This is a genomic window from Stenotrophomonas geniculata, from assembly GCF_034508895.1.
GTDB lineage: Bacteria > Pseudomonadota > Gammaproteobacteria > Xanthomonadales > Xanthomonadaceae > Stenotrophomonas > Stenotrophomonas geniculata.
This window is the reverse complement of sequence record NZ_CP140571.1, coordinates 3161149-3218598: the sequence shown is the minus strand read 5'-3', so window position 1 is coordinate 3218598 and position 57450 is coordinate 3161149. Positions and strand designations below refer to the sequence as shown.

At 67.6% G+C, this 57450-nt stretch carries 51 protein-coding genes and 1 tRNA gene (1 of these 52 only partly in view); 29 read left to right on the top strand and 23 right to left on the bottom strand.

Annotated features, from left to right (window positions below; all coding sequences use genetic code 11):
- From RI032_RS14705 to RI032_RS14695, 3 genes are all read left to right on the top strand, one after another.
- A protein-coding gene (locus RI032_RS14705) for a M13 family metallopeptidase (RefSeq protein WP_010483006.1) crosses the window boundary here: on the top strand, positions 1-257 show its 3' portion. 1750 nt of this gene lie to the left of the window's left edge; 257 of the gene's 2007 nt are visible here — the last part of the coding sequence; its start codon lies off the left edge, out of view; it ends in the stop codon at positions 255-257.
- 123 nt (positions 258-380) lie between these two features.
- A complete protein-coding gene (locus RI032_RS14700; protein WP_049482148.1) occupies positions 381-875 on the top strand; it encodes a VOC family protein in 495 nt (164 codons plus the stop codon).
- A 76-nt stretch (positions 876-951) separates the two neighbouring features.
- Positions 952-2535, top strand: coding sequence for a phytoene desaturase family protein (locus RI032_RS14695; protein WP_322547201.1), 1584 nt, complete (start codon positions 952-954; stop codon positions 2533-2535).
- A 104-nt stretch (positions 2536-2639) separates the two neighbouring features.
- Here RI032_RS14695 and RI032_RS14690 read toward each other — a convergent pair whose 3' ends face one another.
- The 7 genes from RI032_RS14690 to RI032_RS14660 all read right to left on the bottom strand — a co-directional run bounded on the left by RI032_RS14690 (position 2640) and on the right by RI032_RS14660 (position 9261).
- Complete coding sequence (locus tag RI032_RS14690) at positions 2640-3314, bottom strand: rhomboid family intramembrane serine protease (RefSeq protein ID WP_005410509.1); 675 nt, start codon at positions 3312-3314, stop codon at positions 2640-2642.
- A 93-nt stretch (positions 3315-3407) separates the two neighbouring features.
- Positions 3408-3746 (bottom strand): MGMT family protein, encoded by a 339-nt coding sequence (locus RI032_RS14685; RefSeq protein ID WP_224329410.1) that lies wholly within the window; start codon positions 3744-3746, stop codon positions 3408-3410.
- Positions 3743-4663 (bottom strand): DMT family transporter, encoded by a 921-nt coding sequence (locus tag RI032_RS14680; RefSeq protein ID WP_029550870.1) that lies wholly within the window; start codon positions 4661-4663, stop codon positions 3743-3745. Before RI032_RS14680 ends, RI032_RS14685 begins: the two co-directional genes overlap by 4 nt.
- 162 nt (positions 4664-4825) lie before the next feature.
- A complete protein-coding gene (gorA, locus tag RI032_RS14675) occupies positions 4826-6184 on the bottom strand; it encodes a glutathione-disulfide reductase (protein ID WP_049454972.1) in 1359 nt (452 codons plus the stop codon).
- The gene (locus RI032_RS14670) at positions 6181-7431 is read right to left on the bottom strand and encodes an NAD(P)/FAD-dependent oxidoreductase (RefSeq protein ID WP_043401124.1); all 1251 of its coding nucleotides are present in this window, start codon (positions 7429-7431) and stop codon (positions 6181-6183) included. The genes gorA and RI032_RS14670 overlap by 4 nt, the downstream gene beginning before the upstream one ends.
- A gap of 3 nt (positions 7432-7434) precedes the next feature.
- Positions 7435-8679, bottom strand: coding sequence for a DUF418 domain-containing protein (locus RI032_RS14665; RefSeq protein WP_197597889.1), 1245 nt, complete (start codon positions 8677-8679; stop codon positions 7435-7437).
- A 99-nt stretch (positions 8680-8778) separates the two neighbouring features.
- Positions 8779-9261, bottom strand: coding sequence for an FKBP-type peptidyl-prolyl cis-trans isomerase (locus RI032_RS14660; RefSeq protein WP_010482989.1), 483 nt, complete (start codon positions 9259-9261; stop codon positions 8779-8781).
- A gap of 111 nt (positions 9262-9372) precedes the next feature.
- Here RI032_RS14660 and RI032_RS14655 point away from each other — a divergent pair, with 111 nt between their 5' ends.
- Both RI032_RS14655 and RI032_RS14650 read left to right on the top strand, forming a co-directional pair.
- On the top strand, positions 9373-9912 hold the full coding sequence (locus RI032_RS14655) for a C40 family peptidase (protein ID WP_322547200.1): 540 nt from the start codon (positions 9373-9375) through the stop codon (positions 9910-9912).
- Positions 9913-10043: 131 nt separating this feature from the next.
- Positions 10044-10817, top strand: coding sequence for a C40 family peptidase (locus RI032_RS14650; RefSeq protein WP_425603799.1), 774 nt, complete (start codon positions 10044-10046; stop codon positions 10815-10817).
- Positions 10818-11079: 262 nt separating this feature from the next.
- Here the strand turns inward: RI032_RS14650 and RI032_RS14645 are convergent, their stop codons facing one another.
- A complete protein-coding gene (locus RI032_RS14645; protein ID WP_019338617.1) occupies positions 11080-12414 on the bottom strand; it encodes a dicarboxylate/amino acid:cation symporter in 1335 nt (444 codons plus the stop codon).
- A gap of 154 nt (positions 12415-12568) precedes the next feature.
- Between RI032_RS14645 and RI032_RS14640 the strand changes: the two genes are divergently transcribed.
- From RI032_RS14640 to RI032_RS14620, 5 genes are all read left to right on the top strand, one after another.
- A complete protein-coding gene (locus RI032_RS14640) occupies positions 12569-14275 on the top strand; it encodes an alkaline phosphatase (RefSeq protein WP_057502494.1) in 1707 nt (568 codons plus the stop codon).
- A complete protein-coding gene (locus RI032_RS14635) occupies positions 14272-14817 on the top strand; it encodes a WG repeat-containing protein (RefSeq protein WP_322547199.1) in 546 nt (181 codons plus the stop codon). The genes RI032_RS14640 and RI032_RS14635 overlap by 4 nt, the downstream gene beginning before the upstream one ends.
- Before the next feature lie 531 nt (positions 14818-15348).
- Complete coding sequence (gene tilS / locus RI032_RS14630) at positions 15349-16635, top strand: tRNA lysidine(34) synthetase TilS (protein WP_260363110.1); 1287 nt, start codon at positions 15349-15351, stop codon at positions 16633-16635.
- Between the two features lie 36 nt (positions 16636-16671).
- On the top strand, positions 16672-16932 hold the full coding sequence (locus RI032_RS14625) for an exodeoxyribonuclease VII small subunit (RefSeq protein WP_019338620.1): 261 nt from the start codon (positions 16672-16674) through the stop codon (positions 16930-16932).
- The gene (locus RI032_RS14620) at positions 16922-17800 is read left to right on the top strand and encodes a polyprenyl synthetase family protein (protein WP_005410523.1); all 879 of its coding nucleotides are present in this window, start codon (positions 16922-16924) and stop codon (positions 17798-17800) included. Before RI032_RS14625 ends, RI032_RS14620 begins: the two co-directional genes overlap by 11 nt.
- Before the next feature lie 85 nt (positions 17801-17885).
- Here RI032_RS14620 and RI032_RS14615 read toward each other — a convergent pair whose 3' ends face one another.
- Together RI032_RS14615 and pmbA are read right to left on the bottom strand one after the other, a co-directional pair.
- The gene (locus RI032_RS14615; protein WP_010482972.1) at positions 17886-18257 is read right to left on the bottom strand and encodes a DUF4870 domain-containing protein; all 372 of its coding nucleotides are present in this window, start codon (positions 18255-18257) and stop codon (positions 17886-17888) included.
- Positions 18258-18344: 87 nt separating this feature from the next.
- Positions 18345-19712, bottom strand: a complete 1368-nt coding sequence (gene pmbA, locus RI032_RS14610; RefSeq protein WP_322547198.1) for a metalloprotease PmbA — start codon at positions 19710-19712, stop codon at positions 18345-18347.
- A 68-nt stretch (positions 19713-19780) separates the two neighbouring features.
- Here pmbA and yjgA point away from each other — a divergent pair, with 68 nt between their 5' ends.
- Entirely contained in the window at positions 19781-20368 is a 588-nt protein-coding gene (yjgA, locus tag RI032_RS14605) for a ribosome biogenesis factor YjgA (protein WP_322547197.1), read from the top strand.
- Positions 20369-20409: 41 nt separating this feature from the next.
- Here the strand turns inward: yjgA and tldD are convergent, their stop codons facing one another.
- Genes tldD through RI032_RS14585 form a run of 4 tightly spaced genes read right to left on the bottom strand, consistent with a single transcriptional unit; the run spans position 20410 to position 27889 of the window.
- The gene (gene tldD, locus RI032_RS14600) at positions 20410-21855 is read right to left on the bottom strand and encodes a metalloprotease TldD (RefSeq protein WP_043402681.1); all 1446 of its coding nucleotides are present in this window, start codon (positions 21853-21855) and stop codon (positions 20410-20412) included.
- A gap of 60 nt (positions 21856-21915) precedes the next feature.
- Positions 21916-25770, bottom strand: coding sequence for a YhdP family protein (locus RI032_RS14595; protein WP_322547196.1), 3855 nt, complete (start codon positions 25768-25770; stop codon positions 21916-21918).
- A gap of 30 nt (positions 25771-25800) precedes the next feature.
- Complete coding sequence (rng, locus tag RI032_RS14590; protein ID WP_010482960.1) at positions 25801-27288, bottom strand: ribonuclease G; 1488 nt, start codon at positions 27286-27288, stop codon at positions 25801-25803.
- Complete coding sequence (locus RI032_RS14585) at positions 27281-27889, bottom strand: Maf family nucleotide pyrophosphatase (protein ID WP_032128990.1); 609 nt, start codon at positions 27887-27889, stop codon at positions 27281-27283. Before RI032_RS14585 ends, rng begins: the two co-directional genes overlap by 8 nt.
- 130 nt (positions 27890-28019) lie before the next feature.
- Here RI032_RS14585 and RI032_RS14580 point away from each other — a divergent pair, with 130 nt between their 5' ends.
- The 4 genes from RI032_RS14580 (at position 28020) to RI032_RS14565 (ending at position 34193) form a co-directional block, all read left to right on the top strand.
- A complete protein-coding gene (locus RI032_RS14580) occupies positions 28020-28757 on the top strand; it encodes an SIMPL domain-containing protein (RefSeq protein WP_322547195.1) in 738 nt (245 codons plus the stop codon).
- Between the two features lie 217 nt (positions 28758-28974).
- Positions 28975-29625 (top strand): energy transducer TonB, encoded by a 651-nt coding sequence (locus RI032_RS14575; RefSeq protein WP_322547194.1) that lies wholly within the window; start codon positions 28975-28977, stop codon positions 29623-29625.
- A gap of 191 nt (positions 29626-29816) precedes the next feature.
- Positions 29817-32642 (top strand): TonB-dependent receptor, encoded by a 2826-nt coding sequence (locus RI032_RS14570; RefSeq protein WP_322547193.1) that lies wholly within the window; start codon positions 29817-29819, stop codon positions 32640-32642.
- Positions 32643-32771: 129 nt separating this feature from the next.
- Positions 32772-34193 (top strand): basic amino acid/polyamine antiporter, encoded by a 1422-nt coding sequence (locus RI032_RS14565; RefSeq protein ID WP_322547192.1) that lies wholly within the window; start codon positions 32772-32774, stop codon positions 34191-34193.
- 128 nt (positions 34194-34321) lie between these two features.
- Here RI032_RS14565 and RI032_RS14560 read toward each other — a convergent pair.
- The 8 genes from RI032_RS14560 to RI032_RS14525 form a co-directional block, all read right to left on the bottom strand.
- Positions 34322-34398 (bottom strand) — tRNA-Asn (locus RI032_RS14560).
- A 22-nt stretch (positions 34399-34420) separates the two neighbouring features.
- Positions 34421-34891, bottom strand: a complete 471-nt coding sequence (gene rlmH, locus RI032_RS14555) for a 23S rRNA (pseudouridine(1915)-N(3))-methyltransferase RlmH (protein ID WP_005418108.1) — start codon at positions 34889-34891, stop codon at positions 34421-34423.
- Between the two features lie 64 nt (positions 34892-34955).
- Positions 34956-35366 (bottom strand): ribosome silencing factor, encoded by a 411-nt coding sequence (rsfS, locus tag RI032_RS14550; RefSeq protein ID WP_005418109.1) that lies wholly within the window; start codon positions 35364-35366, stop codon positions 34956-34958.
- Between the two features lie 58 nt (positions 35367-35424).
- Entirely contained in the window at positions 35425-36090 is a 666-nt protein-coding gene (gene nadD, locus RI032_RS14545; protein ID WP_010482945.1) for a nicotinate-nucleotide adenylyltransferase, read from the bottom strand.
- 3 nt (positions 36091-36093) lie between these two features.
- Positions 36094-37131, bottom strand: a complete 1038-nt coding sequence (gene holA / locus RI032_RS14540) for a DNA polymerase III subunit delta (protein WP_043402706.1) — start codon at positions 37129-37131, stop codon at positions 36094-36096.
- 9 nt (positions 37132-37140) lie between these two features.
- On the bottom strand, positions 37141-37725 hold the full coding sequence (locus RI032_RS14535) for an LPS-assembly lipoprotein LptE (RefSeq protein ID WP_043402708.1): 585 nt from the start codon (positions 37723-37725) through the stop codon (positions 37141-37143).
- Positions 37726-37861: 136 nt separating this feature from the next.
- Positions 37862-40504, bottom strand: coding sequence for a leucine--tRNA ligase (gene leuS, locus RI032_RS14530; protein WP_322547191.1), 2643 nt, complete (start codon positions 40502-40504; stop codon positions 37862-37864).
- Positions 40505-40609: 105 nt separating this feature from the next.
- A complete protein-coding gene (locus tag RI032_RS14525) occupies positions 40610-41221 on the bottom strand; it encodes a DUF998 domain-containing protein (protein WP_322547190.1) in 612 nt (203 codons plus the stop codon).
- 125 nt (positions 41222-41346) lie between these two features.
- Between RI032_RS14525 and trxA the strand changes: the two genes are divergently transcribed.
- The 5 genes from trxA to RI032_RS14500 all read left to right on the top strand — a co-directional run bounded on the left by trxA (position 41347) and on the right by RI032_RS14500 (position 46924).
- Positions 41347-42204, top strand: a complete 858-nt coding sequence (trxA, locus tag RI032_RS14520) for a thioredoxin (RefSeq protein ID WP_019336992.1) — start codon at positions 41347-41349, stop codon at positions 42202-42204.
- A 107-nt stretch (positions 42205-42311) separates the two neighbouring features.
- On the top strand, positions 42312-44012 hold the full coding sequence (locus RI032_RS14515; RefSeq protein WP_043402713.1) for a FecR family protein: 1701 nt from the start codon (positions 42312-42314) through the stop codon (positions 44010-44012).
- The gene (locus tag RI032_RS14510) at positions 44009-45634 is read left to right on the top strand and encodes a CHASE2 domain-containing protein (protein ID WP_010482931.1); all 1626 of its coding nucleotides are present in this window, start codon (positions 44009-44011) and stop codon (positions 45632-45634) included. The genes RI032_RS14515 and RI032_RS14510 overlap by 4 nt, the downstream gene beginning before the upstream one ends.
- A gap of 75 nt (positions 45635-45709) precedes the next feature.
- A complete protein-coding gene (locus RI032_RS14505) occupies positions 45710-46162 on the top strand; it encodes a DUF4442 domain-containing protein (RefSeq protein ID WP_010482929.1) in 453 nt (150 codons plus the stop codon).
- A 45-nt stretch (positions 46163-46207) separates the two neighbouring features.
- Complete coding sequence (locus RI032_RS14500; RefSeq protein ID WP_125437975.1) at positions 46208-46924, top strand: hypothetical protein; 717 nt, start codon at positions 46208-46210, stop codon at positions 46922-46924.
- Positions 46925-46932: 8 nt separating this feature from the next.
- Here the strand turns inward: RI032_RS14500 and RI032_RS14495 are convergent, their stop codons facing one another.
- Complete coding sequence (locus RI032_RS14495; protein ID WP_126559420.1) at positions 46933-48249, bottom strand: hypothetical protein; 1317 nt, start codon at positions 48247-48249, stop codon at positions 46933-46935.
- A gap of 76 nt (positions 48250-48325) precedes the next feature.
- On the opposite strand from RI032_RS14495, the gene RI032_RS14490 reads away from it, so the two are divergent.
- From RI032_RS14490 to rnfB, 9 genes are all read left to right on the top strand, one after another.
- Positions 48326-49021 (top strand): DUF502 domain-containing protein, encoded by a 696-nt coding sequence (locus RI032_RS14490; protein WP_005414135.1) that lies wholly within the window; start codon positions 48326-48328, stop codon positions 49019-49021.
- Positions 49018-49803, top strand: coding sequence for a queuosine precursor transporter (locus tag RI032_RS14485; protein ID WP_049437362.1), 786 nt, complete (start codon positions 49018-49020; stop codon positions 49801-49803). The genes RI032_RS14490 and RI032_RS14485 overlap by 4 nt, the downstream gene beginning before the upstream one ends.
- Positions 49804-49897: 94 nt before the next feature.
- Entirely contained in the window at positions 49898-51838 is a 1941-nt protein-coding gene (locus RI032_RS14480) for a DUF885 domain-containing protein (protein WP_322547189.1), read from the top strand.
- Positions 51839-51854: 16 nt separating this feature from the next.
- Positions 51855-52925 (top strand): serine hydrolase domain-containing protein, encoded by a 1071-nt coding sequence (locus RI032_RS14475; RefSeq protein WP_322547188.1) that lies wholly within the window; start codon positions 51855-51857, stop codon positions 52923-52925.
- Positions 52922-53326 (top strand): SMU1112c/YaeR family gloxylase I-like metalloprotein, encoded by a 405-nt coding sequence (gene gloA2 / locus RI032_RS14470; protein WP_057504302.1) that lies wholly within the window; start codon positions 52922-52924, stop codon positions 53324-53326. The genes RI032_RS14475 and gloA2 overlap by 4 nt, the downstream gene beginning before the upstream one ends.
- Before the next feature lie 379 nt (positions 53327-53705).
- Positions 53706-54149, top strand: coding sequence for a DUF2147 domain-containing protein (locus RI032_RS14465; RefSeq protein WP_005410552.1), 444 nt, complete (start codon positions 53706-53708; stop codon positions 54147-54149).
- 97 nt (positions 54150-54246) lie between these two features.
- On the top strand, positions 54247-56328 hold the full coding sequence (gene metG / locus RI032_RS14460) for a methionine--tRNA ligase (protein ID WP_049411854.1): 2082 nt from the start codon (positions 54247-54249) through the stop codon (positions 56326-56328).
- Positions 56329-56404: 76 nt separating this feature from the next.
- Positions 56405-56995: an HAD family hydrolase gene (locus RI032_RS14455; RefSeq protein WP_010482899.1), complete on the top strand. Its 591-nt coding sequence runs from the start codon at positions 56405-56407 to the stop codon at positions 56993-56995.
- A gap of 25 nt (positions 56996-57020) precedes the next feature.
- Positions 57021-57434 carry an Rnf electron transport complex subunit RnfB gene (gene rnfB, locus RI032_RS14450; protein ID WP_134958901.1) on the top strand — a complete coding sequence of 138 codons (414 nt, stop codon included), beginning with the start codon at positions 57021-57023 and terminating at the stop codon, positions 57432-57434.
- Positions 57435-57450 lie beyond the last annotated feature (16 nt).

Below are 57450 nucleotides of genomic sequence, written 5' to 3'. Positions count from 1 at the left end.
CGGCGTATGTCGCGCAGGAGCCGAAGGCCAAGCAGGCGCAGCAGCAGGGCTTCTTCCGCGCCTGGTCTGCACTGTGGGCGCAGCAGCTGGCGCCGAACGAGGCCGTGCGCCGCCTGACCGCCGACATCCGTGCACCGGGCCTGTGGCGCAGCAACGGCACGCTGGCCAACCTGCCGGCCTTCGGTGCTACTTTCAGCTGTAAGGCCGGCCAGCCGATGCAGCGCAGCGAAGCGGAACAGATCAAGGTCTGGCGCTGAACCCGCTGCCACACGGATGATGCAGAGGGCGCCTTCGGGCGCCCTTTTTTGCGGGTGCAGCACGATCCCGGGTTAACACCCGGCATGCTATCGCTGCGGCTTCGTCCATCGCGGAGCCCCGACATGGCACACAAGAACACGATCTGTGTCTGGTATGACAACGGCGCGCTCGAGGCCGCCACCTTCTACGCCAGTATCCTGCCCGACAGCGCAGTAATTGCCGTACATCACGCACCGGGCGACTATCCCGACGGCAAGGAAGGCAACGTACTGACCGTCGAATTCACCGTCTGCGGCATCCCCTGCGTCGGCCTCAACGGCGGCACCGCGTTCAAGCACAACGAAGCCTTCTCCTTCCAGATCCAGACCGAGGACCAGGCCGAGACCGACCGCCTGTGGAACGCGATCGTGGGCAATGGCGGCCAGGAGAGCCAATGCGGCTGGTGCAAGGACCGCTGGGGCATCTCCTGGCAGATCAGCCCGCGCATGTTGATCGAAGCGGTGACCAGCAAGGACAAGGCACTGGCCAAGCGCGCCTTCAACGCGATGATGCCGATGAAGAAGATCGACATCGCCACCATCGAAGCAGCGATCAAAAAAGGGGACGGAGGGGATTAAGTCGTTTTTCCCCATTGCCGGTGACCCCATGCGAATTGCGACTTGATCCCCTCCGTCCCCTTTTCCCGAGGTGCTGATGTCCTGGGATGCAATCATCATCGGCGGTGGCCACAACGGGTTGGTCTGTGCAGCCTATCTGGCACGCGCCGGCAAGCAGGTGCTGGTGCTCGAACGGCGTGGTGTGCTCGGCGGCGCCGCGGTCACCGAGGAGTTCCATCCCGGCTTCCGCAACTCGGTGGCGTCGTACACGGTGTCATTGCTGCAGCCGAAGGTGATCGACGACCTGCAGCTGCATGCGCATGGGCTGCGCATCGTCGCGCGCCCCGTCAACAACTTCCTGCCATTGCCGGACGGCCGCCACCTGTTGTCGGCGCCCGGCCGCACCCAAGCCGAGGTGGCGAAATTTTCCGAGCGGGATGCACAGCGCCTGCCCGCATATGAAGCGCGACTGGAGATTTTCGCCGACGTGCTGCGTGCGTGGGCCCTGCGTACACCACCGGACCTGGGCGTGGCGGGTGGTTGGCGCGCACTACCCGCACTGTGGCAGTTGGGAAAGCTCGGCCGCGAACTGGCGGCGTTGGATGCACCACTGCGGCAGGAGCTGCTGGACCTGTTCACGCTGTCGGCGGCGGAGTACCTGGACCGCTGGTTCGAGAGCGAGCCGATCAAGGCGCTGTTCGGCTTCGATGGCATCGTCGGCAACTACGCCAGTCCGTACACGCCGGGCAGTGCCTACGTGTTGCTGCATCACGTGTTCGGCCAGTGCAATGGCGTGAAAGGTGCGTGGGGCCATGCGATCGGTGGCATGGGCGCGATCAGCCAGGCCATCGCCGCCGCTGCACGCGAGGCCGGTGCGGAACTGCGCGTGGATGCCGGCGTGCAACGGGTAGTGACCGAACAGGGCCGCGCCGTGGGGGTGGAACTGGCCAACGGCGAAACCCTGCGTGCACGCGCGGTGGTCGCCAACGTCAATCCGAAGCTGCTGTACGAACAGCTGCTGGAGCCGGCGCAGGTACCGGCTGCCACACGCGAGCGCATGGCGCAGTGGCGCTGTGGCTCGGGCACCTTCCGGATGAACGTGGCGCTGTCGCGGCTGCCGGACTTCCGCGCCCTGCCCGGCCCCGGCCCGCACCTGAGCGCGGGCATCATCCTGGCCCCCAGCCTGGACTACATGGATCGCGCGTGGCTGGATGCGCGGCGCGACGGCTGGTCGCGCGAACCGATCGTGGAGATGCTGATTCCCAGCACACTGGATGACTCACTGGCGCCAGCGGGGCAGCACGTCGCCAGCCTGTTCTGCCAGCACGTGGCGCCGGTGCTGCCCGACGGGCGTCACTGGGATGATCGTCGTGAAGCAGTGGCCGATCTGATGATCGCCACCGTTGAGCGGTATGCACCGGGTTTCGCTGACAGCGTGCTGGGCCGCCAGGTCCTGTCACCGCTGGATCTGGAGCGCACGTTCGGGCTGATCGGGGGCGACATCTTCCACGGTGCGCTCAGTGCCAACCAGTTGTTCTCGGCACGGCCCATGGTTGGCCAGGCCGGCTATCGTGGTGCCCTGCCCGGGTTGTATCTATGCGGGTCGGGTACCCATCCCGGTGGTGGCGTGACCGGTGCACCCGGGCACAATGCGGCGCAGGTGGTGTTGCAGGATCTGTAGAGGTGTGCCGACCAACGGTCGGCACCTACCGCGTCAAATGATCCTGGCCAAGGTGTGCCAACCAAGGTTGGCACCTACCCGCGTGAAGCGAGGCGCATCGCGCCTCACTTCACGCTGCGCAGATGGTTCGGGCGCTTCGGCGGGCCGGGCGGGCGACGCTTGTTGAATGGCGGCTGCCCGCGCCAGTAGCGGATCAGCAGCCAACCGAACAGCATGCCGCCCAGATGCGCGAAGTGGGCCACGCCCGGCTGCCAGCCGGTCATGCCCAGCACCAGCTCACCCACACCGAACAGGATCACGAAGGTCCGTGCCTTCATCGGGATCGGCGGGAACAGCAGCATCACCCGCTGGTTCGGGAACAGCATGCCGTAGGCCAGCAGCAGGCCGAACACGCCGCCGGAGGCGCCCAGCACCGTGGCCGGATTCTCCAGCAGGGTACCCACCAGCAGCTGGCAGACACCGGCGCCAGCCACGCACACCAGGTAGTACAGCAGGAAGCGCTTCTCGCCCCAGGTCTGCTCCAGCGGCGCGCCGAACATGAAGACCGCCAGCATGTTGAAGAACAGGTGGCCGAAGCTGCCATGCAGGAAGCCATAGGTCAGCAGCTGCCACGGCTGGAAGTTGCCGCCCGGCGAGAACGCATCGAAGCCCTGCTGCAGCGGTTGCAGCATGAACGGCTCGAAGGTCTGCATGCCGAGCAGGAACGGCTGCTGCAGCAGGAACAGGATCGCGTTGGCGATCAGCAGGGCCTTGGTGACGGTAGGCAGTCGCGGGAACATGGGAGCACCGGCATGGAACGGCCTCCATCATAGCCGCAGCACCGTGTGTTGTTGGCGACCGGCAGGCGCAGCCTGTTCAGTCGCCAGCGGTGCTCAGCCCGGGCCCCACACGGCGGCATCCAGCGCCGCGGCCGGATCGGTGGCCGGCATCCGCACCCGGCCGTTCTCCACCACCACACCTTCGGCACGCAGCCGTTGTGACTGCTCGCGCCAACCAGCCGACCCTTCTTCCATGGCAATGCGCCCGTCCGAACGCAGCACGCGATGCCAGGGCAGGTCGGGATCGTCGTTCTGGCCGAGGATGCGCGCGGTCAAGCGCGCACGCCCCGGCAGGCCGGCACGCATCGCCACCTGGCCATAGCCCATCACCTGCCCCGCCGGGATCGCGCGGATCACCGCCAGGATGCGCGCCCGCGCCTGCTCCGGCGTCAGCGCCGCAGGCGGGTCACCAGTAGTACACCGATCAGCACCAGCACGGTGCCGGCGATCTGTGCCGGCCCCATCGGTTCGTCGAGCAGCCATAGGCTCATCACGATGGTGGAAACAGGGCCCAGCATACCGACCTGCGCGGCCAGCGACGAACCCACGCGCTGCACCGCCAGCATGATCGCCAGCACGGGCAATACCGTGCACACGGTGGCATTGACCAGCGACAGCCATTGCACCGGCGCCGGTGCCTGCCACAGCAATGGCAGCGGATGGGTCACCGCGAAATGCAGCAGCACCAGCACGCTGGCCACGCAGCTGGCGTAGGCGGTGAGGCGCACCGCACCGATGCGCGCGACCACCTGGCCACTGCCGAACAGGTACAGCGCGTAGCTGAGCGCACTGCCCAGTACCAGCAGGCTGCCGACGATGATCTGCCCGCCCTCGCGCTGAAGATCGTGGCCGAAGGCGAGCAGCACGCCCAGATAGCTCAGCACCAGCGCACCGATCTGCCAGCGGCCCGGGCGCTGCCGTGCCAGCAGCACGTTGATCAGCAGCACCAGGGTCGGGTTCAAGTAAAGAATCAGCCGCTCCAGGGTCACGCTGATGTACTGCAGGCCCTGGAAATCGAGCAGGCTGGACAGGTAGTAGCCGGTGAAGCCCAGCCACAGCACGCGGGCGCGGTCGGCCCAGGACAGCGGCTCTGCCCGGCGCGCAGCCCACAGTGCCATCAGCACGAACAGCGGCAGCGCCATCAGCATGCGCAGGGCGAGCAACGTGGTGGCATCGACGCCGTGGCGCAGGCCGAGCTTGACGATGATGGCCTTGCCGGAGGCGGCGATGGCGCCGATCGCGGCCAGGCCGATACCCCCCAGCGCGATGCGCGGGGAAGCGGTGGCGATACGGGAAGCGGGGCTGGACATCAGGACGACGGCGGGCCGCATAGGGCGGCCCGGAAACGCATTGGGGGGCGCCCAGTATCGCATGGGGGCGCCAGGTGCCCTGTAGAGCCGAGCCTGTGCTCGGCTGCACCATGTCTGCACGGAATGCAGCCGAGCATAGGCTCGGCTCTACAACCGCCCAGGTCAGCGCATCAGCACCACTTCCTCGGCCGAGGTCGGGTGGATCGCCACGGTGTCGTCGAACTGGGCCTTGGTCGCCCCCATCTTCACCGCCACCGCGAAGCCCTGCAGGATCTCGTCGGCCGCTTCGCCCAGCAGATGGATACCCACCACCCGCTCTTCCGGACCAGCACAGACCATCTTGAACAGGCTGCGCTGGGTGCCGTTGGCCAGCGCCTGCAGCATCGGGCGGAAACGGCTGTGATACACGCTCACCTGATCGAAACGGGCGCGCGCCTCTTCTTCGCTCATGCCCACCGCGCCCAGCGGTGGATGCGAGAACACCACGCTGGCGACGTTCTCATAGTCCATCTTCGACTGCGGGCGGCCGCCGAACAGACGATCCATCAGGCGCCGCGATGCAGCCACCGCCACCGGGGTCAGGCCAACCTTGCCTGCGATGTCACCCACCGCATGCACGTTCGGCACGCTGGTGGTCTGCCATTCGTCCACCTCCACCTGCTGGTGCTCACCGATGCCGATGCCCAGCGCTTCCAGGCCCAGGTCGCGACTGTTGCCGCGACGGCCGGTGGCGAAGAACACCGCATCGAATACGCTGTCGAGCGGACCATCATGGCCGAATGCACGCACACGCTCGCCATCGCGCTGCAGTTCGCGCAGGCGATAGCCGAAATGGATGCGCACGCCCTGCTGCTTCAGGTTCTCGGCCAGCTGATCGGTCAGCTCGTAGTCGAAGCGATCCAGCAGCCGCTGGCCGCGCACCAGCAGGCTGACCTTGCTGCCCAGTGCCTGCAGCAGGCCGGCCAGCTCCACCGCAATGTAACCGCCACCGATGATCGCCACCTCGGCCGGTGCCGCGCGCAGATCGAAGAAATCATCGGAGACCAGGCCCAGTTCGGCGCCGGGAATGTCGGGCCGCAGCGGGTGCGCGCCGGTGGCGATCAGGATGTGCTCGGCGCTGTAGCGCACGCCATCGCTGCAGGCCACGGTGTGGGCATCGAGCAGATGACCACGCGCCGGAATGCGCACCACGCCGGTTTCGTCCAGGCGCTTGTGGTAGCTGGTGTGGATGTTGCTGATATAGGCCTGGCGATGGATCACCAGTTCCTTCCACGACAGCGCCGGGCGCGCTTCGACATCGAAGCCCATCGCACTGGCCAGGCCGATGCGCTCGTGCAGGTCAGCCGCCAGCCACATGGCTTTCTTCGGCACGCAGCCGACATTGACGCAGGTTCCGCCCAGTTCGCCAGGCTCCAGCATCGCCACGCGCTTGCCGTGCTGCGCGGCGCGGATCGCGCCAGCCAGGCCGGCGGAACCGCCGCCAAGGACGATCAGGTCGTAATCATAGGGTGCAGTGCTCATCGGAATCGCTCGGGTCGGTAAGGGGCAGGATCGATCGCCGGCGTGCGGCCGCAGACGAGATCGGCGATCAGCTGGCCGGTGCCGGCGCTCATGCTGATGCCGAGCATGCCATGCCCCGCTGCAAGCCAGACGTGAGGATGTGCGGGCGCGCGGCCGATCAACGGCACATCGTCCACGCTCATGGGACGCCAACCGCACCACTGCTCCTGCAGCTGCGCACCACGCGGCGCGCGCAGGTAGTGGTCGGCAGCGTGCTGCAGGGCCTGCAGGCGGGTCGTGCGCAGCTGCGGGTCGGCACCGGCGAATTCCATGGTGCCGCCCAGTCGCAGTGCTTCACGCCAGGCAATCACGAACACGGAATGGTCCTTCAGCACGACTGGGCGCTGCGGCACCTGCGCCGGTCGCGACCAGGTCAGCGAATAGCCCTTGCCGGGCTGGATCGGCACGCGCAGATCCAGTTGCCGTGCCCAGCGCGGTGACCACGGCCCGGTCGCCAGCACCAGCTCGCGTGCGTGCAGCGTGCGTTCGCCGACGTGCACGCGCACACCCTGCGCGTCGGCGCTGAAATCCCGCATGTCCGAGTGCTCTTCGATCACCACGCCCTGTGCGCGCAGCACGCGCGCCAGTTCGGCGGTGTAGCGGTCCGGACGCAGCTGCGCATCGCCGGGGAAGTGGATCGCACCGGCAAGGCGATCATGGAACGCTGGATTGTCGCGCGCGTAGTCGGCCCCATCGATGCGCACCGTGGCGATGCCCTGCGCGTTCAGCGCCTCACACTCGGCTGCATGGTGATCGAAATTGCGGGCGTCACCAAACACATAGTCCAGACCGCGCGCCTCGAACTCGCAGTCCAGCGCATGCGTCCGCACCCACTGCGCCAGGCGCAGCCGTGAATCATTCAACAGTGCGCCGCGTGCCCGCGTGGAGTGCAGCCAGTCACGCGCGTTGCAGCGCGCCCCGAACTGCAGCAGCCAGCGCCACAATGCAGGGTCCAGGCGTGTACGGACGTACAGCGGCGCACGCGGATCGAGCATCCAGCGCAGCGCCCGTAACGGCACACCAGGCGCTGCCAGCGGTGGCGCGTGGCTGGGGGTGATGGTGCCGCAGTTGCCATGCGAAGTCGCCGCACCCACGCGTCCCCGCTCGATCATACGGACCTGCCGGCCGTTCGCGCACAGCGCAAGCGCGGTGGCCAGGCCGATGGCACCGGCGCCCACCACGATCACATCCTCGCGCGCGCCCTGCATCGATCAGCCCTGCCCGGCCTCGCGCCGCATCGGCGGCCACTGCCGGTAGGTCATCGCGCGCCACAACCATTCCATCGGGCCAAAGCGGAAGCGGCGCAACCAGACGTGTGAAAGGGCCACCTGCACGGCAAACAACAGCAGTGCGAACAGCAGCTGCACGCTGCGTGGCATCATTTCGAACGCGCCCAGGCCGTAGTGGTAGAACACCCAGGTGCACAGCAGCGACTGGCCCAGGTAGTGGGTCAACGCCATGCGCCCGACCGGTGCCAGCCAGGCCAACCGCGCACGCCAATGCACGATCCACGCCAGGTAGCCCAGGCACATCGGCAGGCCACCGATCGTCACCAGTGCCATTGCGGTTGTCACCGGCAGATTGTAGGCACCCGGTGCCAGGTAGGGTTTCCAGGCAACACCGATCAACGTGACCAGCAGGCCCAACGGCAACGCAATCCAGCGCAGCGTCGCGTACAGGCGCGGGAAGCGCTCCGGCGCCGCCAGCGCGCCACTGCCGGCAAACCAGCTGCCGATCAGGAACATGCCCAGCACCTCCGGGCCGGTGATCAGCAGCGCGCCCATCGACGTGCCGAACTCGCTCAGCCGCTGCGCATTGGCCTGCATCCAGCTGCCGTGCCCGTACACCAGGCGCTGCAGCTCGATGCTCTGCTGCGCGTCGGCGAGCATCTTCTGTACGTCTTCCGTCGAAGCCATCGACACCATCGCGCCCACCAGCAGCATCATCGCTATACCGCCGAGGTAGACCGTCACGCCCATCCACGGCAGCCAGCTGCGCGGCGCCTCGCGGCAGGCCAGCAGCGGCAACGAGACCAGCGCGTACATCACCAGGATGTCGCCGGACCAGACCAGCAGTGCGTGGCACAGGCCGATCAGCAACAGGCCAGCGCTGCGGCGCAGGTAGAACGGGGTGAAGTCGCGCCCGGCGGCCTCGGCGCGCTGCGCCATCACCGCGAAGCCGGCGCCGAACAGCAGCGAGAACAGGGTGAAGAACTTGCCCTGCACGAACACGTACACAAAGGCATCGGCCCAGTAGTCGATGCCCTGCCAGTGCACGTCGATGCCAGTGAAAGCCAGGTCCAGCGGTCCGCTGAAGGCCTCGATGTTCATGAGCAGGATGCCCAGCAACGCCGCACCGCGCAGCACGTCCAGTATGGCGATGCGTTCGCCGGAAGCCATCGGCTGCAGGGAAGGAGAAGCGGCGTTCACGGGGCATCCGTCAGGCAGGTCCGCCATTATGCCGCCGGCCCACACGCCATGTATGGCCGCGTCGTGTTCCAGAAACGCAACGGCCCGCCGAAGCGGGCCGTTGCTGCCATCACGATCGCGCTGCGATCAGTGGTGGTGGCCGCCGTCGCCGTGGACGTGGCCGTGGTCGATCTCTTCCTTGCCGGCTTCGCGCACGTCAACGATTTCGACGTCGAAATGCAGGTCCTTGCCAGCCATCGGGTGGTTCAGGTCGACGTCGACGACGCTCATGCCGACCTTCTGCACGGTCACCGCACGCGGGCCGAAGTTGGTCTGCAGCACGACCTGCTGGCCCGGGGCCAGCTTGGTGTTGCCGAAATGCTTCTTCGGCACGCGCTGGGACAGGCCCTCGCGGCGCTCGCCGTAGGCATCAGCGGCAGTGACGTCGACGCTGAAGGTCGCGCCGGCTTCCTTGTCCATCATGGCGTTTTCCAGGCCCGGGATGATGTTGCCGTGGCCGATCAGGATCGCCAGCGGCTCGCCGCGGTCCTTGGACGATTCGATCGGCTCCTGGCCGACTTCGGAAACGGTGTAGTGGAAGCGGACAACGCGGTCTTTTTCGATCTTCATGCGCAACTCTGTCTGGATCTGCCGAAGGCAGGCGGGTTGGGGCGGGTTGTCGCCCGGCGGGGACGCCGCCATCATGACGGCCAATCCAAGGTGGCGCATTATCCGGAGATCATGCACATCACGCCAGTTTCGTCCGGCCAGCGCCGGTTTCTCGCCCCAGCCGTGCTGCTGGCCCTGCCCCTGTTGATGACCGCCTGTGGCGGTGGCAAGGCCACCCGCCCGGCGCCCCCCCCGTCGACGGCGAACTGGCCAAAGACCGTGCCGGACAACCCCGAGGCGGCCAACTCGGTGCTGATGCGCGCCATCAGCCTGGTCGGCACGCCCTACCGCTATGGCGGCAACACCCCGGATTCGGGCTTCGACTGCAGCGGCCTGGTCGCCTATGTCTATCGCGAGATGCTGGACCTGCGGCTGCCGCGCACCTCCCGCGACCTGGCGGCGGTACAGGGACCGAAGATCGACCCGCAGCGCCTGGCCACCGGAGACCTGGTGTTCTTCGGCAGCCGCGGCAGCGTCACCCATGTCGGTATTTATGTGGGTGAAGGGCGCTTCGTGCACGCGCCGAGCACCGGCGGCACGGTACGCCTCGACTCGCTCAGCGGTCCCTACTGGAAGGACCACTACACAGGGGCGAAACGCGTCCTTCGCTAAAATGAACAGGCGATATGTTCAAAACTGTGACGTCCATCTCCACGAAACTAACGATTTACTAACGGAATTTTTAACTTATTGCCGCTTTTACAGGGCATGATGCCCCATCGTTTTTTTCCTGTGACCGACGCGTGACGACTGACGACCTGAAAAGCGAAGGCCAGACTACCGTATCTTCACGTAGTGCCCGCCCGCTGTTGCTTGGCCTGGCACTGTGTCTGACCAGCCTTCCGGCCTGGTCGCAGACTGCTCCGAATCGTTCCGATGTGACCCCGGCCCCGGTGGCCGAGAGCACCGCCCGACCGGCCACCAGGGCCGAGGCCGCTGCTCCGCAGCGCAGCCGCGTCGATGCCGCCGCCAGTGCCACGCTGGCCGCCCTGCTGCCGCACCTGGCCGCCAATGACACCATTCCGCTGATGGACCGCTCGGCCGTGGTGGCGGGCGATCTCAGCCGCCTGCTCGCCAACTACGACACCAGCAGCGCCGCCAATGGCAGCGTTGTCGGCACCGCCGCCGATAACGGCAAGGTGCAGTCGCTGCTGCGCCGAGCGATGACCCTGCTGGGCACCCCGTACCGTTGGGGTGGCAGCAACCCGGACAGCGGCTTCGACTGCAGCGGCCTGGTCGGCTACGTGTTCCGCTCGGCGCTGGGCATCGAGCTGCCGCGCGTCTCGCGCGAGATGGCCCACGATGACAACGCCGAGCTGATCAACGATCGCACTGCGCTCGCCGCCGGTGACCTGGTGTTCTTCGGCCGCAAGGGCCGCGTCGACCACGTCGGCATCTATGTCGGTGATGGCCGCTTCCTGCACGCGCCGAGCTCGGGCAAGGACGTCCGCGTGGACACCCTGCTCAGTGGTTACTGGGGCAACAAGTTCATGCAGGCCCGCCGGGTCGACCTCTGACCCGCTGGCGCTACGGCGCCGCCTGAAAGACAAAAAGCCGCTGCCCCGCAGCGGCTTTTTTTGTTTGCGCCCCCGGTAGGTGCCGACCTTGGTCGCGGCATCACGCCGCCTGCCCTGGTGGGTGCCGACCGTTGGTCGGCACTGCCTCCATCCACGCATGGCGTGGATCTACCAAGACCCGCCTTGGCCGCCACCGCGCCAACCAGCTCCCAAACAAAAGGCCCGCCGGGTCAGGGCGGGCCTTTTACATCTCCGCGCAACCTCAGGCGCGTGGCGGTGTCGGGTCCGGATCGTCCACCCCGACATTGCTGGACGGATTGTCATACACCGCCTGATCCAGCAGCCCGGTCTCCTTGGCCACGATCACCGGCACCAGCATCTGGCCCGTCACGTTCGTCATCGTGCGCATCATGTCCAGGATGCGGTCGATGGCATACAGGTAGCCGATGGTCTCCAGCGGCAGGTTGGCCGCGCTCAGCACCACCGTGGCCATGATCACCGCAGTACCCGGCACGCCGGCGGTACCGAAGCTGCCCAGCACCGAGGCGATCAGCACCACCACATACTGTTCCGGGGTCAGCGGCACCCCGCTGTACTGCGAGATGAACACCGCGCACAGCGCCGGGTAGATCGCGCCGCAGCCATCCATCTTGATGCTGGCGCCCAGCGGCACCGCGAACGAACCGTAGTCCTTGTTCACACCCAGGTTGTGGGTGATCGAACGCAGCGCCACCGGCATCGCGGCGAAGCTGGACGAGCTGACAAACGCCACCTGCATGCCCGGCGCGGCGCCACGGAAGAACTTCAGTGGGTTCAGGCCGTGCGCCAGCAGCAGCGCGCTGTAGACCACCACGATGTGCAGGGCGCAGGCCACGTACAGGGCCAGCACGAAATGCCCCAGCGGCAGCAGCTTCTCGAAGCCGTAGCTGCCGACCAGGCCAGCGATCAGGCCGAAGGTGCCGATCGGGGTGACTTCCAGCACGAAGCGGGTCACCTGGATCATGATGTCGCTCATCTGGCCGACCAGCTTGCGCGCCTCGGTCACCTTCTCGCCCAGCTTGACGATGGCGAAACCGACCAGACCAGCAAAGAAGATCACCGGCAGGATCGAGCCACGGCCCGCGGCCAGCACGGTTTCACCGGCGGCGTTGACCTTGGTGCCGATGCCGGACAGCGCGTAGAAGACATTGGCCGGCACCACATCCAGCAGCACCTGCACCACGCTGGGCACTTCACGCGGCACGTAGTTGCTGGCCATCGTCAGTTGCAGGCCACCGGCGCCGGGCTGCAGCACGGTGCCCACGCCCAGGCCGACGCACACCGCCAGCGCAGCGGTGATCACGAACCACAGGAAGGTGCGGCCACTGAGCGCGGCGACCGATTTCTGGCCGTGCAGCGACGAGATCGCGTTGATGACCGCGAAGAACACCAGCGGCACCGCGATCATCTTGATCAGGGTGACGTACAGCTCGCCGAGCGGGCCGAACCACGTTTCCGCGGCCGGGCCGAGCGCCCAGCCGGCCAGCGCGCCGAGCACGAAGCCACCGACCACGCGCTGCCAGAATGGAATCCGCAGCCAGGCAGAGACCAGCTTCATAGGCAATCCAGAGGGGAAGGAAGGGATGCTGGCACGATAGCCCAAGGCGGCCCGCAGAACGACCGCCCGGCCGGCAAATCAGTGTGTCATCGGCGTGCCTTGCGAGGGCGGGCATAATGAACGTCCCGTTACAGTTTGTGAGATCCCAGCGTCCATGCGCCGTTCCGTCTCCCTGTTGGCCGCCTGCGCCACCACCCTGCTGCTGGGCGCCTGCGCCAGCACCGCCCCCGCGTCCGCTCCGGCCGGCCTGAAGGTCGCCGTCGATCCCGTTACCCACCCGGCCGGCGAGACGCCGCAGTGGTGGTACCGCAGCGGCGCGGCCCAGGCCGCAGCGAACGGTGCGATGTCCGGCAAGGCCAGGAACGTCATCCTGTTCCTCGGTGACGGCATGAGCCTGACCACGGTGGCCGCCTCGCGCATCTACGAAGGCCAGCAGAAGGGTGGCTCGGGCGAAGAGAACCTGCTGTCCTGGGAACGCTTCCCGGCCACGGCGTTCAGCAAGACCTACAACACCGATTCGCAGACCCCTGATTCGGCCGGCACCATGACCGCCATCACCACCGGCGTGAAGACCCACATGGGCGCGATCGGCGTCAGCGCCGGCAGCCGCACCGACTGCGCCGACAGCCTGTCCAAGGGCCTGCTGACCTGGCTGCAGCTGGCCGACAGCGCCGGCCTGGCCACGGGCGTGGTGTCCACCGCACGCCTGACCCATGCCACCCCGGCCGCCACCTATGCACATTCACCCGAGCGCAACTGGGAAAACGACACCGACCTGACTGAAGCGGCCAAGGCGGCAGGCTGCAAGGACATCGCCCAGCAGCTGCTGTCGACCTCGCGCTATGGCCGCGGCCCGCTGGTCGCCCTCGGCGGCGGTCGCGGCGAATTCACCACCGTGGAAGAGCGCGATCCGGAATACGACGACAAGGTCGGCCAGCGCCTGGATGGCCGCAGCCTGGTCCAGGAATGGCAGCAGGCGCACCCGCAGGGTGCCTACGTGTGGAACAGCAAGCAGCTGGCCGCCGCCGCCAACGCACCGGCCATCCTTGGCCTGTTCGAGCCGGACCACATGCGCTACGAGTACGAGCGCCCGCAGGATCCGGGCGGTGAGCCGAGCCTGGCCGAACTGACGGCTGCGGCGATCAGGAATCTGTCGAAGCACCAGGAAGGCTACGTGCTGATGATCGAAGGCGCGCGCATCGACCACGCCAACCACAGCGGCAACGCCTACCGTGCCCTGACCGAGACCGTGGCGCTGTCCGACGCGGTGCGCGTGGCCAACGAACTGACCTCGGCCGATGACACCCTGATCATCGTCACCGCCGACCACTCGCACACGCTGAACTTCGTCGGCTACCCGGCGCGCGGCAACCCGATCCTGGGCAAGGTGAAGGACAAGGGCGGCGAAGATGGCGCCGGCAAGCTCGACTACGCGCTGGACGGCACCGGCCAGCCGTACACCACGCTGAGCTACGCCAACGGCCCGGGCCATACCGGCAGCAGCAACCAGCAGCCGGCCGGTCCGAAGCGTTACCCACACAACCCGAGCAGCTTCGAACCGGCCAACGGCCGCCCGAACCTGCGCGAGGTCGACACCGAGCATCCGGACTACATGCAGGAAGCACTGGTGCCGATGAAGTCCGAGTCGCATGGCGGCGAAGACGTCGGCATCTGGGCGCGCGGCCCGGGCAGCAAGGCGATCCGCGGTACGCTGGAACAGAACGCGATCTACCACATGATCGTGCAGGCCACCCCGGCCCTGCGCGAGCGCCTGTGCCAGGCCGGCACCTGTGACGACAAGGGCGTGCCGGTACAGCTGCCGGCGCCGACCGCGTTCGAGCGCAAGGCCGAGGCCAAGTGATCGTGAGGCAGGCCCACCCTGCCCCTGTCAGCGGCCGCTTCGCGCGGTCGCTGGCCCTGCTTGGCGTGCTGGCCAGTGCCAGCGCGCTGGCGCAGGCACCGGCGTGCAAGCTGCTGACCGACGAACATGGGTTGTGGCCGCTGCCCAACTGCGAGGTGGTCGATCACCGGCCGAAGATCAGTGCCGACACTTTGAAGGACCTGAATTACGACGACCATGGCCTGGCCGTGGTGTATGCCGATCAGGGTTTCCACTACGTCAACCGCAAGGGCCGCAGCCTGCCGGTGCTGACCTGGGACAACGGCCCGGAAACGCCGCAGGAAGGCCTGCTGCGCGGCCGCGTGGGCAATCGCGTGGGCTACTTCGACCTGAAGTTCCGCCAGGTGGTGCCCGGCACCTTCGATTTCGGGTGGCCGTTCCAGGATGGCGTGGCCGAGGTCTGCAATGGCTGCCGTCGCGGCACGCCGGATGCCGATGGCCACACGCCGATGGAAGGCGGAGAGTGGTTCCGGATCGACCGCTCGGGTCGTCGGGTGAACTAGGGGTTTTCGGCAGGGCTGCGCCCTGCACCTGCAGACGCAACGGCAACGGCAACGGCCGAAGCAACAGCAACAGCGTGCATTCCGTGGGATGGCGGGGCACTGTGGGTTTGCGGGGACGGCGCAAGTACGTCCATGTAGCCTTGGTCGCCGCATCCATGCGGCTCACACCCCGCAAACCCACAGTGCCCCGCCTTCGACAGTTTTCCGGTGGCCAGTAGATCCACGCCATGCGTGGATCAGATCTGTCAGATATCGAATTGAATCCGGGGTCAGATCCGTTTTCCGCAGAAAAACGGATTTGACCCCAAGAGCAATTCCGACAGTTCGCAGGAAACTGTCGAAGGCGGGGTGGGTCCGGTTGCGGGGGCGTGAGCCGCATGGATGCGGCGACCGAGCTTACATGGACGTACTTGCAGCGTCCCCCGCAACCGGACCCACCCCGCCATCCCCCAGCAGACCAGCTGTTGCTGTTGCTCTGGATCGTAGCGGGTGCAGGGCGCAGCCCTGCCGGGCAACCCTATACTTGCCGCCGTGACTGCCTTCCCTGCCCTTGTTCCGCTGGATGCGCCGCTGCTGGTGGGCTACAGCGGTGGTGTCGACTCCACCGTGCTGCTGCACTGGCTGTGGCGCTGCGCCCAGGCTTCCGGCACGGCGCTGCGTGCGGTGCACGTACACCACGGCCTGCAACCAGCAGCTGACGACTGGGTACGGCATTGCCAGCAGCAGTGCGCGGCACTGGGCGTCGAGCTGGCCGTGCGCCACGTACAGATCGACAGAACCACAGGCCTGGGCCTCGAAGGCGCAGCGCGCGAAGCACGACGTGCAGCGTTCACTGCTGAACTGCGCGAAGGCGAAACACTGGCGCTGGCACAGCACCAGGACGATCAGGCCGAGACCTTCCTGCTCCGCGCCCTGCGCGGCTCCGGTGTCGATGGCCTTGCCGCGATGGCAGATGACAGTCAGCTCGGTACGCACCGCCTGTGGCGTCCCTTGCTGCACGCACCGCGCACCGCACTGCTCGACTATGCCCGGCAACACGCGCTGCGTTGGATCGAGGATCCCAGCAACGCCGAAGACCACGCCGATCGCAACTTCCTGCGCCTGCAGGTACTGCCACTGTTGCGCCAGCGCTGGCCGCACGCCGCCGCCGCGTTGGCCGGCAGCGTCCTGCATTGCCGGCAGACCCGCGAACTGCTGGATGAAGAAGACGCCGAGCTGATCACACACCTGGAAGTCGCTCCACGCGTGCTGTCGCTGCAGTTGCTGCGTCAGGTGTCACCGGGACGCGCCGCGCGCGTGCTGCGCGCCTGGGTGATCGGCCATGGTGCCGCCCCACTGCCGGCCACGGTGCTGCAGCAAGGCCTGGACGAACTGCTGCCGGCCGGCAATGATCGCCAGGCGCGGGTGCGCTGGCACGATCATGCCATCCAGCAATGGCGCGAGCATGCCTATCTGCTACCCGCGCAGCTGCCATCGCTGCCCCGCGCGTGGCAGGCCGAATGGGATGGGCATGCTCCCCTGCCGCTGCCCGATGGCGGCCAGCTGCGGCTGCAGGGCGGCGCCGCCTTCGAGCGCCCGCTGCAGGTCCGTGCACGCTTGGGCGGTGAGCGCATCCTGCTGCCCGGTCGCCAGCATTCGCACGCATTGAAGGACTGCCTGCAACGCGAACATCTCGCCCCCTGGCGACGCGCGCAGCTGCCGCTGATCTTTGATGGCCCGCAGTTGCTGGCCGCCGCCGACGTGGTCATCTCCGCGCCACTGCAGGCCTGGTTGCAGGCCCACCAGGCACAGCTGCAGTGGCGTCCCGGCGGCTGGTGAATTGACCCCCGCGCGCGGCCCGTCCACACTTGCCACATGGCCAAGAAGTCCCCCGAAAACGCCTCCCCGGTCGCCCAGTTCGAGCAGTCGCTCGAATCGCTGGAACAGCTGGTGGAGCAGATGGAAACCGGCGAGCTGAGCCTGGAAGCGTCGCTCAGTGCTTACGAACGTGGCGTCGGTCTGTATCGCCAGTGCCAGCAGGCGCTGGAGCAGGCCGAACTGCGCGTGCGCCTGCTCAGCGATCCGGCGCAGCCGGAAGCATCCGAGCCCTTCGATCCGCCCAACCATGACGGCTGAGGTTCTGTTCGCGCGCTGGCGCGACCGTATCGAAAGCCAGCTCGACGCTGCCCTGCCCTCGCCTGCCGAAGCACCGCAGCGCCTGCACCAGGCCATGCGCTACTCGGTGCTGGGCGGTGGCAAGCGCATGCGCCCGCTGCTGGTCTACGCCAGTGGCCACCTGTTCGGTGCACAGCCGGAAAGCCTGGATGCGGCGGCCATGTCCGTCGAACTCATCCACGCCTACTCGCTCGTGCATGACGACCTGCCGGCGATGGATGACGACGCGCTGCGCCGTGGCAAGCCGACCACCCACATCGCCTTCGACGAAGCTACCGCGATCCTGGCCGGTGACGCGCTGCAGACCCGTGCCTTCGGCCTGCTGGCCGATGCACCGCTGCCGGCCACGCTGCGCGTGGCCTGCCTGCAGACCCTGGCCCACGCCTCCGGCGCATCCGGCATGTGCGGCGGCCAGGCCCTGGATATCGATGCCACCGGCCAGCAGCAGACGCTGGCGGCATTGACCCGCATGCATGCGCTGAAGACCGGCGCCCTGATCCGCGCGGCAGTGCGCATGGGCGCGCTGTGCGGCCAGGCCCACGAACCACAGCTGGCCCAGCTGGACAGCTTCGCCGATGCACTCGGCCTGGCCTTCCAGGTACGCGACGACATCCTCGATGTCGAGGCCAGTTCCGAGCAGCTGGGCAAGACCGCCGGCAAGGACCAGGCGCAGGACAAGAGCACCTTCCCCGCCCTGCTTGGCATGGACGGCGCAAAGGCCCAGCTGCACGAACTCGCTGCACGCATGCAGTCGATCCTGGCCGGATATGGCGAGGAAGCCGATGCGCTGCGTGCGCTGGCGACGCTGGCGGTCGAACGCGATCATTGATCGCTCGCCGGGCACCGCCCGTCGCTCCCCGCACATGAAAACGCCCGGCAATGCCGGGCGTTTTCAGTTCCGCATGCAGCCGGTATTACTTGATCAGGCGCAGCGCGAACGGGTAGCGATAGGCTTCGCCGTTGTTGGCCTTGACCGCTGCGATGATGCTGAACACCAGGCTGATGATGCCGACGATCGGGGCCAGGAAGACGCCGATGATCACGATGGTCAGGATCATGCTGATGACCATGGCGATGGTCACGGTGATCTGGAAGTTCAGGGCTTCCTTGGCCTGGTCGGTCACGAAAGCCTTGCCAGCATCGTCCTTGTTGATCAGCCAGATGATCAGTGCGCCGATGAAGCCGGTGAAGATGCCCAGCAGGTGGGCAGCCAGAGCCATGGTGCGCTGGTCGGCCGGCACGTCGGTGGTGGCCGGCGGCGGCGGGACGTTATCGAATTCGCTCACGACAAAACTCCTTTTCATTGGGTGGTCTTGACCCACCAGCACCAAGCTGGTTGCGTCAGGCGGGCATAGCTTACGCCATCGACGCCATCAATCATTACCGGCAATGGTCATCCGCCCCAGCAGGATCGAACCGGTCCGGATGTGCGAGCGCGGATCGACGTCGCTGCCGACCGCTTCGATGCTGCTGAACATCTCGCGCAGGTTGCCGGCGATGGTGATGCCATCCACCGGGTACTGGATCTCGCCATTCTCGACGCGGAAGCCGCCGGCACCGCGCGAGTAGTCGCCAGTCACCCCGTTCACGCCCTGCCCCATCAGCTCGGTCACCAGCAGGCCATCGCCCATCTGGCGGGCGATCTCCTGCAGGGAGCCCGCGTTGGCGGCCAGTTGCAGGTTGTGCACGCCACCGGCATTGGCGGTGGTCTGCAGGCCCAGCTTGCGCGCCGAGTAGCTGCCCAGCACATAGCGCTGCAGCACGCCGTCACGGACCAGGGGCGAAGCACGGGTGGCCACGCCGTCACCGTCGAAGGCGGCCGAGCGCAGGCCACGGCGCAGGTGGGGCAGTTCCTCGATCTGCATCCAGTCCGGGAACAGCTGCTGGCCAACACTGTCCAGCAGGAAGCTGGCCTGGCGGTACAGGGCACCGCCGGACACCGCCGACAGCAGGTGACCGACCAGGCTGCGCGCGACTTCCGGGGCGAACAGCACCGGCATGCTGCCGGTGGCCATCGAGCGAGGCTGCAGGCGGGCGACGGTACGCTCGGCGGCACGACGACCGACCAGGCCCACCTCCTCCAGGTCCTCGCGGGCCAGCGCGCTGGTGTACCAGCCATCGCGCTGCATACCATCGCCCTGGCCGGCGATCAGCGCACAGCCCACCGAATGATGGGTGCCACGCTCACGGCCGAAAAAGCCATGCGAATTGGCGTACACCGACAGGCTCTGCATGCTCGACACCGAGGCGCCGTCGGAGTTACGGATCTGCGCATCGGCCTCACGACCTGCGTTCTCGCAGGCCAGGGCCAGGTCCACCGCCTCGTCGGCCTGCAGTGCCCACGGGTGCCAGGCATCCAGATCCGGGAAATCGGTGGCCATCAGCGCGGCATCGGCCAGGCCTGCAGCCGGGTCATCTTCGGTATGCCGGGCGATCGCACAGGCCTGCTCGACCGTGGCGGTGAGGCTGGCCTCGTTCAGGTCGCCGGTGCTGGCGCTGCCCTTGCGTTGGCCGAAATAGACGGTGACGGCGATACCGCGGTCGCGGGTGGACTGCACGGTCTCAACCTCGCCAAGGCGGACATTGACCTCCAGGCCACGGTCCTCGCTGCAGCTGACCTCGGCCTGGCTGGCGCCCAGCGCCCGGGCACGGTCGAGCAGCTGCTGGGAAAGGTCGGCCAGCCGTTCCAGCCGGGCCGGGCTGTCGTCGCCGACAGCGACTTCAGGGGCGATCACGTTCAATGCTTTATCCTGTACGGGTTGGGCCCGGCATCACGCCGGGCGACTTTTTTTGAGATCAGGTAGGAACGATGCGCGGACGCGACGAAGAAACCGGTGAATTCCACGACAAGAGCCGCAGCCAGAACCGGCGCGATGCGCTCGACGTCCTGGCCCTGGGCGAGAAGCTGGTGTCGTTGACCCCGGCGCAGCTGGCGCGCCTGCCGATTCCGGAAGACCTTCTGCCGCATATCGCCGAGTGCAAGCGCATCACCGCCCACATCGCCCACAAGCGCCAGCTGGCGTTCCTGGCCAAGCACATGCGCCGCGAAGAAGACGCCACGCTGGATGCGATCCGCGAGGCGCTGGACGCCAACAGCGAAACCGGCCGCCGCGAAGTGGCGATGATGCACCGCGCGGAAGACTGGCGCGAGCGCCTGCTGGCCGAGGGTGACAAGGCACTGGCGGCACTGCTGGACGACTACCCGCAGGCCGACCGCCAGCAGCTGCGCACGCTGGTGCGCAATGCCCAGGCCGAGAAGGCGAAGAACAAGCCGCCGCGCGCCTACCGCGAAATTTTCCAGGTGCTGCGCGCCCTGATGCTGCCGGCCGCGTTGGGCCTGAAGGCCAGCGCCGAAGACGCCGACCCCATTGAAACCGACGAAGCCGACGAGGACTGAGTCCTCGCCGGCAGGGGCGGTGGCACTGGCCATCGCCCGGCTCAGGCCTGGGTACCGCCGACGGTGATGCCCTCGATCAGCAACGAGGGCTGGCCGACACCCACCGGCACGCTCTGCCCGTCCTTGCCGCAGATGCCCACGCCCTCGTCCAGGGCCAGGTCATTGCCGACCATGCGCACCTTCTGCATGGTTTCCGGACCGTTGCCGATCAGGGTCGCGCCCTTCACCGGCGTGGTGATGCGGCCGTCCTCGATCAGGTAGGCCTCGGTGGCCGAGAACACGTACTTGCCACTGGTGATGTCGACCTGGCCGCCGCCGAAGTTGACCGCGTACAGGCCCTTCTTCACCGAGCGGATCATCTCCTGCGGGTCATGCTGGCCGGCGCGCATGTAGGTGTTGGTCATGCGCGGCATGGTCATGTGCGCGAACGATTCGCGGCGACCATTGCCGGTCGGCGCCACGCCCATCAGGCGCGCGTTGAGGCTGTCCTGCATGTAGCCGACCAGGATGCCGTCCTCGATCAGCGTGGTGCACTGGCTGGGATGACCCTCGTCGTCGATGTTCAACGAACCACGGCGTCCATCCAGCGTGCCGTCATCGACGATCGTCACGCCCGGGGCGGCAACGCGCTCGCCGATGCGCCCCGCGTAGACGCTGGTGCCCTTGCGGTTGAAGTCGCCCTCCAGGCCATGGCCGACCGCTTCATGCAGCAGCACACCGGGCCAGCCCGGGCCCAGCACCACCGGCATCACGCCGGCCGGTGCCGGTACCGCCTCAAGATTCACCAGCGCCTGGCGCAGCGCCTCACGGGCGAAGGCTTCCGGGCGGCCGTCGGCGAACAGCTCCTCATAGCCATAGCGACCACCGCCACCGGCATAGCCGGACTCGCGACGGCCGTTGTGCTCGACGATCACCTGCACGTTCAGGCGCACCAGCGGGCGCACGTCGGCGCCCAGCACGCCATCGCTGCGGGCGATCAGCACCGTATCGACGCCGCCGGACAGGCTGACCATCACCTGCTTCACGCGCGGGTCGGCAGCACGCAGGTAGCCGTCCAGGCGCTTGAGCACCTCGACCTTGGCCTCGTTGCCGACGCCATCAATCGGGTCCAGCGCCGGGTACAGCGCGCGCGCGTTGCCGCGCAGCAGCGAGCGCCCGGTCTGGGCACCACCTTCACGCGAGATCGCGCGCGCCGACTGCGCCGCCACCCGCAGCGCATCGGCATGGATGTCGTCGGAGTAGGCGAAACCGGTCTTCTCGCCGGAAATCGCCCGCACGCCCACGCCCTGCTCGATGGAATGCGCGCCGTCCTTGACGATGCCGTCTTCCACGCTCCAGCTCTCGCGGCGGGCGTGCTGGAAGTAAAGGTCACCAAAGTCCACACCGGGGCCGAGCAGCTGCCCGAAGGTGCGCTCCAGGCCAGCGGTATCCAGGCCACCAGGGCGCAGCAGGCGGTCTTGGGCAAGCGTCAGGGCGATATCAGTCATGGTTCTCGATCTGGGGATGCGGGGGCGCTCAGGCAAGCCCCGTGAACAGGAAAGCCGCGCTCAACGCGCGCGCGGCAGGCCGGTGACGGTCGGCGGAATGGCCGGCGCCGGTGCCGGCGCGGGTGGCGGAGCCTTGTCGCGGCTGCGCTCGATCACTTCCACCTTCGGTTCCTTCCATGGACCGGTCACCTTGTAGGTACGGGCGCCAATCTCGCCCAATGGTTTGGACAATACCGCATTGGTGGCCGCGCCCAGCGCCGCCCCCACCGGGCCACCGGCCACCGCCCCCACCACGGTCAGCAGATTGCCTGCGCGCGGGTTGACGTCGATGGTCTGGTCGAACTGCTGGTTGCGCAGGTCGGCCTGGCCGCGGATGGTGATGTTGGCTGCCGGGCCTTCGATCAGCACCTTGTCTGTGCGCGCCATGCCCTGGCCGAACTGCATGCTGCCGTCGATCTGGTTGAACGCGAAGCCCTTGGAGAAGAAGTCGCGGAAGTCGAACATCAGGCGCCGCGGCAGCTGGGTCACGCTGAGCAGGCCCAGCACGCGGCCGGCGCCCGGTTCCAGCTCCAGCAGCTGGCCGTTGCGTGCGTGCAGGTCCAGGCGGCCCTGCAGGTTGCCCAGCTGGAAGTCCGACGGCCCCCCACTCCACGTGGCCTGCAGCTGCGCCTGGCCGGAACCGCCACGCAGCTGGCCGCCGTAGTCGAGGTTCTGCATCAGTCCGCCCAGATCCTCGCTGCGCACCTGAGCGGTCAGCTCGGTGCGGGCACCACCGGTGCGGCCCAGCCAGCGACCGCTGATGTCGATCTCCTGGTCGGGCGCACGGAAGCGCAGCTCATCCACGTTCAGGCCATTGGCCAGCGGCCGCGTACGCAGCACCGCCTGGCCCAGCACCACTTTGCCGAACTTCAGGTCGGCGATGTCCAGCGCGAACGGCGGCAGCTTGGCCGGGTCCATGTCGTTGGCGCCTGCCTGTACCCGTGCCGGTGCGGCCGGTACACCTGGAGCCGCCGGCAATGACTGCCAGTGCACGCGGTCGAGCTGGCCACTGATGGTGCCGCCGTCTGCATTGGGGACGGTCAGGCGCCCGGCCAGCGACGGGCCGTCCAGGCGTACATCCAGTGCCTGCGCTCCCGGGCGCAGCTGCAACCGGGTCTGCTCGAACACACCACCGATCAGCATCAGCTTGCCGACCTGCACGTCCACCGCACGCAGCGGCATGCCGTCATCGTCGTTGCCACCACGGGCCAGGCCGATCCACTCCAGCGCATCCAGGGTCGGGCTGCGGCCATTCACGGACAGTCCGCTCGGTGGCGGCTCGCGATCGGCATGGTCGCTGCCCAGCGTCACCTGCACACCCGTCTGGTTGTTGTGGCTGCGCGCAGCCAGCGCCAGGCGCTGGCCGAACGACACGTCGATGCGGCCGGCCCCCATCGGCAGCTGTGCAGCCACGGTGGTCGTCAACGGCTCGGCAGCCGGTTTGTCCAGCGGCGCCGGCAGGTCCAGCCGGGTCCCGACCAGATCGGAGCTCAACCGCAGCTCGCTGGGCGGCGCAGGCGCCCCCGGAGCGACCTTGGGCAGATTGACCGCGATGGTCCACGGCGAGGTGCCGGCGATGTAGGGCTTCAGCCACGCCATTTCCGGCGCGCGGTCGATCAGCACGCCAGCATCGAGGTTGGCCGACAACTGCGATTCAAAGGCCAGCTTGCTGTCGTGCACGTAGCCACCGGCACGCAGGCTCAGACGACCGTCCTGGCCGAGGTGGCGCACCGCCAGTTCCTCGGCGCCGAAACCGCCGTTGCTGTAGCGCGCCTGCCCGTGCATGTTGTCAAAGGTGAGCTGGAAGCGCTTGTCGACCAGCTTCACGCCGGCCAGATCGACCGTTCCCTGCAGGTGGCCGCCACCTTCATCGTGGTGCAGCGGCTGCAGCAGATCGAAGGTCACATGCGCCGGGCCCGCAGCGGTGAGGTTGTCCAGGGTGTCGCCATAATCCTTGTGCAGCGGGCTCTGCCGCAGCATGGCCAGCAGCCTGCCGGCCTCGCTCTGCGCATCGGCACGTACGTACAGCGGCTGCTGCCCGAAATCCTGGATGCCCGCCTCGAATTTCTGCACCGCCACGCCGGCCAGATCGCCGCGACCGTGCATGTCGAAGCCGGGGCCGATGAAGGCGATATCGGCGTCGACCTGGCGCATCAACGGCCAGTCGTGCTGGAAGCGGATGTCACCATTGGTGATATGGCCGGTCGCCTCGAAGCGGCCATCGTTGTTGTCGAACGGCCAGTCGTCCAGGTCGCCACTGACCAGGCCGATGCCGTTGCGCACCTGCCCACCGGCCAGCGCCATGTCCAGCCAGTCGGTGGCGCCCTTGCTCATCTTGGAGTGGATCCAGAAGCGCTTGGCCGCGGTCATCGGCACGTCGTCCAGCTTGGCCGCCAGCTGCAGCCACGGCCGCGTACCGTCGCCCTGGAACCAGACACCACCGCGCACGTCCGCCGCATAATCGGTGCCTTCAACGCGCATCGCTGCCGTGCCGATGCGCCAGCCACCGCCTTCATCGCGCCAGCCCACCACCTGGCCCGCCAGGTGCAGATCGTGGCGCACGCCGAAGCCGGTCGGCCAATCGAACTGCAGCTGGCGTTGCGGCTGCAGCTGCAGGCTGAAGCCATCCGCGTCGCCTTCGAAGCGCCCGCCCAGGCCACGCAGGCCGGGCGAATTGCCCACGCTGGCGAAGCCCAGCGACTGCAGTTCGCCCTGCGCCCACAGCGGGCCATCGCGTTCGCCCGCCAGCTGCAGCTCGCGCACGTCCAGCTGCGGCCTGGACAGGAACAGCCAGCGACGCAGGCCCGGTTCAAGACGATCGCTCAGGGCTAGCGCACGCAGCGCGATGCCGGCCTGCACTTCGCGAGAACTGACCCGCAGCTGCTTGCCGAGCTGCAGCTGCAGGCCATCGAGCTGCTGCTCGCCTTCTTCGGTTTTCAGGCGCAGGCGCGGCACCTGCAATGCCCAGCCATCGGCCTGGCGCTGCCAGCGCAGGCGTGCCTGCAACCGCTGCAGCTGCAGCTGCGGAGCCGCCATCGCGGGCATCGGTGCGCCATCGATGCGGACATCACGCAGGTCCGAATCGGTGGTCACCGCCACCGGCGCGAAATCGCGCAGGGTCAGCCACAGGTTGAGTTCGCCCTTGCCTTCGCGCAGGCGCACACCGCCGGCCGCCAGCAGCGGCGACCAGGCATGAAAATCGACCGGATCGGCGCCCAGCCAGGCCTGGCCGTTGCCGCGCACGCGGTCCACGTCCAGCACCGCCATCAACGGCAGCGCTTCGGTCTGGGCCCAGGCGCGCACGCCTACACGCAGGCGGTCGCCATTGACCCGCAGGCGCACGTCGATGCGTGGCAGCGTGGTATCGATCCCCAGCCCCGGCGCATGCACGCCCAGGCGGCCCCCGATCACCTGCAGTTCGCCCAGACGGCGCAGCGCATCCAGCGGGTCCCCGCCATTGGCGGCCTGCGGCAGGCCACGCACCGACCAGCGGCCGTCCTCGCCCTGCTGCAGGTCCAGTGCCAGGCCACGCAGGCGCAGCTCGGTCAGCGAGCGGCCAGGCAGCAGCCCGCTGTACATCGATACCAGCACCTCGGCCTCGCCGATCGCCAGGCCCTGCCCCGCGCCGATGCGCAGCCCCTTGAGCTGCAGCAGCGGGCCACGACGGGTCCACGCGGTCTGCAGCTGGTCGAAACGCACCGGCTGGCCGGCGCGTTCACTCAACCAGGCGGCAATCCTGTCGGGATGGCGCTCGGCCAGCGGCAACAGCTGGCTGAGAGTGCCCACCAGCAGTGCAAGCCCGACCAGGCCCACCGCGCAGGCGGCAATGAAATGACGGCGGATCCTTCGCAGTCGCAGGCGCGGCGGCGCGCTCATCGGCCACCGCCGGCCTGCGGCCGGCGAGGATCAGAGCAGAACAACATCGAATTGCTCCTGCAGGTACTGCTCGTCCGCCTGGAAGCGGATGCTCTTGCCGAGGAACTCCTCCAGCTCGGCCACCGCCGCGGATTCCTCGTCGGTGATGCGCGCGACCACCTTGGTCGAGGCGATCACCAGCAGGCGCGCGGCATCGAACTGGCGCACGGCACGGGTGATCTCGCGGAAGATCTCGTAGGTCACCGTTTCGGTGGTCTTGATGCTGCCGCGGCCGCTGCACTGCGGGCAGGTTTCCGACAGCTGGCGCTCCAGGCTTTCCACCGTGCGCTTGCGGGTCATCTCCACCAGGCCCAGCGGCGAGAAGTCGTACACCGTGGTCTTGGCATGGTCGCGGGCCAGCGCCTTTTCCAGCGTGCGCAGCACCTGGCGGCGATGCTCGGCATCATCCATGTCGATGAAGTCGATGATGATGATGCCGCCCAGGTTGCGCAGCCGCAGCTGCCGTGCCACTGCCTGTGCCGCTTCCAGGTTGGTGCGGAACACCGTCTCTTCCAGGTTGCGCTGGCCGAGGAACGAACCGGTATTGACGTCGATGGTGGTCATCGCCTCGGTCTGGTCGATCACCAGGTAACCACCGGATTTCAGCGGCACCTGCTTGTCCAGCGCGCGGCCGATCTCGTCCTCCACCCCGAACATGTCGAAGATCGGGCGATCGCCGCTGTACAGCTCGATCTTCTCGGCCAGCACCGGCATGTACTTGGCAACAAAGGCCTGCAACTGCGCGAAGGTCTCCTTGGAGTCCACCTTCACCTTGTCCACATCCTTGCGGATCAGGTCGCGTACCGATCGCAGCGGCAGGCTCAGGTCTTCATAGATGTTGCTGCACGAGGCCGCTTCGCGGCCACGACGCTCGACCACGTTCCATACGCGCGACAGGTAGGCGATGTCCTCGGCGATGGCTTCGGCCGGCTGGCCCTCGGCATTGGTACGCACGATGTAGCCGTAGCCCCCGTGCTGCGCCGACAGTTCGGTGACCAGCGCCTTCAGGCGCGCACGCTCGGTTTCATCCTCGATGCGCGCCGACACGCCCACCACCTTGGACTGCGGCAGCAGCACCATGTAGCGCGAGGGAATGCTGATCTGGGTGGTCAGGCGGGCGCCCTTGGTCCCGATCGGGTCCTTCACCACCTGCACCACGATGTCCTGGCCGTCGCGCAGCAGTTCCACGATCGGCACGCTGGACGGCGGCGGCAGCGTGGTGTTCTCTGTATCGGCACTGGCCACCGGCGCCGGCCGTACCACGTCATTGGCATGCAGGAACGCGGCACGCTCCAGCCCGACTTCGACGAAGGCCGCCTGCATGCCGGGCATTACCCGCTGCACCTTGCCCTTGTAGATGTTGCCGACCACACCCCGGCGCCAGCCGCGCTCGATGTGCAGTTCCTGCAGCATGCCATTCTCGATCACCGCGACCCGGGTTTCGCGCGGGGTCACATTGACCAGGATTTCCTCAGACATCGGCAGCCTCCCTGGCGGCATCAGCAGTTGTGGCCGGCACGCCGCAGCGCGCCAGCAGTCGATCGGTATGCAGCAATGGCAGCCCCATGACGCCGGAGTAGCTGCCGGAAAGATGTTCGATCCAGCGCTCGGCACCGCCCTGGATGGCGTAGGCCCCGGCCTTGTCCAACGGCTCGCCGGTGGCCACGTAGGCGGCGATGTCGGCAGCGTCGATCGGGGCGAAGGTCACTTCGGAAATGACCAGTTCGCTGTCCAGCCCGTCCGCGCCGACCACCACCACCGCGGTCATCACCTGATGGGTACGCCCGGCAAGACGCGCCAGCATCGCCCGCGCATCGGCGGCGTCGGTGGGCTTTCCGAACACGTCGCCGTCCAGCACCACCTCGGTGTCCGAACCGAGCACCCGCGCCTGCGGGTCATCGGCCAGCACCCGGGCCAGGCCGGCGCGCGCCTTGTCGGCAGCGACCCGGCAGACATACTGTTCGGCGCTTTCAGCGGGCGCGCGCTGCTCGACGACCTCCAGGTCCAAGGCCTGGAAGGGGCGTCCGAGTCGGGCCAGCAGCTGGTTGCGTCGGGGGGAGCGGGAAGCAAGGTAGAGCATCGGCACAGCATAACCTGAGGCTGCCACCTGAATCGTCGGCAACCCGTCCCGGAACGTGCCCAACCCCGAACGGGCTCACAGCGCGTTCATCGCTACGACACCACCCTCAACGGCACAACAAGGAGATCCCATGCGCCTGACTGCCACCCCGCTGCTGCTCGCCCTGTCCCTCGCCTTTGGAACCTCGATGACCGCCCATGCTGCCCCGTCGTCGCCGTCGATCGCCGCTCCGGCCGAAGGCACCCTGCTGAACATCTCGGCCAACGCCGAGGCGACCCGCGTGCCGGACGTGGCCACCCTGTCGGCCGGCGTGGTCACGCAGGCCGCCGATGGCAACAGCGCCATGCGCCAGAACGCCCAGCAGATGGACAAGGTGCTGGCCGCGATCAAGGCCGCCGGCATCGCCGAGCGTGACGTGCAGACCAGCGGCATCAGCCTCAATCCGCAGTACCGCTATGCCGACAACGAAGCGCCGAAGATCACCGGCTACCAGGCCAACAATACGGTCAGCCTGAAGGTGCGCGACATCGCCAAGCTCGGCAAGGTGCTGGACGCACTGGCCGCACAGGGCGCCAACCAGATCAATGGCCCCAGTTTCGAGATCGACCAGCCGGAACCGGTCTATGACGAAGCCCGCCTGGCTGCGCTGAAGAAGGCCCAGGCTCGCGCCCAGACCTATGCGAAATCACTGGGGCTGCAGGTGCGCCGCATCGTCAGCATCTCTGAAAACAGCAACGGCGGCTTCCGCCCGATGCCGATGGTGCGGACCATGTCTGCCGGTGCGGCGATGGACAAGGCCACTACGGTCGCGCCGGGCGAATCGACGGTCTCGGTCAACCTGGACGTGGTGTTCGAACTGGGCCGCTGATCGCGCCCAGCACCGCCAACGAAGGCGGATCCCGCAGGGGATCCGCCTTTTTTCATGTCCGCAGCCGGCACTGGCTGAAGGCCAGCCCAACGATCGCCCCCCTGCCTCTAGGCAGTGGCCGCCATGTCGCGCTACTGATGGACTGCCAGCCGCGTGCGGCAACCCCGCCACGGGCCCTGGTGCGTTGAGGACTTCGTCACTGGCATGGAGGTGGACCATGGTTCGTACGTATCCCGTTGCATCCCCGCACTTCGACCCCGCCCGCGTTGCCGCGTGGAGCGCGGCCATCGCTTTGCATCTGCTGGCCTTCCTGTTGCTGCTGATCCCGGCGACCTACCAGGCTGTGCAGGTCCCGCGTGACAAGACTGCGGTCAGGCTGATCGAGAAGATCCCGCCACCGCCCACGCCGCCGGTTCCGATCCCGCCGAAAGAGATCGTCCAGGTGGTGCCCAAACCCCGGACGCAACCGGTAGCACCGCCGCTGCCCGCCCCCACCGCGACCGTGGAGGAAACCCAGGGCATCGCACTGCCGGCCGCCGAACCGGCCCCGCCCCAGCTCGCACCGAGCATCGATACCGCCGCACCACTGGCCGGCGCCCAGCTGCAATACCGCAGCGCCCCGCCGCCGGCCTATCCGCTGGCGGCACTGCGCAACCGCGAGCAGGGTACGGTGCTGTTGCGGGTAGAGGTGGACACCCACGGGCAGCCGGCGGTGGTCAGCATCGAGCGCAGCAGTGGCTCGCGCAGCCTGGACCAGGCCGCACGCCAGCAGGTGCTCAGGCACTGGCGCTTCGAGCCGGCCCAGCGTGATGGCGTGGCCGTGCCGGCCATCGGCATGGTGCCGGTGCAGTTCTCGCTGCCGGACTGAAGTGATCGCCGGCCCGGCCATCTGCCGGGCCGGCCCTTCCGTCCGGGCGGGCACGGACGGAACAGGATCAACTGTTATTGATTAAGCAAAAATTCACGACTTCGTCACCCGCCGGAAACCTAGATTGGTCCGTCCCGGAATCTACCGGAGACAGCCCTCAACGCTACGGTTTTCCAGTTAGGAGAGAAGCTGTGAAACACCTGATCCAACGGCCCGCCAGCCGCCGCCGCACCACCCTGGCATCGTCCATCACCCACATCCTTACCGGCGGCACCCTGCTGCTGGTTGGCGCCGTGGCTTCCACCTCCGCCTTCGCGCAGGAAAAGGCCACCAACCTGGACCGCATCACGGTTACCGGTTCGAACATTCCGCGCACCAACACCGAAACACCGTCCCCGGTGCAGGTGGTGACCCGCCAGGAAATCGACCGAACCGGCAAGACCACGGTCGCCGAATACCTGCAGACCCTGACCGCCGACGGTTCCGGCTCGATCCCGAAGACCTTCGGCAACGGCTTTGCCGGCGGTGGCGCCGGCATCTCGCTGCGCGGTCTGGGCGCGGGCTCGACCTTGGTCCTGCTGAACGGCCGCCGCATGGCCACCTACGGCCTGGCCGATGACGGCCAGAAGGTCTTCACCGACCTGAGCACCATCCCGCTCGACGCCGTTGAACGCGTGGAAGTGCTGAAGGATGGCGCCTCGGCGATCTATGGCTCCGATGCCATCGCCGGCGTGGTCAACATCATCCTGCGCAGTGATTTCCAGGGCGCGATCCTGCGTGCCTCCTACGGCACCTCCGGTGACGGCGACGGCAACGCCAAGAAGGCCACCCTGACCGCCGGTACCGGCGACCTGGCCACCGACGGCTGGAACGCGTTCTTCAGCCTGGACGTTGGCAAGACCGACGCGATCAAGATCAGCGATCGCAAGAACCGCAAGTGGATCGGCACGGGCGACATCCGTCCGTGGGGCTATGGCAACAACGCCCAGTTCCTCGGCGGCGCCTACCTCAACAACCGCACCAGCGGTGGCGTGGGTCCGAACGGCTCGGTATTCGACGACCGCGTCCCGCCGGGCACCTCGGCCCAGCTCGTGCCGCTGCCCGGCTGCCAGGGCCTGACCACCATCCCGGGCCAGACCGATGCCTCGGTGGCCGCACAGGGCTGCCTGTGGGATCCGAACCAGCTGTACCGTGATCTGACCCCGGAAGAGAAGTACGTCAACGTGTTCGGCCGCGCCAGCTTCGCCTTCGGTGAAGGCGGCGAGATCTACACCGAGATCGGCTACTCGAAGAAGGAAACGATCTTCAGCAACTCGCCCTCCGGCGTGTCCGGCAGCTGGGGCTATCCGCTTGGCCCGCGCAATGCCAGCAGCGGCCCGGGCGCTGTGGTGCTGTCGCCGACCCATCCCGACAACCCGATTCCGGGCCAGGCCTCGCGCCTGCGCTACTCGGCCTGGGATGTCGGCCCGCGCGTGACCAACAACACCAACGAGTTCAATCGCTTCCTGGTCGGCGTCAAGGGCAATTGGGGTGACTGGAGCTACGACACCGCCTACCTGCACTCCGGCACCGATCTGGTCAACAAGCGTACCGGCTTCCTGCGCTACAGCGCCGTGCAGTGCGCGCTGGGCAACCCGAACTGTGCCGGCGGCGTGTGGCGTATTGGCGACAATGCCAACCTCAATTCACAGGCACTGTACGACTACATTTCGCCGACCATCAGCGCACGCGCCAAGTCCAGCCTGGACATGTTCGACTTCACCGTATCGCGCAGCCTGATGGACCTGAAGGGGGGGCCGCTGGGCCTGGCGATCGGTACCGAGTGGCGCAAGACCAGCAACAGCCTGAGCCCGCAGACCTACACCGACCAAGGTGACATCATCGGCCTGGGCTACTCGGCCTACGACGGTACGCAGAATGTCTACGCCGGCTACGTTGAACTGTCGGCACCGGTGCTGGAGCAGCTGGAACTGTCCGGCGCGCTGCGTTACGACAAGTACGAAAGTGGCGAAGGCAAGGCGACGCCGAAGCTGGGCATCAAGTGGACGCCGGCCGACTGGATCGCACTGCGCGCCAGCTACGCAGAAGGCTTCCGCGCCCCCAACCCGGCCGAGAACGGCGACGGTGGCCTGGCCGCCTTCTCCAACGCCCGCGATCCGGTGCGCTGCGCCGCCAGCCCGCCGGCCGATGTCGGCACCAACTGCAGCTCGCGTCCGGTTGCAATCATCACCCGCCCCAACAAGGACCTGAAGCCGGAGGAATCCAAGAGCTACTCGGTGGGCATCGTGCTGCAGCCGACCCCCACCACCTCGATGACCGTCGATGCCTGGCAGATCAAGCGCACCAACGAGATCGCCCAGGGCTCCACGGCCGATGCCATCGCCGCCGGCAATGTGCTGCGTGACATCGACCTGATCAACGGCATCGCTGGCACCGGCAGCATCCTGGCGGTCAACACCGCGTACATCAATGCCGCCTCCACCCGCGTGCGCGGTATCGATACCGATATCCGCCAGACCTTCGATATCGGCCCGGGCCAGCTGGAAATGGATCTGCAGTGGAGCCATGTGCTGAAGTACGAGCGCACCGACTCCGACCAGACCTTCGACTATGCAGGCACCCACGGCAACTGCGACGTGACCAACTGCATCGGTACGCCGAAGGATCGCATCAACTTCGGTACCACCTGGCGCCAGGGTCCGTGGAGTGTGAGCGGCGTTGCCAACTACATCTCCAAGATGGACAACAAGGATTTCCGTGGCCCGGACGGTTCGTACCAGTTCTCGTACGCCGACGGTACCGACGTCACCAAGATCTCCTCGTTCACCACCTTCGACCTGTCCGGCCGCTGGAACATCACCGAAGCCTTCGAACTGAATGCATCGGTGCAGAACGTGTTCGATCGCATCGCTCCGCTCGACCCGACCACCTACGGTGGCGTGAACTACAACCCGCTGCACTTCAGCGGCGCCATCGGCCGTTACTTCACTGTCGGCGCCAAGTACACCTTCAAGTAATACCGCTCAACGCACCACCGACGAAGGCCCGGGCACCTGCCCGGGCCTTCGTCGTTGTGCGCCTTGCAGGCATGTTCACGGGCCCACCGCTACCGTGTGCACGCGGCATCACCGCCGCAGGGGATCTGCATGGCTGCGACATCGCAACGCCTGGGCCTGCCCGCGTTGACCGCTCTGGTGGTCGGCTCGATGGTTGGTGCCGGTATCTTTTCTTTGCCACAGAACGTGGCGCGCAGCGCCGGACCGGCCGCGGCGCTGGTCGGCTGGGCGGTCAGTGGCGCCGGCATGCTGATGCTGGCCTTCGTGTTCCAGGCGCTGGCCAACCGCCGGCCGGATCTCGATACCGGCATCTACGCGTATGCGCGCGAGGGCTTCGGCAACTACATCGGTTTCTCCGCGGCATGGGGTTACTGGGTCGCCTCGGTGCTTGGCAACGCCAGCTTCTTCGTGCTGATCTTCAGCGGCCTCGGACATTTCCTGTCGATCTTCGGCGAAGGCAATACCCCGGCCGCGGTGGCCGCGTCGTCACTGCTGCTATGGACCGTGCATCTGCTGGTGCTGCGGGGCCTGCGCACCGCTGCCATCGTCAACGGGCTGGTGACCGTGGCCAAGCTGCTGCCCATCGCGCTGTTCCTGATCCTGGCCGCCGGCGCGTTCCGCATGGACGTGTTCCGCGCCGATTTCTTCGGTACGCCCGCACTGGGTGATCTGGGTCAGCAGCTGCGCGGCATGATGCTGGTGACCGTGTGGGTATTCATCGGCATCGAAGGCGCCAGCATCTACTCGCGGCGCGCGGCCCGCCGTGCCGATGTCGGCCGCGCCACGGTGATCGGTTTCCTCGGCGTCTGGCTGTTGCTGGTGCTGGTCAGCGTGCTGTCGATGGGGGTGCTGTCGCAGGCAGAGCTGGCCGGGTTGCCCAATCCATCCATGGCGTACGTACTGCGTGCGATCGTCGGCGAGTGGGGTGCAACGGTAATCATCGTCGGATCGATCATCTCCGTGCTGGGCGCGCTGCTGGCCTGGGTGCTGCTGTGCGCCGAGGTGCTGTACGCCGCGGCCGGCGACGGCACCATGCCCGCGTTCCTCGGCCGCGAAAACGCGCGCGGCGTGCCAGCCAATGCGCTGTGGTTGAGCAACGGTCTGATCCAGGTGTTCCTGCTGCTGGTGCTGATCAATTCCGGCAGCTATACCGGACTGGTGCTGCTGGCCGCGTCGATGAGCCTGGTGCCCTACTTCCTGTCCACCGCGTTCGGCGTGCAGCTGGCCTGGCGTGGCCAGGCCTATGCGGGTGAACCGGGTGCGCGCTGGCGCGATTTCGTCGTTGCCCTGCTGGCCAGTGCCTATGCATTGTGGCTGGTGTATGCCGGCGGCCTGGACAACCTGCTGCTGTCGGTATTGCTGTACGTGCCCGGTGTGGTGTTGTTCGCACTGACCCGGCGCCAACGCGGCGAGCGGGTATTCACGCGTTGGGAGTGGGTGCTGTTCGGCGCGATCCTGGTCGTGGCGATCACCACGCTAGTGGCGTTCTGGCGAGGAGCGCTGCCACTGTAGAGCCGAGCCCACGCTCGGCTTCGCACAGGCAGCCGAGCACGGCTCGGCTCCACAACAACAGTCGAGCAAGCTCGACTCCACAAAGACGCAAAAAAAAACCTGCATCTCGCGATGCAGGTTTCTCAAAGTGGCGCCCGAAGTTGGACTCGAACCAACGACCCCCTGATTAACAGTCAAGTGCTCTAACCGGCTGAGCTATTCGGGCAGACGACTAGTATAACCACTCTTCACGCGCGATGGTAGGGGTGATTGGCAATCATTGCGGCAGCCCGATACAGCTGCTCGGCCACCACCAGGCGCACCAGCATGTGCGGCAGCGTCAGCGGTCCGATCGACCACTTCTCATCGGCCAGCGCGGAGACTTCCGGCGAGTGCCCTTCCGGGCCACCGATCAGGAACGCCAGGTCCCTGCCCTGCCCGCGCCAATGCTCCAGGCGCTGTGCCAGCTGTTCGGAACTCAGCTGGCGGCCGGGCACATCCAGGGCCACCACATAGGCATTCTTCGGCAGCGCGGCGATGACCCGCTTGCCTTCGTCTTCGGTAGCCCGACGCGGATCCCGCCCCTTGCCACGCAGGCCGGGCTCGATTTCCACCAGCTCGAACGGCAGCCAGTGCGACAGCCGCTTCTGGTACTCGGCGAAGCCCTGCGCGACCCAGCTGGGGGCGCGTTCACCGGTGGCGATCAGGCGGGCTTTCATCAACGGTTCTCCAAAACGTCGACGGCGCCATCGGCGCCGTCGAAGGGATGCATCAACGCGTGGCTCAAGCCACTTCGTCGTCGCTGGACGGCGGCTGGTCGCCGACGGTCCACAGGCGCTCGAGGGCGTAGAACTCACGCACGCGCGGCAGCATCACATGGACGATCACGTCGCCCAGATCGACCAGCACCCACTCGGCTTCACGCTCGCCTTCCACGCCCAGCGGCATCACGTCGATGTTCTTGGCGAAGCGCACCACTTCATCGGCAATCGACTTGACGTGGCGGGTCGAGGTGCCCGAAACGACAATCATGTAGTCGGCAACGCTGGACCGGCCGCGCACGTCGATCTCGACCAGGTCCTTGGCCTTCAGGTCTTCGGTGGCTTGGCGGACGCTGGCCAGCAGTTCCGGCACGGACGGCGGCGGGCTGGGCAGATCGACCTTGATGGTCTGGGGCTGGGTCTGGTTGCTCAAAGTGGATCGACTCGATAAACGTGGGGGCGATTATACGGGGATGGCGCCGCTACGCCATTCACGCTGTGGCCGGGCGGTACAGCCCGTGTGCAGCCACATAGTCCGCCACGCCGGGTGGCAGCAGGGCGCGCCAGGGGCCGCCGCCGGCGATCTGCGAACGCACGGCGCTGGCCGATTCCTCGCGCAGCGGGTGGTGCAGGCGCAGGATGCGCCCGGCCGGGCTGGCGAACAGGGCCTGCTCGGTGTCGGCCCAGCGCCCTTCCAGCGCCCGGCCCAGCTCGCCATCCACCGCAGCCTGCAACGGGCTGCCCGGGCGCTCCGCCACCACGAAATGAGCCAGCCCGAACAGCGCCTCCCACTCGTGCCAGCGGGACAGGCCAAGCAGGCTGTCGGCGCCGACCAGCCAGGCCAGCGGCCGGCTCGGACCCAGCTCGCCACGCAGCTCGCGCAGGGTGTCCACGGTGTAGGACGGCCGACCGGGGAAACGCGCTGCACGGTCCAGCTCGCGACGGTCCAGCAGCAGACCCGGTTCGTCGCCGATGGCCAGCGACAGCATGGTGCAGCGCTGCTCGGCCGTGGCGCCTGGCACGGCCCGGTGCGGCGGATCGGCGGCCGGCAGCATGCGCACGGCAACCTGCAGTTCGTCACGGGCAGCCCGCGCGATCGCCAGGTGCCCGAGGTGCACCGGATCAAAGGTGCCCCCGTAATAGATCCGCAGACTCATTGCTCAGGCCCGCGCCAGCAGGCGCACGGCACGCGGTTCGGCCACGGCCACCAGCAGGCGCTCCAGCGCCAGCCAGGCATCACCGTCGGCGCGCCCCTTGGCGATGCGGTCGACCAGCCCGGCTTCGGCCACGAAGCGCTCCCAGCGCTTGCTTTCCGGATGCCGCTGCAGCGCGCGCTTGTACGGCGCCTGCCGCGATTCCCAGATGCCGCGCGATTTCATTTCGGCGGCCAGGTTGCCGCCACGGGCCTGCACCCGGGCCAGGCCAGCACCGGCCAGCAGTTCGCGGATCACCATCGGCATCAGTGCAGCCACCGCCTCACCCTCGCCGCGCAGGCCGGCCAGCATGCGCAGCACCGCCGGCGGTTGCCCGGAGAACGTCGCCTCCACCAGCCGGAACACGTCATAGCGCGCGGCGTCGGCCACCAGCGATTCCATCCGTTCCACGTCCAGCGGCTGGCCGTCGGCCAACAGCGCCAGCTTGTCGATTTCCTGGGCGGCAGCCAGCAGATTGCCTTCCACCCGCTCGGCCAGGCGCTGCACGGCGGCCGGGTCCGCGCGCAGGCCCTTGCCACGCAGGCGGCGCTCGATCCAGTCCGGCAATTCGTGCGGCTTGATCGCCCAGGCCACCGACAGCACGCCGATGCGGTTGACCGCCTCGGCCCACTTGCCCTGGTGGGCCTTGCTCCATTCGTTGGCGGTAATCATCAGCACCACGTCCGGCGCCGGATTGGCGCAGAACTGGCTGATCACCTCGGCCCCGTCCTTGCCCGGCTTGCCGCTGGGCAGGCGCACCTCGACCAGCCGGCGGGCGCTGAACAGGCTGGGCGCGTTGAAGCTGGCATCGAGCTGGTTCCAGTCGAAATCACGGCCATCGGCATCGAACACTTCCCGCTCGCCGATGCCGGCGGCGCGCGCGCGCGCGCGGATGGCGTCGGCCGCCTCAAGCACGCGCAGGGTTTCCGGGCCGGCAATCAGGTAGACCGGCGCCAGCGCGGTATCAGCGCCCTGGCTGGCCAGCTGCTCCGGACGCAGTTCCATCGTCGCGACTCAGCGCTTGGCTGCGGGAACCGGCTCGGCCGGCTCCACGCCTTCAACCGGCTTGTCCTTCGGCGCCGACAGGCTGCCACCCTTCTCGATCTCGGCACGCACCACGCTGTCGATGCGGCGGATGATCGAGGCGGACATTTCCCGGCGCAGTTCATTGGCCAGGATTTCACGTTCGGTGGTGGTACCGGTGGCGTCGGTCGGCGGTGACACGTAGTCGCGCGACAGCTCGATCACCTGCTGTGGCACCAGCTCGCTGCCGTCTTCGCGACGGAAGATGAAGATCACCGCGTAGCGCAGGCTGTATTCCTGCGCACGGCCCTGCGAGTCGATGGCGATCGGCAGGTCGCCCCAGCGTTCGGACAGCACCTGCAGCTGGGTACTGGGTTCCTTGCTGTCCTCATCGGCCAGCCTGGCGCCAGACGCCAGCAGGCTGCGGTTGAGCAGCTTGACCAGTTCGCTGTACGGCGCAGTGGAAACCACCTTCACCGGTGCCGTGTCGGTCGGCAGCATCAGCTTGTTGCGCAGATGGAAACCGCAGCCGGCAAGGCCGAGGACAAGAACGAGGGCAAGCAGGATTCGGGTCATGGAGACAGTCTGGCGGAGCCGGGCGATCACGGCAACACACAGCGTGCCCGAAGCCGCGTGAATGCAGGGCCATCAAACGCCTGGCCCTGCACCGGAATGGCACCGGCCACCATACGGGTGGCCGGTGCGGGGTACATCAGGCGGCGACGATGTTCACGATCTTGCCGGGCACGATGATGATCTTGCGCACCGTCAGGCCTTCCATGAACTTGGCCGCGTTGGGCTCGGCCAGGGCGAGTGCCTCGACCTGCTCGCGCGCGGCGTCGGCCGCCACGTCGATGGTGCCACGCAGCTTGCCGTTGACCTGCACGGCCAGGGTCAGCGCGTCGCGCACCAGCGCGCCGGCATCGGCCTGCGGGAACGGCTGGTCTTCCAGCAGGGTCTCGCCGTGGCCCAGCACCTGCCACAGGGCATGGCTGGCATGCGGGGTGATCGGGTTGAGCAGCAGCACGACGGCCTGCAGCGCTTCCTGGCGCACCGCACGCCCCTGCGCACTGCCGTCCTCGAACTTGGCCAGCGCGTTCATCAGTTCCATCACCGCGGCAATGGCGGTGTTGAAGCTGTGGCGGCGGCCATAGTCGTCACCGACCTTGCCGATGGTCTCGTGGGTCTTGCGGCGCAGTGCCTTCTGGTTGGCATCCAGTGCTGCAACATCCAGTGCCGGAGCGGCACCGTCGGCAGCATGCTTCTGCACCTGGGCCCACAGGCGGCGCAGGAAGCGGGCCATGCCATCCACGCCGGCTTCGTTCCACTCCAGCGACTGTTCCGGCGGCGCGGCGAACATCGAGAACAGGCGCACGGTGTCGGCGCCGTACTTGTCGACCATCGCCTGCGGGTCCACGCCGTTGTTCTTCGACTTGGACATCTTCTCGGTGCCACCGACCACCACCGGCTGGCCGTCGGCGATCAGGGTGGCGCCGGTGATGCGGCCGCGCTCGTCACGCTGCACTTCCACGTCGGCCGGGTTGATCCAGTCCTTCGAGCCGTCCGGGTTCGGGCGGTAGTAGGTCTCGGCAATCACCATGCCCTGGCACAGCAGGTTGCGCGCCGGTTCGTTGCTGTCCACCATCCGCGCGTCGCGCAGCAGCTTGTGGTAGAAGCGGAAATACATCAGGTGCAGGATCGCGTGCTCGATGCCACCGATGTACTGGTCCACCGGCAGCCAGTAGTTGCCGCGCTTGTCGACGGCGTCACGGGCACCCGGCGAGGTGTAACGGGCGTAGTACCAGCTCGACTCCATGAAGGTGTCGAAGGTATCGGTCTCGCGCTCGGCCGCACCGCCGCAGTCCGGGCAGGTGGTCTTGCGCCAATCCGGATCGGTCTTGATCGGCGAACCGGTACCCGAGAACGCCACGTCCTCCGGCAGCACCACCGGCAGCTGTTCTTCCGGCACCGGCACCGCACCGCACTTGGCGCAGTAGATCACCGGAATCGGGCAGCCCCAGTAGCGCTGGCGACTCACGCCCCAGTCGCGCAGGCGGTAGTTGACGCGGCGCTGGCCCTGGGCCTTGCGCTCGAATCGTTCGGCCAGGGCTTCGAAGGCGCCCTGGAAATCCAGGCCATCGAACTCGGCCGAGTTGACCAGCTCGAAGGCACGGCTCTTGTCGCTGTACCAGTCCTGCCAGCGGCTGCCATCCCAGGTGCGCTCCTCTTCGGTGCGCGCATCCTTCAGCGCGATCACCTGCTTGATCGGCAGGCCATACTTGTTGGCCACTTCGTTGTCGCGCTGGTCATGCCCCGGCACGGCCATCACCGCACCGGTGCCGTAGCCCATCAGCACGAAGTTGGCGACCCACACCGGTACCGGCTCGCCGGTGACCGGATGCAGCGCACGCAGGCCGGTGTCCATGCCGCGCTTTTCCTGGGTTTCCAGCTCGGCCTCGGACACACCGCCCTGCTTCAGGTCGGCCAGCATCGCGGCCAGTTCCGGGTTGTTCTTCGCCGCATGCAGGGCCAGCGGATGTTCGGCGGCGATCGACACGAAGGTCACGCCCATCACGGTATCCGGACGGGTGGTGAACACGCGCAGCGGATCCAGCACGCCGCCGTCCACGTCACGTACGTCGAACTGGATTTCCAGGCCCTCGGAACGGCCGATCCAGTTGCGCTGCATGGTCTTGACCGATTCCGGCCAGCCGTCCAGCTCGTCCAGGCCGTCCAGCAGTTCCTGGGCGTAATCGGTGATGCGCAGGAACCACTGCGGGATCTCGCGCTTCTCGACCAGGGCGCCGGAGCGCCAGCCGCGGCCATCGATGACCTGCTCGTTGGCCAGCACGGTCTGGTCGACCGGGTCCCAGTTCACCACCGCGTTGCGGCGGTAGGCCAGGCCCTTGCGCATCAGGCGGGTGAACATGCGCTGCTCGTGGACGTAATAGTCCGGGCGGCAGGTGGCGAACTCGCGCGACCAGTCGATGGCATAGCCCAGCGACTTCAGCTGGCTGCGCATGTGGTCGATGTTCTTGTAGGTCCACGCCGCCGGCGCGGTCTTGTTCTTGATCGCGGCGTTTTCCGCCGGCAAGCCGAACGCGTCCCAGCCCATCGGCTGCAGCACGTTATGACCCGTCATGCGCTTGTAGCGGCTGATCACGTCGCCAATCGTGTAATTGCGCACGTGGCCCATGTGCAGCGCACCGGACGGGTACGGAAGCATCGACAGGCAGTAGTACTTCGGCTTGTCCGAAGTCTCGTCGACCTCGAAGGCACGGGTGGCGTCCCAGTACTGCTGGGCGTCGGATTCAACCTGCTGCGGGTCGTAGGCGTTGGTTTCAGCGCTGGTCATGGAACACGCGGTTGCGGCGGCAAAGCGGTACAGCGTACCGCAGTGCGGCAAACGTCTCCAATCCTGCCTGCCGGATGCCGGCGCCGCGGGCGTCCGGCGCCGGTCTCAGCGCGGTCGCGACAGTGGCAGCACCAAGGCCAGCCAGACCGCCCAGCAGGCGAACGCAAGCCGTTGTGCCAGCGGCGCCGGCAGCACGCCCTGCAGGGCAAACGCCGCCAGCGCGGCCAGCACACCACAGGCGAGCGCCGCGGCGCCCAGCGCGCGCCCATGCGCCTGGCGCACCTGCGACGTGCCCAGCAACAAGGTCCCGGCGACAAAACCCAGCACCCAGATCATCCAGGCGCTGGCATGCAGCTGGCTGGCCGGCCCGTGCAGGTCGTCCACATCCAGCGGCAGCAACCCCATCGCGGCGAACGCCAACCCGGCCAGCAGCAGCATCTGGCTGCCCACCCGCGGCGCCCAGCCGGCGGTTGCCGGCAGCCTGCGGCGCAGGCACTCGGCCACAACCACCGCAAGCAGCCCCGGCAGCACGAAGCCCAGCAGATTGAAGGCCAGCGCATGCGGCACCCCCTGTGCCCCCAGCAGCGCTACCGGGTGGCGGGCCTGCGCGTAGCCGTCCAGGCCGGCACCGAAACCGAGCACCGCCAGCACGAACAGCAGCGCGGCGACCAGGCCGGACAGGCCGGACAGGCGCAGCAACGGGGACAGGGACGACATGCAGGCTCCGGAAAGAACGGCGACAGGAAGCCTGCATTGTCAGGCATTTACTACAACCCGGGTTGAGACCGGCATCGATCGTCACCATAGAATCGGTCTCCAGACGCCAAACGATGCTTCCCCCCATGACCGAGACGACCTACGTATTCGACGCCACCACTGCGACCTTCGAGGCCGAAGTCCTGCAGAAGTCGCTGCAGACGCCGGTGCTGGTCGACTTCTGGGCCACCTGGTGCGGGCCGTGCAAGACCCTGGGGCCGATGCTGGAAAAGCTGGCTGCCGAGTACAACGGCGCCTTCGAACTGGCCAAGGTCGACGTCGACAAGGAACAGCAGATCGCCGCCGCCTTCCAGATCCGCTCGGTGCCGACCGTGTTCCTGGTCAAGGGCGGCCAGCTGGTGGACGGCTTCCCAGGGGCCATCCCGGAAGGCCAACTGCGTGAGTTCCTGGCCCAGCACGGCATCGTGCCGGCCGACATCGGCGACGCCGTCGCCGAAGATGAAGCCCCGCTGGACCCGCAGGCGCAGGTAGACGTACTGCGCGCGCAGATCGCCGCCGAGCCGGACAAGGACGAGCTGAAACTCGACCTGGCGCTGGCCCTGCTGCAGATCGGTGGCGTCGATGAAGCCAGCCTGCTGATTGACGGCCTGCCCGCCAACCTGTCCACCGACGACCGGGCTGTGCGTGCACGCGCCCGGCTGGCCTTCGCCTCAGCCCTGAAGGACGCCCCGGCCGCTGAAGTGCTGGACGCCCGCATCGCCACCGATGGCAAGGACCTCAAGGCACGCCACCTGCGCGGCGTACAGCTGCTGCTCGGTGGCCACGACGAAGCCGCACTGGCCCAGTTCCTGGAAATGCTGCGGATCGACCGCACGTTCGAGGACGGACTGCCGCGCAAGGCCCTGATCGACGCCTTCAATGTGATCTCCGACGAGGACCTGGTCGGCCAGTACCGCCGCCGGATGGCCTCCCTGCTGTTCTGAACGGAAACCCACTTCGTTCAGAATCCCTGCACTGAACGCGGGCAATAATGCGCGGGATGGCGGCCGTACGGCCGCCACGATCCGTTCGGGGGGATGAGGTCGGGGCCATGGGGTCTTGCAGCTGCGCCCCCGCATTGCCGGGATTGCAAACTGTGACCTTCGTCCGCTCGCTGTCGTTCGCCATGCGCTTCCAGGGCGCGCTGCTTTGCGCTCTTCTCTTCCTGCCGGCCATCGCCGCCGCCCAGGACTGGAACTACCGGGTCCGTCCCGGCGATACCCTGTGGGATCTGGGAGGCCTGTACCTCAAGCCCTCGGTGCGCTGGCAGCAGCTGCAACAGCACAACCGCATCGACAACCCCTACCAGCTGCCGCCGGGCCAGCTGCTGCGCTTCCCGATCAGCTGGCTGCGCATCGAACCGGCACCTGCCCGCGTGCTGTCGGTGCGCGGCAAGGTCGAATTGTCCGGCGCCGATGGCAGCGCCACGCGCGCGATACTCGCCGGGGAACAACTTCGCATTGGTGACACCGTGCAGACCGAAGGCGACTCCAGCGTCACGCTTGAATTCGCCGACGCCTCGCGCCTGCAGCTGCGCGAGTATTCCCGGCTGCGCCTGGACCAGCTCAGCCGCTACGGCCACACCGGCATGGTCGATACCCGCCTGCGCCTGCAGCAGGGCCGCGCGAGCAACCGGGTGACACCTGCCCGTGGCCCGGCCTCGCGCTACATCATCGATGCACCTACGGCGACCAGCAGCGTGCGCGGTACCGTATTCCGGGTCAGCGCCGGTGACACCGGCCACGTCGCTGCCACCGAGGTACTGCAGGGCAAGGTGCAGGTCGGCAACACCCACGGCAAACGCCTGGTCCAGCCTGGACAGGCCAGCCGCAGCATCAGCGCCGATGCCGCACCGGACGCTGTCTCCGCCCTTCTTCCCGCGCCGCAGCTGCGCAGCGACGATGTGCGCCTGGCGCCCCTGCCGACCCTGCTCGCCTGGGACCCCGTCGACGGCGCCGCGCGCTACCGTGTGGAAGTGGTGCAGGCAGCGACGCCGGAAATCCTGCTGTTTGCCGCCACCACTGCCGACACCCGGCTGGCGATCGGTGACCTGCCCCCCGGCCAGTTGCGCATCCTGTTGCGCGCCGTGGATGCGCAGGGCGTGGAAGGCCTCGACGCCAGCGCCGATTTCGAACTCAGCGACCAGCCCCCGCCGCCGCTCACCGTGACCCCCCTGCATGGGCAGACCGTCAACAGCGACCGCCCGCGCTTCCGTTGGAGCCAGGCGCCGGGCGCGCGCAGCAGCGTGCTGCAGATCGCCGCCGAGCCGAGCTTCGTGCAGCCGCTGCAGGAACAGAGCACCCAAGGCACCGACCTGCGCCTGGCGCAGCCGCTGCCGCCCGGCGAGTACTTCTGGCGGGTGGCGTCGCGCGATGGCAACGGCCACCAGGGCCGTTACGGCCAGGCCCTGCCCCTGCAACTGAGCAATGAACCGGTCGACCCTGCCCTGCAGCCGCCTGAAGCCGCGCATGGCGAGCTGACCCTGCGATGGCAGGCCGGCAGCGAAGGCCAGCAGTACCGGGTGCAGGTGGACCGTCGTGGCGACTTCAGGACGCCCCTGGTCGACCAGACCGTGAGCGAGCCGCAGGTCAGCTTCAAGCGGCCGTGGAGCGGCACCCTGCATGTGCGTGTGCAGTACATCGACGACGACGGTCATGCGGGCGAGTACTCACCGGCCCAGCAGATCAAGCTGCCCTGCCGCCTGTGCTACGGCGCCGGTGGTGGCGCCCTGCTGCTGTTGCTGTTGTTATGAGGCGCTCGCCGCTGCCGTGGTCGAAGCGGATCCTGCTGGCACTGCTGGCCGGCGTACTGACGGTGATCGCCAGCCAGGGCCAGTGGCTGTGGCGGCAGGACGAAGCCGCCTATGACGCCATGGTCGGCAACTGGGACTACCGCCCCGACCCCAGCGTGCTGATCGTGGCCATCGACGAGGGCAGCCTGCAGCGCATCGGCCAATGGCCCTGGCCCCGCTCGATCCATGCCCGCCTGCTGGACCGGCTGACCGACGCCGGTGCCGAGCGCGTCGCACTGGACCTGATGCTGTCCGAACCTGATCGACGCGACAGCCGCCAGGACGATGAACTGGCCGCAGCGATCCGCCGCAATGGCCGGGTGGTGCTGCCGGTACTCGCGGCGCCGGCCGCCGGCGACCGCATGGCCGAGGAAATGCTGCCGATTCCGCAGATCGCGGCCAGTGCCGCGGCGATCGGCCATACCGACGTGGAAGTGGATGGCGATGGCGTCGCGCGCGGTGTGTATCTGCATGCGGGCATCGGCCAGGCTCACTGGCCGGCACTGGGCCTGGCGCTGGCCGCCCTGCCGCCGGGCGCGGTGCACGGCCTGCCCGACCCTGATCCGCAGATCGGTTCGCCCTACCAATGGCGGCGCAACGACTACGTGCGCGTGCGCTATGCCGGGCCGCCCGAGCGCCTGCCACAGGTGTCCTATGCCGACGTGCTGGATGGTCACGTGGACATGGCGATGCTGCATGGTCGCCGCATCGTGGTAGGCATGACCGCCAGCGGCATCGCACCGCGGCTGCTGACCCCGACCACCCGCGAGTTCTGGATGAGCGGCAGTGAGTACCAGGCCAACATCGCGTCGATGCTGCTGCAGCACAAGCAGATCGATCTGCTGCCCCGCCTCTGGCAGCACGCCATCAGCGGCGTGCTGGTGGCGCTGTGCGTGATCCTGCTCGGCCTGCGCCTGCCATGGCTTGCTGCGCTGTGCTCGCTGCCGCTTCCACCGCTGCTGAGCTGGTTGCTGTTGCGCGCCGGTGACCTGTGGTGGGCACCGGCCAGCGCAATGCTGGGCATCCTGCTGGTGCTGCTGGCCTGGGCGATCTGGCGAGTCTCGGCCTGGCACCGCCTGGCCAATCGCGATGCGCTGACCGGTCTCGGCAATCGCCTGCGTTTCGAGCAGTCGCTGCAACAGGAATGCGATGCCGCGCGACGCAGTGGCAAATCCCTGAGCCTCGCGCTGATCGACGTTGACCATTTCAAGCGCCACAACGACCGCCACGGGCATCAGGTCGGTGACCGCGTGCTGCGCGATGTCGCGCGCCTGATCGGTGCACATGCGCGACGTCCACGCGACATGGCCGCGCGCTACGGTGGCGATGAGTTCGCACTGGTGCTGCCGGATACCCCGGCCGAAGGCGCACGCCAGGTCATCGAGGACCTGATCGCCTGCGTGCGTGCACTGCCGGCGCCCGGTGACGGCGGCGAAGCAGGCGTCACCCTCACCATCGGCGTGTTCACCCGCGTACCCGACGGCACGCTGCAACCGCACCATTTCGTCGAAGGCGCCGACACCGCGTTGTACCAGGCCAAGGCCAACGGCCGCGACGGGTATGTGATCGACGGCGAGGCATGACCCTCGCCGCCCGAGGTGCAACATACGCATGCGAATGGTTAGACTGGGCGCCTCGCCCTGCGCTCCCGGATCCGCATGAACGCCCGCCTGTTCCGCTTCGGTATCAATCTCTGGCCGCCGTTCCTGTTCACCGGCATCCACGTCACCCGCATCACGCCGGACTACCGGCAGATCGATGTCGAACTGCGCCTGCGACCATGGAACCGCAACTACGTCGGTACCCACTTCGGTGGCAGCCTGTTCGCGATGACCGATCCGTTCTGGATGCTCGGCCTGCTGCACATCCTCGGCCGCGACTACTACGTGTGGGACCGCGCCGGCGCCATCGACTTCCTCAAGCCGGGCCGTGGCATTGTGCGGACGTCGTTCCGCATCGACGACGCGCTGCTGGACGAACTGCGCGCCGAAGCGGCCAGTGGCGAGAAGGTGCTGCGCTGGTTCAGCAACGACGTGATCGATGAGAGTGGCGAGGTGGTCGCCCAGGTGCGCAAGCAGGTCTACCTGCGGTTGAAGCCACACGCACGCTGATCATCGCTGGGGCACTATCCTCTGGCCTCTGCCATGGAGGCCCGGATGCGCCCGTACACCCTTGCTGCACTGCTGAGCACCCTGCCGTGCGCGGCCCATGCGCTGGACCTGCCGCCGGTGCAGTACCCGACGCTGCCGGCACAGGCTGCCACTGCCGCCGGCTTCGTGCCCAACGGCTGGACGCTTGAATCCAGCATCGAAGGCGATCTCGACCAGGATGGCCGCGCTGATCTGGTCCTGGTACTGCGCCAGCAGGACCCGCGCAACGTCATCGAACACGACGGCTTCGGCCCGTCCCCGCATGACAGCAACCCGCGCATTCTCGCCGTGGCGTGGTCACGGCCAACCGGCTATGTGCTGGCGGTGCAGGACCATCAGCTGATTCCGCGCCCGGAGAACCCGGTGATGAGCGATCCGCTTGAAGAAGGGGGTGTCAGCATCCAGCGTGGCACGTTGAAGGTCGCGCTGTTTTCATTCGCCAGCGCCGGAAGCTGGTCGATGGGTACCACCGCCTTCACTTTCCGCTGGCAGGACGGCGCGTTCGCGCTGATCGGCTACGACCAGGATTCGGTGATGCGCAATTCCGGAAAGACCGAATCGCTGAGCGTGAACTTCTCCACGCGCAAGGTAAGGCGCGTCGAAGGCAGCATCGAGAACGACAAGGACAGCGTGCGCTGGCACCCACTGCGCGGCACCCGTCGCTGGACGCTGCAGACGGTCGGCGATGGCTGGGCATTCGATCCGCAGGCCGGCACCGACTGAGCCACGGCTCAGTCGCGGGCCGCGGCGGTTGCGCCGGCGCCGGCCACCAACGGTACGGACAACCACGGGCTCTCAGCGTTGCCACGCGGCGGCGAACGACGCGGCACCTGCAGATGGTGGCCATCGGCGGACAGCTGCGGCGACCGCACCGGCGAGCGGAACTGCGCCGGCAGCCGCTGCAGGGCGTGCACCGGATCATCCGTCTGCTGCCGCAGCCAACGCTGCGCCCCCAGCAGCCGCACCATCGCCGCAGCATCCTGTGGCCGTGACGAATAGGCAGGATAGATCGGCGCGGCGATATCGGTCAGCACGCAGCCCATGACGTTCGACAGGCAACCGAAGTCATGCTGCGGTGGCGCCGGCACTGGCAACGGGCGATCCACTTCCAGTGCCGCTGTGGCTGCCGCGCCACAGGCCCAGCCGAGATTGCCGGCCGCGCGGGCCAGGGTGCTGCTGCGATCCAGCACCAGCACGCCGCCGAACTCCCGCGCCGATGTCTCGATCGCCGCCCGGCTCATCGCGTACTCGCCCTGCATTGCCCGGCACAGGCTTTGCTCTTCGGCCCGCAGCGGCTGCAGCGCCTGTTCGCATTCCCTTGGCAACGGATGGTCGGCAGGCAGTTCAACCAGCATGTCGGCCAGCAGCTGGGCATTGGCCTGCACCAGGCTGGCACCGATGATGCTCTCGACCAGATAACTGCTGCCGGGCACCAGCCGCCGGCCCAGCTGCAGGCCACGGCAAGCACCTCGCAGAGCACCGTCGATATCGCCCTGCACGTACGCCAGCGCGCGTGCGCTGGTGGCGTCCATCACCACGCCATAGGCCGGCAACGGGACCAGAATGCCCTCGCCCTTCGGCGGGAACGGCGACATGAAGTAGTCCGCTTCGGCCAGCTGATCCAGCCGCGCATGCAACTGCTGGTGGCCGGCGTGGGCCTCCACGAAGCGTTGCGGGTCCGCGCGGACCTGGACGAGACAGCCGCTGGCGGCCGGCCCGCAACTGGCACCAGGCCGCGAGTGCAGCTCGGCATGGTTGGCCACCAGGTGTGTCCGGCCGCCGCCTCCACCGTGTGGGTCGGCCTCCCAGCGCCGTACATCCTCGGCCAGCGCCTGCTCGCGCTGCTGGGCATCCAGGTCGTCGAATGGCAGCGTCCACAACAAGGCATAACCGTTGTGCCCGGTCGCCGGCAGGCGTGCTTCCAGTCGCTGCTGCGCCTGCAGCCGCGATTCGGGTACCGGCCACATGCGCGAGGCGCACCACACCACGATGGCCAGCACCAGCAGGCCTGCCAGGGTCCAGCCCAGTCCGCGCAGAATCTTCAACACAGCTTCCCTTCCATGTGCCGTTGCCGCAGTCGATTTCCCAGCGTAATCGACCTGCAGTGACCGCTACAATGCGCGCATGTCGCTCGAAGCCCCCGCCCTGGTCCCCCGCCCCTCCCTGCAGCGCCTGTTCCTGACCGGCCTGCTCACCCTGCTGCCGATCTGGCTGACCTGGGTCGTGGTCAAGTTCGTGTTCGTGCTGCTGTCGGGTATTTCCAGCCCGCTGGTGGTGCCGCTGTCCGAACAGATCGCAACCAGCTTCCCGCACTATCTGGGCTGGGTCCGCGCCGAGTGGATCCAGGACACCATCGCCCTGCTGGCCACCCTGCTGGTGATCCTGGCGGTGGGCGTGGCCAGTCGCCGCGTGCTTGGCCAGCGCCTGCTGCGCTGGGTCGGCGCGGTCATCAAGCGCATCCCCCTGGCCAGCATCATCTACGACAGTGCCAAGAAGCTGCTGGACATGCTGCAGACCGAGCCGGGCAGCACCCAGCGCGTGGTGCTGATCGACTTCCCGCACCGCGACATGAAATCGGTCGGCCTGGTCACCCGCGTGATCAAGGAACACGGCACCGACCGTGAGCTGGCTGCGGTGTACGTGCCCACCACGCCGAACCCAACCTCGGGCTACCTGGAAATCGTGCCGGTGGAACTGCTGACCCCGACCGACTGGACCGTCGACCAGGCCATGAGCTTCATCATTTCCGGCGGTGCCGTGGCGCCGTCCAGCGTGCCGTTCACCCGCGCCGGTGAACGCACCGGCGAACGCACCGAATGACCCCGGCGCCGATCGAGCGCCCGCTGCAGGACCGCGCGGTCCTGTTGTTCATCGTGCTGGCCGCGTTCTTCTGCGGCAATGCGGTGCTGGCCGAGCTGATCGGGGTGAAGATCTTCGCGCTGGAAGACACCCTCGGCATCGCTCCGCTGAACTGGAACCTGTTCGGCCAGACCGGCTCGCTCAGCTTCACCGCCGGCACCCTGCTGTGGCCGGTGGTGTTCATCATGACCGACACCATCAACGAGTTCTTCGGCAAGCGCGGCGTGCGCTTCATCTCGTGGCTGGCGGTGGTGCTGATCGGCTACGGCTTCCTGTTCGCCTTCGCCGCCATTTCACTGGCGCCGGCCAGCTGGTGGGTCACGTCGATGGATGGCCACGGCGTGCCCGATTACCAGGCCGCGTTCGCAGCCGTGTTCGGCCAGGGCATGTGGACCATCGCCGGTTCGCTGGTGGCCTTCCTGCTCGGCCAGCTGATCGACGTGGCCGTGTTCCATCGCATCCGCCAGGCGACCGGTGAGCGCCACGTGTGGCTGCGTGCGACCGGATCGACCGCGATCTCGCAGGTGGTGGACAGCTTCGTGGTGATCTGGATCGCCTTCGTGCTGGGCCCGCAACACTGGCCGACCTCGCTGTTCCTGGCGGTCAGCAGCGTCAACTACATCTACAAGATGGGCTTTGCGATCGCACTGATTCCGTTGCTGTACCTGATGCGGCGTGCCATCACCCGCTATCTGGGTGCCGAGCGGGCCGCATCGTTGCGGGCTGCCGCTGCGGCTGACTGAAGCCCCAGCAGCGGAAAGCTGACTGCGCCTTCACGCTGGCCGTACGCGGCCGGATCGTGCAAGCTCCACGGTCTGTGTTCCACGGAAGCTCCTGATGCCGCATCCCACCCGCGCCCTGGCCGTCGCCATCGCCGCGTTGTTCCTGTTCAGCGCCGTGCCGTCGGCCGAAGCAGCGAAGAAGAAGGCCAGCCGCCCTGCCGCCGCGCAGACCCGCCAAGCCGCCAAGCCCAAGGCCCGGCCCGCCCGCGCCACCGCGCCGGCCCGTGGCAGTTCGGCGCGCCGCGCCGCGCCGCGTCCGGTCGCAGCGGCCCGGGCCGTGCCCAAGCAGGTGCAGCTGGAGCGCCTGTACGACGAATACTGGGATGCCTCGATGCGGTTGAATCCGCTGCAGGCAACCTTCCAGGGCGAGGCCCGCTACAACGACCAGCTGCCCAACATCCTGTCCGCCGCATGGCGCCAGCAATCGCACGACTTCACCACCGAGTGGCTGGGCAAGGTCGAGAAACTCGGCAGCGACGGCCTGCAGGGCCAGGACCTGCTCAGCTACGAGATCTTCGTGCGCGACGCGCGCGCATCGCTGGCCGCCGAGCGCTATCCAAGCTGGATGATGCCGATCAGCCAGTACTACAACGTCGGCAGCATCATGGCGATCCTCGGCGCGGGAGCCGGCGCACAGCCGTTCAACACCGTGCAGGACTACGACACCTGGTCGCGCCGCTCGCTGGGCATTCCCGAGCTGTTCGACCAGGCCATCGACAACATGCGCCAGGGCATGAAGGCCGGCGTGGTGCAGCCGCGCGACCTGATGGAGAAGGTGCTGCCGCAGCTGGATGCGGTGATCAAGCCAACCGCTGAAGAGAGCATCTTCTGGTCGCCGATCCGCACCATGCCCAACACCATCGCGGCCGAGGACAAGGCGCGCATCAGCGCCGAATACAAGCGCATGATCGAGCTGCGCATCATGCCGGCCTACCGTGCTTTGCGCGGATTCATCGCCACCGAATACCTGCCGGCCACGCGCGCCAGCAGCGGCCTGGGCGCACTGCCCGATGGCCAGGCCTGGTACGCCAACCTGATCGTGCAGACCACTGCCAGCGACCAGACCGCGGCGCAGCTGCACGCACTGGGCGAACAGCGCGTGCAGGAGCTGCAGGCGCAGATCGCCACCGTGATGAAGGATGCCAGGCTGCGTGGCACGCCGTCCAAGCTGTTGCGCAGCATGCGCAACGATCGCCAGTTCCAGTACGGTGACGCCAACGCATTGATCAACCGCTACCGCCAGGTGCAGCAGCAGGTCAACGCACGCCTGCCGCAGGTGCTCGATACCCTGCCCAAGTCCACGCTGGACGTGCGCGCAGTGGAACCGGAGCGTGCGCTGACGGCTGCAGCAGCGGCCTACCAGCCGTCTGCGGCCGGGCAACCGGGCGTGCTGTACGTGAACACCCGCGACCTGCCCAGCCGCAAGCGCTGGAACGTGCCGGTGCAGTACCTGCATGAAGCAATCCCCGGCCACCATGTGCAGCTGGGACTGCAGCAGGAGCTGGCCAAGCTGCCGCGTTTCCGCCGCCTCGGTGGCGACCTCGCCTTCGTCGAAGGTTGGGGCCTGTATGCCGAAACGCTGGGTGAGAACCTCGGCATCTACACCGATCCCTACGACCGCATCGGCTACCTGTATTCGCGCCTGCTGCGTGCTGCCCGCGTGGTGGCCGACACCGGCGTGAACGCTCAGGGCTGGAGCAAGCAGCAGGCCGTGGCCTACCTGCAGAAGACCGTGGACATGAGCAGTGACGACGCCAACGCCGAAGTCGAGCGGATCATGGCCCAGCCCGGCCAGGCGCTGTCCAACGTGGCCGGCCTGACCACCATCGTCGCCCTGCGCGACAAGGCCAAGAGCCGTCTGGGCGCCGCCTTCGACCTGCGCCGCTTCCACGCCGAACTGCTGAAGGACGGATCGATGCCGCTGGACGTGCTGGACCGCAAGATGGAACGCTGGATGGCGCAGCCCGCCAGCGCCACACCTGCCCCTTCACCCTGACCCCTCCGGAGCCGCCATGCGCGCTGCCGTCGCCCTGTTCGCCGTCGTGCTGGGCCTGCTGCCAGTGGCGGGCGGCGCCGCACCGGTGCTGACTCCACCGGATGCGGGCATCGACGGCCTGATGCAGGCCTACGACGGTCAGGTACCCGGCGCTGCGGTACTGGTACTGCACGACGGGCAACCGGTGTTCCGTCGCGGCTACGGCCTGGCGGTAGTGGAAGACGGTACTGCGGTCACCGCGGCAAGCAACTTCCGGCTGGCCTCGGTCAGCAAGCAGTTCACCGCCGCGGCGGTGCTGCTGCTGGTGGAAGACGGCCGGCTCGGGCTGGAGCAGACTGCCCGGCAGTGGCTGCCCGAGCTGCCGCCGGCAGCGGCGGCCATCACGATCCGCCAGCTGCTCTCGCATACCAGCGGCCTGATCGACTACGAAGACCTGATGGATCCGGCTGACCCTCGGCAGGTGCATGACGCCGACGTGCTGACCCTGCTGTCGCACGAGGACCGGCTGAATTTCGCACCCAGCACGCAGTACCGCTACAGCAACAGCGGCTACGCGCTGTTGGCACTGATCGTCGGCCGCGCGTCCGGGAAAGATTACGCGACCTTCCTGCAGGAGCGCATCTTCCGCCCGCTGGGCATGGCGCATACCGTGGCCCACCAGGACGGCGTGGACACGGTCGCCGCACGCGCCTATGGCTACAGCCGGATCGACGGCCGCTGGCAGCGCACCGACCAGAGCACCACCAGCGCCGTACTGGGAGACGGCGGGATCTATTCCTCGCTGGACGACCTCGCCCGCTGGGATGCGTCGCTGTACGACGACCGCCTGCTGTCGAAGGCCTCGCGCCGGGCGATGTTCAGCCCGGCCACGACCACATCGGAACCGGACGTGCCGCATTACGGTTTCGGCTGGCGCCTGAACGGCCAGGTGCAATGGCACAGCGGCGAGAGCATCGGCTTCCGCAACGTGATCGTGCGCCACCCGGAAAAGCACCTGACCGTGATCGTGCTGACCAACCGCAACGATCCCGAACCCTATCCGCTGGCGCAGAAGATCGCCCAGCGCTGGCTGGACACCCTGCAATGACCCCCGGTTCCTACGCCCTGCTGGGCATCCACCACGCTGCGCTGATCTGCAGCGACTACGCACGCTCGAAGGACTTCTACGTGCGCATCCTCGGCCTGCGCGTGCTGGCCGAGAACCATCGCGCCGCGCGCGACTCCTGGAAGCTGGACCTGGCCCTGCCCGACGGCGGCCAGCTGGAGCTGTTCTCCTTCCCCTCACCACCACCGCGCCCCAGCCGCCCCGAAGCCCAGGGCCTGCGCCACCTCGCGTTCCGGGTGGCTGCACTGGAACCCTTCATCCAGCGCCTGGCCGCGCATGGCGTCGCCTGCGAACCGATCCGCGTGGACGAGTACACCGGCCGCCGTTTCACCTTCTTCGCCGATCCGGATGGCCTGCCGCTGGAGCTGTACGAAGTCGGTTGAGCGTTTTTCAATCGTGATTCATCCATGCACGGCATGGATCTACGTGTCGACCAAGGTCGACACCCACCAAGAGCAGGCCGTTCCATTCCGGCAGATCGCAGGAATCTGTCAGAGGTGGGGCGGTGTGGATGGGCAGGACCGTTGGCGCCATGGATGGCGCCATCGAGCCCCCATGGATGGGTTTACGGCGTGTCCTGCCCACCCACACCGCCCCGCCATCCCACGGATAGCTCGCTGTTGCGGTTGGTTCGGCTGTTGCCGTTGCCTCTGCGGGTGCAGGGCGCAGCCCCGCAAAGCCCCCCCTTCCCCATACCCCGCCGAATGGGTATACAGTCGACCCGTACCGGCACCGTGCCGGAATGAACCCTGGGAGGGGACCATGCGCAAGACCTTCAAGACCCTGCTGCTGGCACTGCCGCTGTGCCTGGCCGCGCTCTCGGCGCAGGCCGCCGATGGCGCCGCCGGCCGCTGGAAGACCATCGACGACAAGACCGGCAAGGTGAAGTCGATCGTCGAGATCACCCAGGCCGCCAACGGCACCCTGACCGGCAAGGTGGTCGACATCCTGCACTCGGACAAGGGCCCGAACCCGGTCTGTGACGGCTGTGAAGGCGCCAACAGGAACAAGCCGGTGAAGGGCATGACCATCCTCTGGAACCTGAAGGCCGACGGCGCCAACAAGTGGTCCGGCGGCACCATCCTCGATCCGGCCAATGGCAAGACCTACAAGTCGAAGATGGAACTGCAGCCCGGCGGAACCAGGCTTGACGTGTCCGGCTGCATCGCCTTCATCTGCCGCGCGCAGACCTGGCAGCGCGAATAAGCGCCTCCCGCTTCACCCCCGTGACCCGGCCCCGGCCGGGTCACCTCGTTGCGGGCATGCGATACTCTGCGGTTCCCCTCGGCTTCACCCCGCGACCATGACCCGTACCGCGCTCGTCACCACCGCCCTGCCCTACGCCAACGGCCCGCTGCACCTGGGCCACCTGGTCGGCTACATCCAGGCCGACATCTGGGTGCGTGCGCGGCGAATGAGCGGCGGCAAGGCCTGGTTCGTCTGCGCCGACGACACCCACGGCACGCCGATCATGCTGGCCGCGGAAAAGGCCGGGGTCACCCCGGAAACTTTCATCGCCAACATCCAGGCCAGCCACGAACGTGACTTCGCCGCCTTCGGCGTGGCCTTCGACCACTACGACTCGACCAATTCGGCGGCCAACAAGGCGCTGACCGAGCAGTTCTACCTGAAGCTGGAAGCGGCCGGTCACATCAGCCGCCGTTCGGTGGCGCAGTTCTACGACCCGGCCAAAGGCATGTTCCTGCCCGACCGCTACGTCAAGGGCATCTGCCCGAACTGCGGCAGCCCCGACCAGTACGGCGACAACTGCGAAGTCTGTGGCGCGACCTATGCGCCGACCGACCTGAAGGAACCGCGTTCGGTGATCTCCGGTGCCACGCCGGAAATGCGCGATTCGGAGCACTTCTTCTTCGAGGTGGGCCACTTCGACGCGTTCCTGCGCGAATGGCTGACCGGCGACGTCGCCCTGCCGGGCGTGAAGGCCAAGCTCGGTGAGTGGCTCAATGCCGAAGGTGGCCTGCGCGCGTGGGACATCTCGCGCGATGCACCGTACTTCGGTTTCCAGATTCCCGGCCAGCCGGGCAAGTACTTCTACGTCTGGCTGGACGCGCCGATCGGCTACCTGTCCAGCTTCCAGACTCTGTGCGGCAGGATCGGCGAGGACTTCGAAGCGCATCTGCGCGCCGGTACCGCCACCGAGCTGCACCACTTCATCGGCAAGGACATCGTCAACTTCCACGGCCTGTTCTGGCCGGCGGTGCTGCACGGTACCGGCCACCGCGCGCCGACCCGCCTGCACGTCAACGGCTACCTGACCGTGGACGGCGCCAAGATGAGCAAGTCGCGCGGCACCTTCGTGATGGCCCGCACCTTCCTCGACGCCGGCCTGGAACCGGAAGCGCTGCGCTACTACTACGCCGCCAAGTCCGGCGGAGGCGTCGACGATCTCGACCTGAACCTGGGTGACTTCATCGCCCGCGTCAACGCCGACCTGGTCGGCAAGTTCGTCAACCTGGCCAGCCGCTGCGCCGGCTTCATCAGCAAGCGCTTCGACGGCCAGCTGGCCGCGCAGCTGCCTGATGCCGCGCAGTACCAGCGCTTCGTCGACGGCCTGGCGCCGATCCGTGAAGCCTACGAGCGCAACGACCCGGCCGCGGCGATCCGCCTGACCATGACCCTGGCCGACGAAGCCAACCGCTACATCGACGACGTCAAGCCGTGGGTCATCGCCAAGCAGGAAGGCGCCGACGCGCAGCTGCAGGCCGTGTGCAGCCAGGGCCTGAACCTGTTCCGCGTGCTGGTCACCGCATTGAAGCCGGTGCTGCCGGCCACCGCCGCGCAGGCCGAGGCCTTCCTGGCCGCGCCGGTCAACGACTGGACCGAACTGGCGCAGCCGCTGCTGGGCCACCGCATCACCGACTACACCCCGCTGTTCACCCGTATCGACCCGAAGAAGATTGACGCCATGATCGACGCCTCCAAGGACACCCTGCAGCCGGCCGCTGCCGCCGCCCCCGCCGCCAAGACCGAAGCGGTCAAGCCGGCCGCCTCGGCCCCGGCCAAGGACGACGCAAAGAGCGCCGACGCCCCGGCCTACATCGGCATCGACGATTTCGCCAAGCTCGACCTGCGCATCGGCAAGGTGCTGGTCTGCGAGTTCGTGGAAGGTTCGGACAAGCTGCTGCGCTTCGAACTGGACGCCGGCGAGCTGGGCAAGCGCCAGATCTTCTCCGGCATCCGCGGCAGCTACGGCGAGCCGGAAACGCTGGTTGGCCGCAGCGTGGTGTTCATCGCCAACCTGGCCCCGCGCAAGATGCGCTTCGGCCTGAGCGAAGGCATGATCCTGTCGGCCGGTTTCGACGGCGGCGCACTGGCGCTGCTGGACGCCGACAGCGGCGCACAGCCGGGCATGCCGGTCCGCTGATGCCTGCAGCGGGCGTGGTTGCGGCCACGCCCGCCGGCAGCACCGGCCACAGGGCAACGCGATGGGAGGCAACGGAATGGAACTGGCGCTGTTCGACTTCGACCACACCGTGACCACCTGCGATACCTACGGCCGTTTCCTGCGCCGCGTGGCCACCGCCGAACAGCTGGCACAGGCGTGGTGGAAGATTGGTCCATGGCTGGCCGCGTACAAGCTGAAACTGATCTCGGCCGAGCGCATCCGCGCGCGCGTCACCCGTTTGACCTTCAGCGACCGCCACAGCGATGACATCGCCACGCTGGCCGCCGGCTTCTCGCGTGAGTTCCTGCCCGACGTGGTGCGCCCGGAAATGCTGGAGCAGATCCGCTGGCACAAGGAACAGCAGCACACCGTGGTGATCGTGTCCGGCTCGCTGGACCTGTACCTGCGGCCATGGTGCGAACAGCTGGGCCTGCAGTTGATCTGCAACCGGCTGGAGAGCCAGGACGGCCGCCTCACAGGCCGTTATGCCGGTGGCGACTGTGGCCCGCGCAAGGTTGAGCACATCCGTCGCCAGTTCGACCTGTCGCGCTACGTGCGCATCCATGCCTACGGGGACAGTTCCGAAGACAAGCCGATGCTGGCCCTGGCCCACGAGCGCTGGTTCCGTGGCAAACCCCTGAAATGACCCCAACGCGCAGCCTTCGCCACGCATGAGCCTGATCCCGCCCCTGACCGAACGCCTCGACCGCCTGCTGCCGCAGACCCAATGCGGGCAATGCGGCTACGACGGTTGCCGCCCGTATGCGCAGGCGATGGCTCGCGGCGAGGCAGGCGTGGACCGCTGCCCGCCGGGCGGAGATACCGGTGCGCGCGCACTGGCGCAGCTGCTCGGAGTACCTGCCATTCCCTTCGATCGATCGCGCGGCGAGCACAAGGCGCCGCAGGTGGCGCTGATCGTGGAAGCCGACTGCATCGGCTGCACCAAGTGCATCCAGGCCTGCCCGGTGGACGCCATCGTCGGCGGCGCCAAGTACATGCACACGGTAATCGCCGATCTGTGCACCGGCTGCGAGCTGTGCATCCCGCCATGCCCGGTGGACTGCATCGAGCTGGTGCCGCTGTAACGGGGTCAGATCCGCT

Excerpts from the sequence above, each read along its gene's own strand:
- RI032_RS14700 (WP_049482148.1), top strand. The coding sequence starts at position 381 with ATGGCACACAAGAACACGATCTGTGTCTGGTATGACAACGGCGCGCTC.
- RI032_RS14695 (WP_322547201.1), top strand. The coding sequence starts at position 952 with ATGTCCTGGGATGCAATCATCATCGGCGGTGGCCACAACGGGTTGGTC.
- RI032_RS14690 (WP_005410509.1), bottom strand. The coding sequence starts at position 3,314 with ATGTTCCCGCGACTGCCTACCGTCACCAAGGCCCTGCTGATCGCCAAC.
- RI032_RS14680 (WP_029550870.1), bottom strand. The coding sequence starts at position 4,663 with ATGTCCAGCCCCGCTTCCCGTATCGCCACCGCTTCCCCGCGCATCGCG.
- gorA (WP_049454972.1), bottom strand. The coding sequence starts at position 6,184 with ATGAGCACTGCACCCTATGATTACGACCTGATCGTCCTTGGCGGCGGT.
- RI032_RS14670 (WP_043401124.1), bottom strand. The coding sequence starts at position 7,431 with ATGCAGGGCGCGCGCGAGGATGTGATCGTGGTGGGCGCCGGTGCCATC.
- RI032_RS14665 (WP_197597889.1), bottom strand. The coding sequence starts at position 8,679 with ATGGCGGACCTGCCTGACGGATGCCCCGTGAACGCCGCTTCTCCTTCC.
- RI032_RS14660 (WP_010482989.1), bottom strand. The coding sequence starts at position 9,261 with ATGAAGATCGAAAAAGACCGCGTTGTCCGCTTCCACTACACCGTTTCC.
- RI032_RS14655 (WP_322547200.1), top strand. The coding sequence starts at position 9,373 with ATGCACATCACGCCAGTTTCGTCCGGCCAGCGCCGGTTTCTCGCCCCA.
- RI032_RS14645 (WP_019338617.1), bottom strand. The coding sequence starts at position 12,414 with ATGAAGCTGGTCTCTGCCTGGCTGCGGATTCCATTCTGGCAGCGCGTG.
- RI032_RS14640 (WP_057502494.1), top strand. The coding sequence starts at position 12,569 with ATGCGCCGTTCCGTCTCCCTGTTGGCCGCCTGCGCCACCACCCTGCTG.
- RI032_RS14625 (WP_019338620.1), top strand. The coding sequence starts at position 16,672 with ATGGCCAAGAAGTCCCCCGAAAACGCCTCCCCGGTCGCCCAGTTCGAG.
- RI032_RS14620 (WP_005410523.1), top strand. The coding sequence starts at position 16,922 with ATGACGGCTGAGGTTCTGTTCGCGCGCTGGCGCGACCGTATCGAAAGC.
- yjgA (WP_322547197.1), top strand. The coding sequence starts at position 19,781 with ATGCGCGGACGCGACGAAGAAACCGGTGAATTCCACGACAAGAGCCGC.
- tldD (WP_043402681.1), bottom strand. The coding sequence starts at position 21,855 with ATGACTGATATCGCCCTGACGCTTGCCCAAGACCGCCTGCTGCGCCCT.
- RI032_RS14595 (WP_322547196.1), bottom strand. The coding sequence starts at position 25,770 with ATGAGCGCGCCGCCGCGCCTGCGACTGCGAAGGATCCGCCGTCATTTC.
- rng (WP_010482960.1), bottom strand. The coding sequence starts at position 27,288 with ATGTCTGAGGAAATCCTGGTCAATGTGACCCCGCGCGAAACCCGGGTC.
- RI032_RS14585 (WP_032128990.1), bottom strand. The coding sequence starts at position 27,889 with ATGCTCTACCTTGCTTCCCGCTCCCCCCGACGCAACCAGCTGCTGGCC.
- RI032_RS14580 (WP_322547195.1), top strand. The coding sequence starts at position 28,020 with ATGCGCCTGACTGCCACCCCGCTGCTGCTCGCCCTGTCCCTCGCCTTT.
- RI032_RS14575 (WP_322547194.1), top strand. The coding sequence starts at position 28,975 with ATGGTTCGTACGTATCCCGTTGCATCCCCGCACTTCGACCCCGCCCGC.
- RI032_RS14565 (WP_322547192.1), top strand. The coding sequence starts at position 32,772 with ATGGCTGCGACATCGCAACGCCTGGGCCTGCCCGCGTTGACCGCTCTG.
- rlmH (WP_005418108.1), bottom strand. The coding sequence starts at position 34,891 with ATGAAAGCCCGCCTGATCGCCACCGGTGAACGCGCCCCCAGCTGGGTC.
- nadD (WP_010482945.1), bottom strand. The coding sequence starts at position 36,090 with ATGAGTCTGCGGATCTATTACGGGGGCACCTTTGATCCGGTGCACCTC.
- holA (WP_043402706.1), bottom strand. The coding sequence starts at position 37,131 with ATGGAACTGCGTCCGGAGCAGCTGGCCAGCCAGGGCGCTGATACCGCG.
- RI032_RS14535 (WP_043402708.1), bottom strand. The coding sequence starts at position 37,725 with ATGACCCGAATCCTGCTTGCCCTCGTTCTTGTCCTCGGCCTTGCCGGC.
- leuS (WP_322547191.1), bottom strand. The coding sequence starts at position 40,504 with ATGACCAGCGCTGAAACCAACGCCTACGACCCGCAGCAGGTTGAATCC.
- RI032_RS14525 (WP_322547190.1), bottom strand. The coding sequence starts at position 41,221 with ATGTCGTCCCTGTCCCCGTTGCTGCGCCTGTCCGGCCTGTCCGGCCTG.
- trxA (WP_019336992.1), top strand. The coding sequence starts at position 41,347 with ATGACCGAGACGACCTACGTATTCGACGCCACCACTGCGACCTTCGAG.
- RI032_RS14515 (WP_043402713.1), top strand. The coding sequence starts at position 42,312 with ATGGGGTCTTGCAGCTGCGCCCCCGCATTGCCGGGATTGCAAACTGTG.
- RI032_RS14510 (WP_010482931.1), top strand. The coding sequence starts at position 44,009 with ATGAGGCGCTCGCCGCTGCCGTGGTCGAAGCGGATCCTGCTGGCACTG.
- RI032_RS14505 (WP_010482929.1), top strand. The coding sequence starts at position 45,710 with ATGAACGCCCGCCTGTTCCGCTTCGGTATCAATCTCTGGCCGCCGTTC.
- RI032_RS14500 (WP_125437975.1), top strand. The coding sequence starts at position 46,208 with ATGCGCCCGTACACCCTTGCTGCACTGCTGAGCACCCTGCCGTGCGCG.
- RI032_RS14490 (WP_005414135.1), top strand. The coding sequence starts at position 48,326 with ATGTCGCTCGAAGCCCCCGCCCTGGTCCCCCGCCCCTCCCTGCAGCGC.
- RI032_RS14485 (WP_049437362.1), top strand. The coding sequence starts at position 49,018 with ATGACCCCGGCGCCGATCGAGCGCCCGCTGCAGGACCGCGCGGTCCTG.
- RI032_RS14480 (WP_322547189.1), top strand. The coding sequence starts at position 49,898 with ATGCCGCATCCCACCCGCGCCCTGGCCGTCGCCATCGCCGCGTTGTTC.
- RI032_RS14475 (WP_322547188.1), top strand. The coding sequence starts at position 51,855 with ATGCGCGCTGCCGTCGCCCTGTTCGCCGTCGTGCTGGGCCTGCTGCCA.
- gloA2 (WP_057504302.1), top strand. The coding sequence starts at position 52,922 with ATGACCCCCGGTTCCTACGCCCTGCTGGGCATCCACCACGCTGCGCTG.
- RI032_RS14465 (WP_005410552.1), top strand. The coding sequence starts at position 53,706 with ATGCGCAAGACCTTCAAGACCCTGCTGCTGGCACTGCCGCTGTGCCTG.
- metG (WP_049411854.1), top strand. The coding sequence starts at position 54,247 with ATGACCCGTACCGCGCTCGTCACCACCGCCCTGCCCTACGCCAACGGC.
- RI032_RS14455 (WP_010482899.1), top strand. The coding sequence starts at position 56,405 with ATGGAACTGGCGCTGTTCGACTTCGACCACACCGTGACCACCTGCGAT.
- rnfB (WP_134958901.1), top strand. The coding sequence starts at position 57,021 with ATGAGCCTGATCCCGCCCCTGACCGAACGCCTCGACCGCCTGCTGCCG.